Source organism: Psychrobacter sp. DAB_AL62B, from assembly GCF_028895345.1.
Classification (GTDB): domain Bacteria; phylum Pseudomonadota; class Gammaproteobacteria; order Pseudomonadales; family Moraxellaceae; genus Psychrobacter.
Genome location: NZ_SAXC01000007.1, coordinates 114,068 through 162,072, shown reverse-complemented (window position 1 = coordinate 162,072; position 48,005 = coordinate 114,068). Strand labels below are relative to the sequence as shown.

The following is a 48,005-nucleotide window of genomic DNA, read 5'->3' as shown; positions in this document are numbered from 1 at the left end:
CTATTCGTGAAGGCGGCCGTACTGTAGGCGCTGGTGTTGTTGCTACTGTATTGAACTAAGATTTGAAACATCAGAGCAATCTGATGCTTAGTTTATGTTAAGTAGTTAGTTAAAAGCCGTTCTCTTTGTTGAGAGCGGCTTTTTTTGTGGGTGTTTGTAGCTAAAGTAAAGGGTTGTGATTATAGTGTTTATAGCTGAAGGAAAAACAATCTTAATTTAAAAAAAGACAGAAGAGAGCTGATGTTCAATATAGAAATACTAACAACCGACTTAGATGAAAGCATAGCAACCATTAAAAATGTCGCTGCTATCGAAGCGGTTGTCCAGTTGCAAGAGCCATGGACGTATCAAACACTTAACGATCTGCTCGAACAAGATAGTATCAGTCTAATGGTCGTTATTCATACTTCTAAAAACGAAGTGATTGGCTATTGCTTATACCAAGTATTGTTTGAGCAAGCAGAAATTTTACGTATTGGCACTCATCCTGACTATCAACGTCAAAGCATTGCTTCACAACTATTTTCTAAATTAAATAGGATTTTAAAAAATGAGAAGGTTGAGAGTTTATTATTAGAGGTGCGAGCAGATAATGCGCCTGCAATTGCTTTATACGAGCAGCAACGGTTTGAAGTTATTCATCGGCGCAAAGGCTATTATAAGATGACAGCTCAGCCAGCGATAGATGCTTTAATCATGCAGCGTATGTATCGTTAATGGCGTCAAATACCATTGAGCGAATGCATTAAAACGAAAACGCTATATTAATCAGATTTTATATCATTAAAGTGAGGGTGTTTGCTTTTTACAGACTTCAATATCAAGCTTGTATTCACTGTCTGCTTTCATATGTTCGAGAATATCAATGCGTTCGGTCAACATCTCTATCATCAAACTGATGGTAGCTTGTTGTTTTCTGATTTGAGTCAATTTTTGCTGGGTAAGGGTCAACTGTAAGTCAATATCGAGCTGCCCATCGTAATAATCGTTGAGGCTATCCTTTATTTCAGTCAGCGTAAAGCCAATAGCTTGCGCGCTTTTGATTAATTCAATGCGCTCAACACATTCTGGATGGAATTCAGTATATAGCCGCGAACCTGCCTGACGTTTACGAGATTTCAGCAGTCCTAATTGGTCATAGTGACGAATCGTATCTTTGGTGGTATTGGCTTTTGACGCCAGCTTTCCTATTAATAAAAATGATGTATCAGGTGCCATAATAAACTCATGGTTATAAGATGTAAGTGGCTGATTATATAGATAATGATTGTGGATGATACTTAACGATAATAATGATGCTTATCCAGTCAATTTAGACACTTAATTGCCATGGCTTTAAGGTATCAAGTAGCGATACTGGTAAAGGTTTATGAGAATCTTTGAGCCATCTGCTTGAACCATTAGCTATTAAAGAATCTAATTGGATTAAAAATTTCGCGCGCGATAAAGTAGTTGCGCCTAAACTCATCAGATGCTCATTGGGTAATTGGCAATCGACGAGCGCTACATGACTCTGATCACACAAGCGCATTAAGCCCCAAAATGCCAGTTTTGATGCATTGGAGGCACGATGAAACATCGACTCGCCAAAGTAAATACTGCCTATTTTTAAGCCATATAAACCGCCAATTAGCTGTCCTTTATCATCCCAAACCTCAATGCTATGGGCAAAACCTTGAGCGTGCAGCTCAGTATAAGCCTCAATCATCTCGTTATGAATCCAAGTATGTTCGCCCTCAGGCTGACTTTCATTAAGATCGTCATTGACGCCATTACTACGCGGTAAACTACAGGCGTATATCACTTCATCGAAAGCATGATTAAGGGTTAATTGCCAACGCTCACGGTTCGCTTGTTTGTGTAGTGATTTGCTCGGTTGATAGTCAGCTGGCACCATCACACATCGTGGCTCAGGACACCACCAAGCAATGGGTTCGTCTTCATTGAACCACGGAAATAACCCTTGCGCGTAAGCAGAAATCAGCGTTTCAGGTGCTAAATCTCCCCCAATAGCCACAATACCTATGCCATTAGGATCCACCATAGCAGGATCTGGGAAGTCATAACGCCCAAGACTTCTGATATTTTTACCAAAGGTCTCAGACGTCATATGAGCCGCATTGATATCAATATCAATGCGGTCGTCGTCTTTAGAAGAGTTGCTCACTTAAGCTTCTTTGTCTGCAGTCAACGTAGAGTCATAAGTATGATCACGAGCAACCGTTTCGCCTATTGCATCTAGATACTTTTCAGCATCGAGTGCTGCCATACAGCCTGTACCCGCAGAAGTAATCGCTTGACGATAAACATGATCTGCCACGTCACCTGCGGCAAAGACGCCTTCAATGCTGGTTTGGGTCGCATTGCCATTAAGTCCACTATTGACAATAAGGTAGCCATCTTTCATCTCTAACTGACCTTTAAATAAGTCAGTATTGGGCTTATGACCAATAGCGACAAACATACCGAACACATCCAGTTGCTTAGTGCTGCCATCGATCATAGATTCGATGACAACGCCATTAACGCCCATGTCATCACCAACCACTTCTTTTACGCTGTGGTTCCACTCGATTTTGATATTGCCGTTTTTAGCTTTTTCAAACAGTTTGTCTTGAAGGATTTTCTCAGAGCGCAAGCTATCACGGCGATGTACTAGAGTGACTTCAGCTGCGATATTTGATAAATACAGCGCTTCTTCAACAGCCGTGTTACCACCACCGATAACCGCCACTTTTTGGTCTTTATAAAAGAAGCCATCACAAGTTGCACAAGCGGAAACGCCAAGACCACGGAATTTAGTTTCTGACTCTAGACCTAAATACTGTGCTGATGCGCCTGTTGAAATAATTAATGCATCACAAGTGTAGTTGCCATTATTACCAGTCAGCTCAAAAGGGCGTACATTTAAATTAACTTCATTAATATGGTCATAAACCAGTTCAGTACCAAAGCGTTCGGCATGGGCTTTCATACGATCCATGAGCGCAGGACCCGTTAAATCATGTGCATCACCCGGCCAGTTATCGACTTCGGTGGTGGTCGTGAGCTGTCCGCCCACTTCCATGCCCGTAACCATAACAGGCTTTAAATTGGCGCGCGCCGCATAGACCGCTGCCGAATAGCCGGCAGGACCTGAACCTAAAATAATCAATTTTTCGTGGCGTGGAGCAGTATTATCAGTTGCCATAAGATTTCCTTGCTAGAGCAATAAAAGTGAAAAGGTTCAACGTTAAAATAATAAGTAGATATTATAAGTATTATAAAAGATAAGCGTAAAAATGACGACGTATCTGGTTTTTATCGTTGCTATGTGATAATAACATAAGGGCTAAGAGCAAAAAGTGCAAGTTTGCTAAAACAAATATGGGTATCATTAGAACTAAAGCATCTGACGCTTGAAATTTTAGTGGAAAAAGTGAGTTTATATTCAAATATAGTCATGGGAAAGTAATATTGATATATCACGTACTGCTAGTATGAATTTTTCTTGCTTGCTGTGCCTACGCAGACAGAGGCTACAAAAAATTTATACCAGCAGTACTGCAGCGTTGTTAAAGTATTCTGACTATGTTTTACTGCAAAAATAAAGTCAGTCTTTCTTAATAGCCGCATTTTTAACTAAATTAATGCCAGATTGATTTTCTTATGCTCTTTATTTATAAGACGGTCGCCACGGCAGCTATGTATTTGTTATTATAAGAAGTTGTATGCTGAGCACAAAATAAAAACAGTAACGCGTTTAATATTTTACGGTAATATTTTAGATACCGTTTTCGTATCATTACGCCGCATCAGTAGTAACCTATCGTAGCAGTCTTTATCAGGAATTTATGTCAGCATGATTAAGCTTAATCATGAGTTGGCGACCACTTAGTATTAACAACAAGGCAGATCTTACGTGATATCAGCACCACTTATTGATTATTTAAAAAAGGGCATATTTACCCTACTTGGGTCAATACTAGCGGTTTACTTGTTTGTCATTTTAATGACTTATACGGGTAATGATCCTAGCTGGTCGCACATCAGTAGTGATATGACTGCGATTAATAATATGGGCGGCGAGACGGGTGCTTGGCTATCAGATTTGCTCTACAGCTTTTTTGGTTTTGGCGCGTGGTGGTTGTTGGCGTTTTTGGTTTATGAATCTATCCTGATTTGGTGGGATAACAAACCAACATTTTGGCTACTACGCTTGGTTGCCTATGTGTTTTTAATATTAAGTGCCAGCGCTTTATTTGCGCAAGTGATTGCCTTGGTGCAGCAGGTAGCGGATCCCATGACGTCAGGTCTCAAGGGTGTTGCTGGCGGTATTATCGGTCTTGAATTACAAGCGCGGCTGGCTCAGCTGTTATCGCAGTGGGGGAGTGTGACGTTTTTGACAGTGTTCGTCATTATTACGGCCACGTTTGCTTTTAATATCCATTGGCTGACGATGTATGAAAAAATCAAGTCATGGTCGTGGCTTGGCTCTGGTATCAGAAACCAAGATAGTGAGTTTGATCATAGTCAAACATCACAAGAAGCCGATGCTGTCCAACAGGATGTTAATGACACTGTGATGGCTGAAAAAAACCAGCAAGAATATGAGCAATTACCGCTTGAGTTACAAGCGGCTGACCACGCTGGTAATAGGGAAAATGGAAGTAGAAGTGGTCGTTTCAGTAACGTTTTGACAGATTTTTTATCGACTTCAGGACTGGGTGCTGGCGTAAAAGCCTCTATGATAGCAGCGGCACAAGCAGCAAGTGATAGTGCAAGACGGGATGAGCAATTACAAACGGCTGCCACCATGCCTAGTAATGCCACCATCTCTAATATCAATCAAGCATCGACGCCTGTTGCAAATGCTCCAATAACACCGGTAAGAAAAGTTGAACCGAGTTTTGCATGGAACGATGCCAATACGGTTGATGATTTGTTGGCGAATGAGATGAATATGGGGCAGGATACGATACCTTATGATTCTGCTACGATAAACGCGCCACGTTCAGACGAGTCTGCCGCTGACTTTTTTACCAGCTCAGATATAGATACTTCTAATACAGAAGCGGATAACAAAGAACCTTCAACGACAAATATATCGTCTACTCAACCTGCTTTTGATACCAATCAAGAGAGTGTTCAGTTGCCTAACGAATCACAAGTCAATCCATTATTAAATGCCGAACATCATACGGATAATAATATTTCTGATGCAGCTGCTACAGCGCCCACTGTCGACACCTTAGTGGATGCATGGTTAGCAGAACATGCAGCAGTGCCTTCAGCTACCGAACTAGGTAAAGAGGAAGAAGCGCCAATATTAGAGACGGTATTTGCGCCTACTGTAGAGGTATCTGATAATTTAGTGAATGACTCAGTTAATAAACCTACTGATGACTTTTCTAATGAATGGTCTGTTGAAAAACCTGAGTTCTCAAATGACTTGGACTCTTCTTCTATAGCTGGCATGGCCAGTGCGTCAAAAGTGGTAAATGTGATTGCGCCAGCTTTCGAAACCACTGATATGAAGCCAACCAATACCCCGCCTGCTAACCCTAAGTTACCTCCTACGGTAGAAACTAGCGCTTCAATGCCAGATATCAAGCTCAATATCAAGCCAGATAATCAGCTGACAACAGCTACGGAGCCAACGGTAAGCTTTGCGGTGCCAGAAGGCGATAGCAGCAATCATATTACCGATATGATGCCGGAAGACGATAGCGTTGAAGATAGTAATGCGCCCGTTATGCCGCATATTAGTGATGATATTGCGTTCAGCCAAAAATCACGATCGATGCAAACGGCTGCTTATCGTAGCAGTCTGTCACCGATTCCAGAGATGTCTATTTTAGATAAGCCAGATCCCAATCGTCAGCCAAGCTATACGCTTGCTGAGCTTGAACAATTATCAGAGCTTTTGGAGATTAAGTTACAAGAGTTTAATGTAAAAGCAAACGTCGTCAATGCGATTCCAGGCCCAGTGGTGACACGCTTTGAAGTAGACCTAGCTCCTGGGATAAAAGCCAGCAAGGTCACGGGAATTTCACGCGATTTGGCGCGTTCATTATCAATGGCATCCTTACGTGTCGTCGAAGTGATTCCCGGTAAACCCTATATTGGCATTGAAGTGCCCAATAAACAGCGCGAAATGGTGCGCTTGATTGAGCTATTAGATACCGAAAAATTTAAAGATCCTAAAGCACAAATTAGTATGGCGATGGGTAAAGATATTGGCGGTAAAGCTATTATTACTGATCTTGCACGAGCGCCCCATATGTTGGTTGCTGGTACGACAGGCTCTGGTAAATCAGTCTTGGTCAACGCCATGTTACTATCGATGCTGCTTAAATATACGCCGAATGAGCTGCGGATGATTCTTATCGATCCTAAGCAACTTGAGCTTGCCAACTATAATGATATTCCGCATTTGCTGACGCCAGTCGTTACCGATATGACCGAAGCTGCCAGCGCTTTGTCATGGTGCGTCGCAGAAATGGAACGCCGTTATCAGCTGATGAGTTTATTAAAAGTCCGTAAGCTGAATGAGTTTAACAAAAAAGTTATCGCTGCTGAAAAATCAGGTAATCCCATGCTTGACCCATTATGGCGACCCAATGACAGCGTGAGTATTAGTCAAGCACCTAAGCTTAAAACATTACCGATGATTGTGATCGTTGCCGATGAGTTTGCTGATATGATTATGCAGGTTGGTAAGCAGGCGGAAGAATTAATTACACGCTTGGCGCAAAAGTCGCGGGCAGCAGGGATTCACTTAATCCTTGCGACTCAGCGTCCATCGGTTGATGTGATTACCGGTTTGATTAAAGCCAATATTCCAGTACGAGCGGCGCTACGCGTGAACTCAAAAGTGGATTCGCGCACTATTTTGGATAGTGGTGGCGCAGAAGATATGCTTGGTAATGGTGATATGTTGTTCTTAGGGCCCGGACAGATTGAACCGGATCGTGTCCATGGTGCCTATGTCAGCGATGAAGAGGTCAATAGTGTCTGTGATGCATGGCGTGAGCGCGGTGCACCTGATTATATTGATAATATGGCTGGCAATTTTGAGTTGTCTAGTCCCGGTGGCGGCAGTAGTGCCAGCGCCTCTGGTGAAGACGATGATCTTTATAATGAAGCCGTTGGTTTTATTATGGAGACACGTAAAGTTTCTGCTTCTAGTATCCAGCGTAAATTCAGCATTGGTTACAACCGTGCCGCACGAATTGTAGATTCAATGGAGGATGCTGGACTGGTCAGCTCAATGGGTAAAAGTGGTAAACGTGAGCTACTAATGTAAAAATATAAAGCTTAATTCAATGATAAAAAAGCGAGTTACTAAGTAAAGTAGCTCGCTTTTTTATTATTGGAATATATGTAGTCATTTACGATTACATCCACTAATCAATAAGAGTTGGACTTTCAAATGACCAATCAGTTTGTTTATCCATTATAAGCAATGATTTTTTATACTAAACTGGTGATTGATTATGAGACAGATAAGCATAAGATTTAAAAAATAAACCTTAATTCAATCACTCTCCAAGGAAGGTCAGTTATGTTTAAAGAATACACCCAATACGATGCGTTAGCGCTAGCAGCCTTAGTCAATGCAGGGGAAGTCAGCGCTAAAGAGTTGCTTGATGCGGCGGTCGATCAAGCCAACCAGCTCGATCCCAAATTAAACGCTATTATTCATCGTTTTGACGAGCGTGCTTATGATGCAGCGCAGGCAGGACTGCCAGCCGGTGTATTTAACGGCGTCCCTTATTTATTAAAAGACTTATCTTTTAGCTTCGCCGATGAACCTCTCACCATGGGCAGCCGTAGTGTCAATATCATATCAAAAAGCGATAACGAAATCGTCAAGCGTATGAAAGCCACGGGTGTGAACACTTTTGGTAAAACCAATACCCCAGAATTTGGCTTGATTATCACTACTGAACCAAAAGCGCATGGCGTGACGCACAACCCTTTTAAGAAAGGTTATAGCTCTGGTGGTTCATCGGGTGGTAGTGCGGCGGCAGTGGCAAGCGGTATCGTACCGATGGCAGGCGCTGGTGATGGTGGTGGCTCTATTCGTTTTCCTGCGGCGTGGTGTGGTACCTTTGGACTTAAACCCAGTCGTGGTCGCAACCCAATGGGTCCCTTATTTGGCGAAGGCTGGGAAGGGGCAGTGGCAGATCATGTGATTACGCGTAGCGTGCGCGATAGTGCCGCCATGCTTGACGCTACTAGCGGTGCAGAGATCGGTGCGCCTTATATTATTGCGCCACCAGATAGCACCTTTCTAGAGGCCGCAATGCGCGCGCCAAGGCAATTAACCATCGCCTTGCATCAACAGCCGTTGGTCGCTAACACTGTGGTTGATAAAGAAGTACTTGCCGTATTAGAGCAGACGGCTAAACAACTGGAAGCCATGGGGCATCGTGTGGTGCCTGCTGAACCTAATATTAATATTGAACAGTTTTGGCATGATTTTTTAGTGGTAGTCTGCGCGCATACTGCTTTTACCATCGATAATATCGAGCGTTGCCATGGTGCACAGCACATACAAAATCTTGAGCCGCAAACGTATAATATGGCGATGCTTGGACGTTCATTATCTGCCGTTGATTTGGCTCACGCTAAGCATGGCTGGCATGATAGCCAATATCAAACCGGTCTGTTATTAGAGACCTACGATATGATTTTGTGCCCAACCGTCCCGACACCGGCAGTGAAACATGGCGTACTACCACCAAGTCGGATGGATGAGATGCTTATGCGTAGCGCTGGTTTGCTAAACAAAGGCATTGATATGGGTAAATATGCCTTTAGCTCGGGAATGATTGAAAAGTTAAGCTCGCCAGTACTAGGAAAAATGGGCTTTACTTTATTAGGTAATATTACTGGACTACCGGCTATGTCATTGCCCGTCGGAATGAGCAAAAAAGGCCTACCGATTGGTATGCAGCTGATTGGGCGCATGAATGATGAAACGACGTTATTGAGTGTCGCTGGAGAGATGGAGCGCGCCGGTTTATTTACCAAACTTGCTTTTGAGATGTAGTTTTATATGCCTGTCTATATCTGTCTGACGCTTTATATCTATTGCTTTTGCTTTGATTCAATTGTTTTAATCAAAGCGATAGATATCCATGCCTAAACTATGGTGCGCCATACTTTGGTGGACGACAGAGACGCGCTGACCAGCACCTAAAGCAAAAAATAGTGGCAGTAGATGCTCATCGCTTGGATGTATATCCTTGTAGTCAGGGTATTGCTGCCAGTCCAGAGCGCTAGGAATGTCTGTTTTTAGTTGTTGTAGTAACCAGACTTTAAAGTCTTTTGCCGTTTGGTCGATACTATCTGCTTGCCAGCGTAGTGTTTGCAAATTATGCGTAATATTCCCTGAGCCAATAATCAGGATTTGCTCATGGCGCAGCTGTGCCAGTTGTGCGCCCAATTGATAGCAGGCGATACTGTCATAATAGTGTGGCAAGGATATTTGTACGATAGGAATATCGGCCTGCGGATACAGGTGTAAAAGTGGCGCCCATACGCCATGGTCGCTGACACGCAAGGGATTAACCCGACAAACAATACCGCGCGCGCTCAGTTGCTGCGCCAGCGTCTCGGCAAGCGCTGGATGACCAGCAGCAGGATATTGAAGCTCATACAGCTCAGGGGTAAAGCCTGAAAAGTCATGCCAAGTCTTTGGCTGCGGATTACTACTGATTTCAAGTTTGGCCGATTGCCAATGCGCAGACATAATGACGATAGCGCGGGGCTTAGGTAGGTTTTGTCCTATACGTGCCAGCGCGCTTGTCGTGGCTGATTGCTCGATAGCCAGCGTCGGAGCACCATGCGAGATAAATAGCGCAGGTAGTTTCGGTCGTTTCGCTGCACTCGATATAGTCGGCGCATCTGGCCAAGCCGCCGCCGCTGTGATTGGCGTCGATATTAGTGGCGTAGACAAATCGTCACGACTGTCATCGCGTTGCTGATTGGCACTTTGGGCATTAGGTGTTGCAGGTTTAGGATATCTCATGTTGCATTTATTAGGGCACGCGCCCAGTTTTCAATCTATTGATCATTGTGATTAATAATGATGGTTTTATATCAGGTAATTGGTTCTAATTACCACGGTGATAAGGATGATTATGATTGATACTCATCGCTCGATATAGCTGCTCCATGAGCACAACCCGTACTAGTGGATGCGGTAGCGTAAGCGCTGATAATGACCATTTCACATCTGCTTTTGCTAATACCTCTGGTGATACACCGTCGGCACCACCGATGACCAAGGCAATATCATCACCTTGCTGCATGCCATCAGCCAGTTTATCTGCCAAATCTTCGGTGGAAAGCATTTTACCTTTCACATCCAATACCCATAATTGCTCACGTCCTCCAGCAGCATGAGCGGCTAATATTGCCAGACCTTCTTGCTCACGGTATTGAGCTAAATTGGCATCCGAAGGGTTTTTAGCGCGTTTTGCCGCAGCAATTTCAACAATTTCTGTACTGAGCATCGGCTGGATACGTTTGTAGTATTCATCAAAACCAGTTTGTACCCATTTTGGCATTTTATTACCAACGGTCAATATTCTTACTTTCATAGTGCGTACCATTTCAATAGATGATTAATTGTAACAAAAAAACTCTGCGCTTAAGGTAATGTAACAAACAAACCTTTTACAAAGCCAGATTTTGTGCTTTACTAGCATTCGACAAACAGTTGTTCTTTAATTTCTATTTTATTAAAAATTGCCTTTCTAAAAGTTGTTCTCTTAAAGATTACTTGCTTAAAAAGAGTTCAAGAAAGTGAGGTATTTCTTAAGGAGATAAGGAACAACAGTATGATGTCTTTATAATAAACCAAAAGCTAGCTTGAAACATTTTTTAAGCGAAAGGAGTCGTTCATGAATCGTACTATATCAAGTTTACTTACCCTGAGTGCCGGTGCACTGCTATCTACCTCTGTTTTTGCTGCTTCTTTAAATGGCACACAGTGGCAAACTATCGACGATAAAACCGGTGAAAAAAAGGCCGTTATTCAGCTCACTGAAAACAGTGGTAAAGTGTCAGGAAAAATTATCAAAGTCCTCAATAAACAAAATGCTGACGCCGTTTGCACTAAGTGTCCCGGTAGCCTAAAGAACAAGCCTATTGAAGGATTACAAATATTGTCAGGCTTAAAAGCTGATGGTAATAATCAATGGAGTAATGGCAAACTGGTCGATCCTGAGTCAGGAAAAACCTATTCTGGAAAGCTTACATTGAGTGATAATGGTCAAAGCATGAAATTACGAGGCTATGTCGGTTCACCAGTCTTTGGTCGCTCGCAAACGTGGCAGCGTATTAAGTAAATTTGCCGTTAATCCTATCATTTATTGATAGCAGCTCTGGTTGTTTTTACTTAAAAAAAACCTATTGAAGCAAGAATAACGACAGAAAAAGCATTTAGGAAAAAGTGTCAAAAGTAAAAGGATAGCTAATATATATTGGCTATCCTTTTTAATTTTTGCACATTTATTGGTATATTTAAGGTTTTTTATTGCTCAAGTTTTTTATTAGTAACGCTTTTTAGTAGCGACATTACATAAGTGGCGCAATTGTCTCTGATACCGCGCCATCTTCCCACTGAGGATTATCGCTATTATCAGACAAAGTAGGTTTTGGAATGATGGTGAGTTTGGCGTCCGATTCAAAAACAACGGCCTCGACATCATCGAAACGGTGAATACCTTCAGAACGCATGGCACATTCAATCTCTTGTCGAGTCAGACGCTCGGCACGCATCGCATCGGGCAAAAACTGCCCTTGATAAAAAACAATGCGCGGCTCAGATAAAATAAAACTGCTAAATTGCGGTGAAATAGAAGCGTATTTGGTAACCAAAAATTGTAATAAATATAGCACTACAATAGAAGACATACCTTCGATAAAAGGGATGTCTTTGAGCAAAATAGTGCTGGCGCTCAATGAGCCAATCATCACGGTGACAATCCAATCAAAATTATTGAGCTGTGAGGTAGAGCGTTTGCCGGAGATTTTGGTGGCGACCACAATCAAAATATAAACCATGACCGTAGTCAGAACAATACGTCCAAGCTTATCGATATTGTCAAAAAAAAGTGTGTCCATGGTCTTAGCTCCTACTAATTAAAGTTAATCGTCCTAAAGACAGCGTAACGGAATTTACGTATGAATAGGGCAGAAACTTTGTAGTCGCTTGTCGATGACGTTAAAGCGTTCAATCATCATTTAATAGCAATAAACACTTAACTGGCTTTGCGATTAGGATCGAGTAGACGATTGAGGGCCCAAATACTGATGCGTGCGCTCACTAAACTAAGTACCAATATCATGATTAATGCAGAAAGCAGCGGTAGCGGCTGTTGCATGCTCATATCGAGTAGCACCTCACGGCTCACTGCATCAAATAAAAAGAACCAGATACCTAAGAAATAAACGACAGTGAGCAGCCAAACCACAGCTACCCCACCGAACATTAAGTGATTGATTTCACTGCTATCCAGTGCGCGCTGTTGATGCTTGATAAATTTCTGCACCGCAATATAAGCGCCCATAATGATAGATAGTACGGTTACCATTTGCGCGTTTAGGGGAAACTTGGTTTGAATAATCATAAATAGCGCACTGGCAAGAATATAACCAACGGCAAAGAATCCAACATAGGGTGTCAGTTTAGGTTGAGTAAGTTTTGCGCTTGGCGGCAATCCATGACGTCCTGATTGAGTAGTGGACTTACTAAGTAGCGGCGATTTGCGTGACATAAGATGACCTTATAAAGGGGAGAGCGTCGTTTTGATAAAAGCGCGATAAAAGCTGCAAAAGATTTATCCCAGCAGCATTGTCTTGCTTATAAAGTATATTGACTATAATAAAAAACGATCAATGCTGCGCCGTCCAATCAAGCATCGCATCTAAAACCGGTCTTGCGGTATAAGCATTTAGCGCCTGTTCGCTATTGATCAGTCCAACCACCACATAATCTTGTCCGGACAGCCCTTTGACATAGCCTGCCATCGAAGTGACATTATTCAAGGTACCCGTTTTTATCCAAGATCGACCAATGGCTTGTGAATCAGGTAAGCGTTCGCTATGAGCGGTAATAGTACCGCTGACCCCAGCGATACCTAATGAGCTGACGTAGGCATCAAAGTTTGGATGGCTGTAAGCGTAGGTCAATAGCTCGCTTAAATTAGCGGCGCTGATCGTGCAGTCGCGGCAGAGTCCTGAACCATTGGTTAGATGTGGCGGCGGTGTGGTCAGATGGGTTTGCCACCATTGGTTTATGGTCTGCAAGGCAGCAGGATAGCTCGTAGTAGTAGGCTTACCAAACTGGTATAAACTGGTTTGCTGATTATTACTGGTCTCATTAATTGTTTCATTATTACTAGATTTATTATAAGCCGCTATAGATAGCGCCACTTGTTCAGTCATCACATTATTAGAGAAGTGATTGATATCATAAATTTGCTGCGTCAAGTTTAACGATGGGTAGCTGACAATTGGCAACGGTGACATAGCTATAGCTGCCAGACCGCGCAGTGATTTAGGCTTTTTATTCACATCATAAGGGGTTTCTTGGCTGATGACTTTTCCACTTAGCGTATTACCTAGCGCTTGCCATTTGGCTGCGATGACGCGCGCTGCAAAATCTTTGGCATCAGGGTAAGCGACATAAAAGGCATGTTCGCCACAGCTGTCCGGTAAACTGGCATTTAGCGTCAGCTGTGTCGGTTGCCACTGCGGTGCGAGACTATAGCGGGCTTGACCACAGGCAGCTGCGCGTATATTTATCATATTGGGCAATTGATAGTTTGCTAATTGCGGCGTATAGGTCAGCTGTGCTTGGCTGTTATTTAGCGGATAGCTTTGGATACCTATACTACTAAAGTTTACCAAAAAACCATCAGGGCTGGCATTATAAGGGCGCAGAGGTGCATTATCAAAGGCAGCAGGGTCTTTACTGACATTTTTAAAAATGGTGCTATCAATGATAATATCGCCGTTAATATGGCGAATACCTGACGTTTGTACTTTATAGAGCAATTGTTGCAAACGCTCATGAGTCATTTTTGGGTCGCCGCTACCTTGAATAATCAAGTCGCCATATAGCTGGTCACCGATAATGATGCCTGTGTGATAGACACGTGTATGCCAGACAAAGTCAGCGCCCAAGGTATCTAACGCAATAAAGCTAGGGACGAGTTTCATTGTGCTGGCGGGTGTACGCGCGATATCGGGCTGATGATTGAGTAACGGTGAAAACGAGATTTTTATTGAAGTGTTGGTTATAACCTGCTTATTTTTATTACTACTGTCGCTGTCGCTGTCGCTGTCGCTGTTGCTTTCATTTCTATTATCGTTTCTATTGCTATGGTTAGCAGGCGTTGATGCTCCATCTGGCAATAGTGATGGGCTGCTCTCTAAACTTTGATAGGTATAAGGATCATCGGTATAAGCATTTAGTTGTTTTTCGTATTGTGTAATCGTTCGCTTCTCGATGGTCACCAAGGCGCTTTGATGGCTTGCGACTGGTCTATTACCATTATTATTTTGCGTCGCTTGTTTATTAATACTGTTAGAGTCAGTATTTGCATTATTCGTGCTTGCGGGCTTTGAGTTACTATTGATTTTGGTGGTGTTAATATTTTTGCTATCAATATTACCGCTATCAATGACTTTAATAGGAGAGGGTAATCGACTGGCGTTTTTATCTCCCACTGGTGTGATAACGATACTGATATCCGCTGCGGTCAAATCAGCTCGCGCTAGCGCCGTCTCGATTGCTTCTGGTAATGCGGCTTGCACGTGTATTGGCGCTACAATAGGAGTGGCAAATAAAACGAGCATTGATAAGCGTTTGGTAATTTGATTTGATCGTTTTAAATATTGACTATTAACTGTCAGTTTGGCGTGGCTTGTAGGGTGTTTAATAAGTTTAAATGTGGGAAGCATGAGCAGTCTATCATCAGGTGGCAAAAACAACCTATGGTAACATGAGTTGCTATTTTCGCGTAGATGCAGATTCGTAGATGTAGGGTATGGTTGAAAGCATGATTTTATCGTACTATTTTATCAAAATAGTCAAAGTTAGCGCACATGCATAAACGCCATCGCTGTCATGATGGCATCATTATAAGCATCATGAGTGCCAAGCTCAGGAATATCGTAGTGCGCTAAGATATTGGTCAAATGCTGCGACTGACCGGGGATGCTTTGGGTACTACCAACCATACGTCGACTATATAGCTGACGGACATCAATCACTTCATTTGGCAAATGAGTACCCATATAGTGTTTTACCAAAGGATTTAAAAACCCCGTATCTATCTGCGGGCAAAACCCTACTATAGGTCGATTATCAATAAAAGGTAGCAGTAACGCTAGCATTTCATCGTAGCTCATTCCATGCTCAACATCAGCGGTGCGCAAACCATGAATAATAATGGTATCGCGATCAGGCATTACAGGTGGCTTGCAAACCAAATGTAGACCATTACCGGTGTCGATCGTATCACCATTGATATGAATGGCTGCAACAGACAATAGGTGATGTTTTTTTGGATTGAGTCCGGTCATCTCACAGTCAATCGCTACCCATTGTCCAGCCATAGGTTTAGTAAACATCGATGCCAGCTCAGGGCGCTGTAGCTGATTTTTTTGCCAAGAAGACGATAACTGTTTTAGCCAACTCATATCATTTTATCTCCAACGCTAGCCAATCTGCCCTAACCAAATTCAAGCTGATAATGGCGACTCAATTGACCTTTAAAACTTTTGACCACCGCCAAACACTCTTTTAATAAATCACGCTCAAGTGCGGTTAATGTTGTTGGGTCAACTTCATGAGCATGTTTATCATCTGTCGACAGCGCGACCGATAAACGCTGCGCCATAAAGAACTCTAACGCCTCAAGCAAGGTATCCGCTCGTTCTTGATTTAAGGCTCGAGCTTGTACCAACGCTTTAAGGCGCCCTTTGCTACTAGGGGCGTCAAAAATATCATTTTCTAATGCTAAGGTACGAATACCATGCACCAGTGGAAAAATACCGGCTTTTTTAAGGTCAATATCATAAGAGCTAGATTTACCGCCCAGTAGCGGCACAAACTTTTGCCACCACTGACTGACATCGCCAAATTGCAGCGCTGCACGGGCGAACTGACGCACAAACATCGCATCTGACTGACGATGGGCTATTTTTAAGTGTTGACGGACATGAGTGAGTAGTGACTCATCGCCGCAGACGTATTCACCATCAAATATAGCCGATAAATAAATACTGTGCTTCGGATCGGTGTTTCTAAACCATAAACTAATCTGGGCTTCAAACTGCTTTAGCGGCTGACGCCAGATTGGGTTGGTCATCATAATATTGCCATTACACAACGGATAACCAAGGTTTGCTAACTGCTGGTTAAAGGTATCGGCAAACTGTGCCAACTCAGGATGAGTAAAGCCGTCACGAATGATGAGAGCATTATCTTGATCCGTACGCATGATTTGCTCACCGCGACCTTCTGAGCCCATGACGATAACGCAGGTATTAGCCATCACTTCATCAGGGACGATAAGTTGCCAAAGCTTGGTAAAAACCTGCGCATTGAGCGTCTGTACCATACGGCTAATATTACCCATTTTTATACCGTTTTGATGCTGTGCACGAATATAGCGCCCGATGAGCTCGACAGCCGTATCTAAGCTGGGTAAATCTGTTGCCTGTTCAATCTGAATACTGATCAGCTGTGAATGATGACCAATATGAGCGAGCATATCGCTTTGTCCGAGTACGCCTACGACTTGGCCATTGGCGTCAATCACCGGCAGCCTATGAATACGGTAGCGAGTCATGGTCAATAGCGCATCGCCAATCTCATCATCGAAATCGATGGTGCGCAGGTTGAAACTCGCATAACGTTGACAAAGGGTGGTAGCAGGATTTTGCTGGTCGCTAACGGCGCGGCAGATATCGGTATCGGTTAGAATTCCCAGCGTACGATCAGAGCTATTTTTATCTTCTAAATGCCCTGATGGTCGTACCAGAACATGCTTAAGTCCAGCCTCAGTCATGATGCGTGCCGCTTGAAATATGCTGTTATCTGCATCAACAATATGTACCGGCAATAAAGCGACATCGATTACCGGTTGCAGCATGATTTGCTGCACTTCTTGTTGGTCGTTATAACTCTCAGTATCTAGATTCTGCCCGCTACGTCGCTGCTGCAAAGCCTTCAATCGTTCTGGTAAATTTTCTGATAACAATTGGCGTACCAGATGGTTTTGCGCACTGATTTTATCAATGGTCGATCCATTAATTTGCAGCAACAGAGTGTCTTCAGTCGCACGAAATTGATAGGGGGTTATCGCTGAACTGCTGCCTTGCTGAATACTACCTTTTTGTAGACTCTCTTCTATGAGCGATTCTGGCAGGCGACGACTATCAAACCAATCATTGCTATTGAGATGATCGGTATGATTGCTGCCTAAATAAGCGGCAAAAAAATCACCATTAAGCAGTTGCTCGATCTGTCCTTTGAGTACCACATAAAAGTACTGCAAATCGTCTGCCGGCAAGACTTCGTCTTTGGCAAGATAACGAACTTGGGTATTTTTTTTAATACTTTGGCGTTCACCAGCGCTTAACACATCAAATGGCGGCTGGGTAAAATCAAGATGGGGCATGGCATCATCCTTGATGGCACGTTCAGTGAAAGGTATATTACGAATGATAAGTTAGTATAAAGAATAGTGGCGATATATTTTTACTATAACATTGTTTAGGAGAAAGCCGTCAATAACCATAAAAATATTGTGGTTATTGACGGCTTTTTGAGATTATAGTAGCTTTTTAAGATTAGATAAACTATTAGCGATTATTTTAATGTTTACCGCTTAAATAACTTCATTTTTTAAAGTTAGAACTTACGCACCAAGTAATTTTCGAATGCGACTAATCGCTTCACGGCTTTCATCAACGCTGGCTACTAAGGCAATGCGCACATAGCCTTGTCCTGGATTTTTCCCATTAATTTCGCGTGACAAATAACGCCCAGCAAGTGCATGAATATTGGCTTGTTCATATAATGCTTTGACAAACCGCTCATCATCACCATCGAACTGCTCAGGGACTTTTATCCAAAAGTAAAAGCCCGCTTCAGGCATGCGTAAATCTAATAATTCACCAAGCTCAGACATCCATAAAGCAAATTTTTCTTGGTACAGTGCTCGATTGTGTGCCACATGCTTTTCATCTTCCCACGCAGCGATAGACGCAAGCTGATGTGGAATCGGCATCGCACAGCCTTGATAGGTACGATACTGTAAATAAGCTTGCAAAATCTTGGCGTCACCCGCCACAAAGCCTGAACGTAGACCGGGCAAGTTTGAGCGTTTGGATAAAGAATGAAACACCACACAGTTTTTAAAATCATGGCGACCGAGGACAGCACAGGCCTGTAATAAACCTATTGGCGGTGTTTTAAAATATAGCTCGCTATAACATTCGTCACTGGCAATGATAAAGCCGTATTGGTCTGATAGACGAAAGATTTGCTCCCAGTCGTCCATCGTCATCACCGAACCAGTCGGGTTATTTGGGCTACAAACAAATAACAACTGCGTACGTGTCCATACCTCTTTTGGTACGGCACGATAATCCCCTTTAAAGTCATTATCTGCTGTGCACGGTATAAAATAAGGCGTCGCTTGCGCTAGTATCACAGCCCCTTCATATATTTGATAAAAAGGATTGGGCATGACGACCGTTGGTGGTTGGCTAACGGTAAGCGGTTCAATAGCGTCTGTGGTTTCTACTTTGTGGTCAATCACAGCCTGCACAATACTAAAGATCGCCTCGCGGGTACCCATCACTGGCAATACTTGCGTATGAGGGTCGACATGATTTAAAAAGAAGCGCTTCTCAAGCCAGTGTGCGATGGTTTGGCGTAGCTCAAATATCCCATTTGTCGTTGGATAAAGGCTTATTTTGTCCAAGTTTTCGCGTAGCACGTCCAGCACAAATGCTGGTGGCTCATGCTTTGGCTCGCCAATACCCAGCTTAATTTCATTATAACCATTGGCTGGAGTGCTATCAGCTAGCAAGGTCGCCATCTTAGCGAAGGGGTAGGGGTGCAGATATGTCAAGTTGTGATTCATAATTAGGCTAACTATAATAGACAATTAATAATAAAGTTATAAAGAAAAATTACATTCAAGCAGTGTAGCACTTCTCTTATTTTTTGTCTTTTCTTCTCGTGTTTATCAATAGCAATCTATAGCGTCTCAAATGAGCGCACACTGAGCCATAGCCAGTGTTAACCATCTACTAGCCCTTAGTATAAAGCTGACATGATATAACCTATAACTAAGAAAAAACAATGGTTGGCTTTTATAGCAACGTATTTTAGGAATAACTTGATATGCCTGGTTTTTTTAAAACTGACGGTCTTAACGCTAACGATATCAATGACAAATACTTTGATAATGATCAGCGTATTGAATTATATGAACAACTAAAACAGCGGGAGCAGGCTTGGTGGCAGGCACGTCAGCAGCTGACTCTTTTAAAAGAGCGCCAAATGTTTTGGTTTGGAGAAAACAGCTTTATGATGTGGTTGTTGTGGCAATTGGTCGCCTACGTGGTTGTTGCCATGGTATTAATGTTGCTCAGCAATCTGTTAGATATATCGCTACCTTTATGGCAATATATTACTATATTTGTCATACACACACTGATTTTTGTCATTATGCTTGGGTTTAAGGGTCGATTTACTACTCTTTTAGAACGTAAAATTAACCAAGCCGATTTGTCGAGTGAAGAAACCCTAAATGAGATGACGATTTTGGCAGTCGATAGCCTTTATCGTGATGTTCATACCAAAGCGCCTATCTCTTTAAAGGAGATTTATAGGTATTATGATGCACAATTCCGTTTAGCAAGCTTGCACCGCTTGCTACAAAAGGAAGTTGAGGCTGGACGCTTAATGTATGGAGACCAGAAAGTAGACGCAGGAATACTGCCTCTGGAGCTTGCCGATGACGCGCTTAAAGAACATGCTCGTGGCGTCATATACAAAAGCCTGATATAAAACCTGTTGTTTATATAGTGATTTATTCAATCGCTGGATAAACGACAGGTCTTAAACTTCTAGCTTGGAGCATCATACTTTATAGCTAAGCATCTAGGTATAAGATAAGCTAAGCTAACTTAACTTAAGTATTGTCATTACGTATACTAAGGCTTTCTATCAGGGTCGCTTTTAAAGTGTCAAGTTTATCAGCGGATAATGCTTGATCGTTCTGATCACTGATATAAAACATATCTTCTGCACGCTCGCCCAACGTGGTGATACGTGCCGCATGTACCTCAATCTGCTGTTGTAAAAACACTTGTCCAACGCGGGCGAGCAAGCCTGGCTGATCAAGTGTCTCTAAGCTCATAATATGCTGATTTGAGGCCTCATTAAACTCAAAGTTAATCGTTGTAGCGACTTCAAAATGTCTAAGCTGGCGTGGAATCCGTCTGTTAGTTAGCTTGGGAACGGTAGGGTTTTTAAAGGCATCAATCAAGCGCTGCTTAAGTTCTTGTTGGCTGTCCGCATCGACCAGTAGCGTGCCACTACGATCCAGTAGTACGTAAGAATCCAAAGCAAAATCACGGGTGGCGGTAATGATGCGTGCATCCAAAACGTCTAGATTCATCTGATCAAATACTGCCATGGTCACCGCAAATAAATTGACCTGATCTTGGGTGTAAATAAAGACCTGCACTGCATCAAGCGCCAGCTCACGGTGTTCACGTAGGACGACTAATGGCGCACTGTCAGCGTCAGAAGCTCGACCTATAGGCGGATGATTCAAAATAGCTTCGGTATGCCATAAGATGTCTTCTGCAATCTCCCGCAGAAAATACTCATCACCCAAGTCATCCCATAATCTCAGCACCTCATCGCGATTCATATGCTGATTGTCAACATTATCAAGCATCACCAGTGCTTGTTTACGCGTGGCACTAATCATATCTTGACGGTTGGTCGGTGCGTCAATATCTGCCCGTAAGATACGCCGCGTTTGCGAGTACAATTGCTTCATGAGGGTCGCACGCCAGCTGTTCCAAAGCTGAGGATTGGTAGCATTCATATCAGCAACTGTCAGCACATATAGATGATTTAGATGAGTGACGTTACCGACTAAGTCTGCAAATAGCGTCACTACCTCTGGATCTGAGATGTCTTTTTTCTGTGCGGTCATCGACATCAATAAATGGTAGCGGGTCAGCCAGCCGACTAAGTGGGCATCGGCCACACTCATACCATGTGCTAGGCAAAACTCAATGGATTCTGTTTCGCCAAGTTGGCTATGATTGCCGCCACGACCTTTAGCGATATCATGAAACATCGCTGCCAATACCAAAATCTCTTTGCGCTCAATACGCTGAAAGATAGAGCTGATTAGGGGAAAGTCTTCATAAAAACGCGGGTCAGTGAAACGGTGCAAAATACGAATCAAAAATAAGGTATGCGCATCAACGGTATAACGATGAAACAAATCATACTGCATCAGACCGGTGACTTGGGCAAAGGCAGGGATGTAGCTGCCCAAAACCCCGTAGCGATTCATGGTACGAAGGCGATGAAAGAGATAATTCTGCTCTTTTAAATTGGCTAAAAATAGCGCTTGGTGCGTGGGGTTATCTCTATAAGCCTGATCAATACCACGCGCTGCAATTTTTAGTGCACGCAAAGTATGCGTACGTACATTTTTGATACCATATTGACCCATGAGTAAAAACATCTCTAAAATCGACTCAGGGTGCTGGGCAAACACTCGGTGATGCGCCATTGCAATTTGCTCACCGACTTGATTGAAGCGAGCATTAATAGGCTGCTTCTTTGGGCGCTCCTCATCGGGCAATTGTGGCTCTATGATGGTTTCATAGTAGTGATTGGTCAGCATTTCAGAGAGCGTCGATATCTGCATGGCGCAGCGATAATAGTCACGCATAAAGCGCTCTACAGCCGCATTCGGTTGGTCGTCTGGTTGCGTCTCATAGCCCATCAATTGGGCAATATCACGCTGATAATCGAATAACAGCTTGTTTTCATTACGACCCGTTAACTCATGCAAATAATGACGTATTTGCCATAAATAGCCTTCTGCAAAGCTCAATTCATCGAACTCTTTTTCCGTCAAAAAGTTTTGTTGTACCAAATCATAGAGCTTACTGACTCGAAAGTAGCGCTTGGTCACCCAGCCGATAATATGGATGTCACGCAGACCACCAGGGGCGGTTTTGATATTGGGCTCAAGATTGTATTCTGTTGCATTGTGCTGTAGGTAACGTGCTTTTGCTTCATTGATTTTTACCTCAAAAAAATCACGTGGTGACCACTGGGTGTTTACAATCTGATGCGGCACATCTTGCAGGGTTTCGTTACCTATCAACAATCGCGCTTCCAACAAAGCGCTGGCAATGGTATGGTCTAATGCTGCCTCTAAGCATTCACTAACGCTGCGTACTGACAGGGCTGGCTCAAGTCCAACATCCCACAGTAACGCCACCAAATTATCAATTTTACTACTCGTATTGGTATCAAGCTCGCTAGGCATTAGCAGTAAAATATCCACATCTGAGTGTAGTGACAGCTCACCGCGACCATAGCCACCAGTCGCAAATAACGCCAAATCCGTCTTATCAAGCTCAAACCATTTGAATAAAGCAATCAGTAAGTCATCGATGACACAAGCCCGCGCCGCAACCAGCTGCCGAATATTGACGCCGCGTTCGAGTGCACGGCTGATATCGTCATTGATTTGGATTAACCATTCAGAAATGCCTAATAGTGAGTTTTCTATCACACTTTTATCTGTTAACAAGCTATTTGCTAATAAATTATCAGCTGCTAGATGTTCTGCTGTTAGTGAGGCTGTTATCGCAGCAGTGTTTGATGAGTACGTTAGAGTGGGCATCGGCGTCAAATCAATAGAGGCGACATCACAATTAAACATGAGATTTATCCAGTTAAAAGTTTGAAATATGGGTCATTAAAACTAAAAAGCTATCGATAGTATATCGACAATACATTGAAAGTATAAAGGTAAAAAATCAACAACAATAGTCAGTAACAAGCATTAATAACAGTCCAAAAAAAAGACCGCCTAAGCGATCTTATAGTCTGTTATTGAGTTAAAAAACTCAAGTCTTCTTCGGGGCGCGCGGTGAACACTTCACAGCCATTGTCAGTCACCACCATGGTATGCTCCCACTGGGCTGACAGCTTACGGTCTTTGGTGATTGCCGTCCATTCATCTGGTAAAATCTTAGTCTGCCATTTGCCTTCATTAATCATCGGCTCGATGGTAAAGGTCATGCCCGTTTTTAGCTCGAAACCAGTGCCTTTTTTACCATAGTGCATCACTTGCGGCTCATGGTGGAATTCATTGCTGATACCGTGACCACAGAATTCGCGGACGATACTAAAACGCTCAGGCTCTACCACTGCTTGGATAGCGGCACCGACGTCACCCAAACGTGCGCCATTCTTGACCACACTCATACCAGCATATAGCGCCTCTTGTGCCACTTTACAGATACGCTGCGCCATGATGGAACCATTACCGACGACCCACATTTTTGAGGTATCGCCGTAATAACCGTCTTTAATGACAGTCACATCGATATTGATAATATCACCGTCTTTAAGAATTTTGTTTTCGCTTGGAATACCGTGACAAACCACATGGTTGACTGAGGTACAGATAGATTTAGGGAAACCATTATAGTTAAGTGGAGCGGGGATAGCGTCTTGTACATTGACGATATAATCGTGAGCAATTTGATTCAACGCTTCAGTGCTAATACCCACTCTGACATGCTGATCAAGCATGACAAGCAAATCGCTGGCAAGCTTACCAGCGACACGCATTTTTTCTATGGCTTCAGGTGATTGGATAAGAGATTTTTTAGTCATCATAATCGGTCTTATAGTTATAGAATTTAGGTAATAAATTATACCATAAATGCAGATGGTGCTGTTTTAATGCAGAAAGCACTGTGTTTTGATTGCGTTAACCTTCACTGTGCGTATTCGTAGCCTACCCATACTTATTGTCGTAACTTGCTGACACAGTTTCATATATGCCCGCTATTTCCATAAAGAAGCAGTAACTGCAAAGAGTGAAATTATATGTTTTAGATTGACTATAGAGTCACTAATTCTAGTGTTTTTAAAGCAAAAATAAGTTGAATGTTACAAAGTATAGACGTATGGTAATTTTGGTTGCTAAATGAATTAGCAGTGTTTTTTATCGCTTGGTGCTGGATGCAATAACTAAGCCATATCATATAAAGACGCCCCGACTATCACTATAACAAGGATGTTGTTATGACCCGAAAAACTTCCCTTCGAGCGGTATTTACGCCGAGCGCATTTTTACCGTCACTGGGTGCCATTGGTGCCGGTGTTATCCTGATGGCTCTACAAACGACTTCTGCCCAAGCAGCTGGTCAATATTATAACTGTGCCAATCCTACTGGCTGTAAACTGGTCAGTAGCAAGTATTTTACCTCAAAACATACAGATACCAAGTACCCAGTTGTCATGGCGCATGGTTTGGGTGGTTTTACCAAAGCATTTGGATTGGTTGACTATTTTTATGGCATTCCTGAATCGTTAATGAGTGGCGGCAGTCAGGTTTATACCACCAAAACCTCATCCGTCAATAATAGCGAATTTCGTGGTGAGCAATTACTGCAACAAGTTAAAACCATTAGTGCCATCTCAGGCAGTCCCAAAGTTAACTTACTCGGTCACAGCCAAGGTGGTATCGATAGCCGTTATGTTGCTGCGGTCGAACCGAAATATGTGGCATCAGTCACTGCCATCTCAAGCCCAGAGCAAGGCTCAAAAATGAGTGATTGGGTTATTAAACAAGTTGTTGAAGGCAGTGCCAATGATGGCTATGGTGAAGGAGAGTTTAATGTTGGCTCACAGATTGCGCTAGGTTTCTTTAAGCTCGTCGGTGGCTTTATGGATGTCAGCGCCGGTATTAGCTTGAAGGAGTTACAAGAGCAAGATGGTTGGAATGCACTTGAAGCGCTATCTACTGATTATGCCGCCAAATTTAACGCTAAATTCCCAGCTGCGATGCCAACCAGTTATTGTGGTCAGCCAGCGGATACTGAAGTCAATGGTATCAAGTATTACTCATTTAGTGGTATTGGGCAAATAACGAATGGTCTTGATCCTAGTGATTATCTACTGGCTCTTACTGGCACGACTTTTAATGGCGATCCAAACGACGGTTTAGTATCTGCCTGCTCGAGTCGCCTCGGCTATGTGGTACGTGATGATTACCGAATGAATCATTTAGATTCAGCCAATCAAGTACTCGGCTTAACAGCATGGGGACAGCCTGACCCAAAAACCTTGTACCGTGATCAAGTAAACCGTTTGAAAAAAGCCAATCTATAAAGCTTATCTATAACACTGTCCTTTAACACGGTCATAACCGGCTCGTACGTAAGCAGGGTCAACAGCGTTGACCCTGCTTCTTTATATTGGACTTATATATAAACTGATTTATTAAATAAGATGTTTTTGCTATGTCATATAATCGCCGCTCACCCTTTTTACCCGTTGTTATTATTGCTGTGATTATCGCTATAACAGTAGCGGTGATTCTGTGGTTTAAACCTAATAATAGCAGCGTTAACGCTTCTCAATCTCTATCTGCAACGGACAATAATGACGCTGAAAGCAGATCGATAAATATGGCTAATCCCAGTAACGACGCTGGCATATCACCCAATCAAAACAACATTCAATTTGCCACGGGGCTGGAGAATTTACCGCGCTCCTTGCAAGGTACCGATGTCGATGGTGAAATTATCATTGATGAAAACAAACAGCTGGTCGTCACTGAAGGCTTACGGCGCTTGTTTGATTATTTCTTATCAGCGCTTGGTGAAGAAGAGGAAGCTATTATTTATGCCCGTGTGGAAAGCTATATTCGTAGTCACACGCCAGAACCTGCCGCCAGTCAAGCTGTCACTATATTCGACCAGTATATTGCTTATCTTAAGTCGATTCCTGATATAGAAAACCGTTATGGGAATTTACAGTTGCAAGCAACAGAAAAGGGTGAATTAGATTTGAATGTCGTAGCACAGCAAAAGCAAGATGTGGCTAAGCTACGTCAGCGGCACTTTGCCAAAGAGACGATTACAGCGTTCTTTGGGGCAGAAGATGAATATGATGATTATAGTATCGAGATGGTAAGAATTAATCAAAACCAACAGTTATCAGAGGCTCAAAAAGAAGCTGCAAAGCAAGACTATATCAGCCGTATGCCGGATAATTCGATCAAAGCTAATATTGCTAAGCAAGCCAATTTGAATGAATTAATGAGTCGCACCGAGCAAATGCAAGCCAAAGGTGCAACGGCTGAGGAGTTATATAATATGCGTCGCGAGCTTGTAGGTGCGCCAGCAGCAGCAAGGCTTGCGCAAGTCGATCAAGAAGATGCCGACTTTGAGCAACGCTTTAATCAGTATCAAGTACAAAAACAGCGTCTGTTAAGCCAAAATACTGATAAAACGCAAGCTCAAACCCAAATCAATCAGATTGAGCATCAATGGTTTAATGAGGCTGAACGCAAACGTCTGGCAGGTTATGCCGCTCTGCAACAACAGAAAGCTGCCGATACGAATTAACGAAAGAGACTAGCTACAGGTGTGAATTTAGAGGTAAATAAAAAGCGACTCTTAAGAATAAAACAAAAGTTTATGTGCTAACAGTTAGTAGGTGGCTTAGCAAGGCATGTTAGCAAAAATACCATAAAGTGGAACAAATATAGCGGTAATTAGTACTCAATCTATCATGACAGGCTTATGAAAAATGGGCATAATGGCCGCATTGTTTAGACTATAGAAAACAACAAATTAATCAGAGCAAACGCTACTGGTTAAAATGATAAACAATAATATTTTTACCTTTTTATATTAATATTTGAAACCTCTAGGAGTTTATATGAAAAACATGACTAAAATGATGCTGGCTGCCACTCTAGCTGTAGGTACACTTGCCGCTGGTTGTCAAACTACCCCTAGTGTTACTGCACCAGTGACCCAGCCAATTACATCTAATGCTTTACAAGCCTATGATTGGCAGCTTGTTGATGCCAAGCGTACCAATGGCGATAAAGTAAGTCAGTTATTTTTTGATCCAGCTAAGCCATTAACATTGAAATTCTTTAAAGATAATGGCAATGACCGCGTTACATTTGTGAACACCTGCAATAACATGGGCGCTAACTATAGTGTTGAGAATGGTAATGTCGTATTAGGTAACGTCTTATCTACTATGATGGCATGCCCTGAGCCACAAGCAAGCTTTGACACAGCAACAATGGCGACTGTACAAGGTAAATATAGCATCAGTAATAACGCTAATAATACGCCTATCTTAACCATCACCAATAGCAATCAAGTTGCTCATTTTAAAGCTATCTCTAAATAATTTAGCGATTTAATATAAATGTTCTAAAAACTTGTATCGCAAAAATGCCTCACGAATAAGTGGGGCATTTTTTTGTCTAAAATTAGAGAGCAATGTACGTTACACTAGATGCAACGCTCACATTTTGTGACCCTTCTATACGCATTCACAAGGCTTTATCGGACTTTATATTATGTTGAAAACTGCTGTATTGAAACCGACTATTAATATTCGCATGATAAGCGGCCGTGTTGTTATGGCAATGTTTGCTATTCCAATGCTCACCATTCTGACGGGGTGTCAGACAATACCAAACAATATGTCTAAAGCGCCTATTAAGATGAATAATCCGCTTACTGCGGCAATGCCAGCGATAGACCGGCAAGGCTACATTGCTTATGTAGAAGAGCAAGGTTTAGGAGCCGCGAAGATATCGACACTGTATCGTATCCGTCCGGATGGCAGCGACCGCCAATTAATTGATCAGTTAAATGGTTATATCTATGCGCCTGCGTGGTCAGCGGATGGTCAAATGCTTGCTTATAGCAAACAAGCAGCGCGCCAGCACCCAAAGATTTATATTTATGACCGCAAAAGTAAAACCCATAATCTGGTCGTGAATGCTGAGGGCAGCAATTTATCGCCGTCATTCTCACCTGATGGACAAAAATTGCTCTATAGTTCAACGGTTGGTGGTAATGCTGACATTTATGAGATGCGCCTAAGCGATGGCAGTACCAAACAGCTCACTACTTTGCCTAGCACTGAAGTGCAGCCAAGCTATGCAAGCGACGGGCAAAGCTTCGTTTATACCAGTGATAAAGTGCGTGCTGGACGCCCAAGCATTTATCGTTACCGCTTTGCTACTGGTAACGCCGCGCTTATATCGACAGGAGGCTATGCCGCCAGTCCTCAGCTTAGCGTAGATGGTCAGCGTTTGGTCTATCTTAATGGTCGCAAGGCAGCAGTCATGACCCTAGCTACAGGACAAGTTATTAATCTTGCAGAAACTGGTCTTGATGAACCAGCACGTTTATCACCTTCTGGGCAATATGCTGTTTACCCGACACGTCATGCAAATTTAGGTGGGCAAGTGAGTAATCAAAGCAGTGGTAGCTTGGTCATCCACTCATTATCTGGTAATACAAGCTATGCTATTAGTAGCAAAGATGGGGGCGTTGTGCGTTCACCGATTTGGGGGCGATAGTGGCGAAAGCGATGTATTATGTAATGAGATGCCTATATAATCACCAATAAAGAAACATAAGTTGATTATATGAATGTAAGTCTGGGATGTGCTTTTTTAGTAAATGGAGTCCACTAAGGCCAGTTAAGGCGTAGCAATCCAGTCCAATGTCTCAAAATATAAAAATCAGATCATGTAGCATTAATTTTATTAAAGCCGAATTGAACAGAACTGAACAGAACTGAACAGAACTAATTCGAGTTAAGTCATATAGCATCAAATTGTGTAAACGAGTCATAAAAATACCTGATTAGGTGAGCAAAAGGACAGAGTGTGCAATGCAAGAATCTTTTTTAATATTCATCACTAAAATCAGTTTATACCCTACCGTTATCTTTACCGGTCTTGTAATGTTTGTCACCTTATATTGGCTTGTCTCTTTGATAGGCATGGTAGATATGGACACCGTAGAATTTGGGGATTCAGGTAGTGATACTAACGTATCTGATTTATCATCCACTGGTTTTTTTACCGGTCTCATGCTTAAGTTTGGTCTTTATGGCGTGCCTTTAATCATCATCCTTAGCTTAGTCAGTTTGATTGGTTGGTTATTAAGCTATGTCTATACCAGTTTTCTGCATCAGCGGATTGATTCTGGCATTTTGTATTATCTGTTTGGGACTGGGGCTTTAGTGTTTGTCTTAGTGGTGTCCATGTGGCTAACAGGTATTATCATTTCACCTATCCGCAAGAGCATCGCCAAAATCCCCAAACGTAATGCGGCAAACAACATCGGTAAAACGGCTATAGTACGGACGCTTAGTGTGACAGATAAGCATGGCGAAGCTGAGCTAAATGATGGCGGAGCAGGATTAATACTAAAAATTCGTCGAGATAGTGATAGCGTGGAGCTGCCACTAAAACAAGGCGATAAAGTGGTATTGGTAGAGTATTTAAATGATAGCGGTGCGTACAGAGTCGCGCTTGCTAAAGACAAATAACAATAAAAACTAATCTACTTAACCAAAATTAATTAAATAGTTTTTATCAGATAAAAACATTTTTTAGTTAAATAATTTCTAGTAGTCAATTATTAATAATAAATTATAGGCAAAACGAATATCTAATAACTATTTAATGAAACAATAATCACTATTGAGCAATGTATAAACGACAAATAATCTATTTAAAGGCATGGTATTAACTATTTTAAATTCGATTTGAATGTTCAAATTTAGGGAGTGAACGTGGATATACTTATTATCGTTGGCGTGGTTGTCATACTGGCATTTGTTTTTGTTATGGCAGCACTTTTGATGCTGAAAGCCTTTTATATTAAGGTGGAGCAGGGTACGGCGCTCATTATTAACGGGGTTAATAAAATTGCCGTACGTTTTGATGGTGGCTTTGTTTGGCCGGTTATCAACAAAAAAGAACTAATGAGAATCTCGCTTATCACCTTAGAGGTAGATAGACGAGGTAAAGAAGGACTGATTTGCGCGGATAACATGCGTGCTGACATCACAGTTGCGTTTTATTTGCGCGTTAATGAAACCGAAGAAGACGTCCTTAAGGTTGCTAAATCTCTTGGCGCTGAGAGAGCATCAGACAAAGTCGCTGTTAATGAGCTGTTTAATGCTAAGTTCTCGGAAGCATTAAAAACAGTTGGTAAGCAAATTGATTTCGTCAAATTGTTTGAAAATCGCAGTGAGTTTCGTGACAGTATCGTTAAAGAGATTGGCAATGATTTAAACGGCTATATCTTAGAAGACGTGGCAATTGATTACTTAGAGCAAACGCCAAAATTGTCGTTAGATTCAAGTAATATCTTAGATGCTGAAGGTATCAAAAAGATTACTCAACTGACGGCCTTTCAAAACATCATTACCAATGAGCTTGAGCGTGATGAAGAGCTAGCGGTTAAAAAGAAGAACGTTGAGACTAGAGAAGCTATGCTTGAGCTGGAACGTCAGCAAGCGGATGCCGAAGCCAGACAGCACCGTGAAATATCTTCTGTGATTGCACGTGAAACCGCTGAAACGCGCAAGATTGAAGAAGAAGAACGTAAAAAATCTGAGACAGCCGTGATCATGGTTGAGCAAGATTTGGCGATTCAGCGTGAAAATCAACAGCGTGAAATCGAAGTGGCTGGACAAAACCGCTTGCGTGCTGTCGTCATCGAAGAAGAGAAAGTCACGCGTGCTCGCGATTTAGAAATCGTCTCGCGTGAGCGTGAAGTTGATTTACAGCGTATCGAAGCTGAACGCGCGATTGAGCTTGAGAAAAAAGAAATCGCCAACGTCATTCGTGAGCGTATTGCAGTAGACAAAACCGTTGCTCAAGAAGAAGAGCGTATCAAGGAAGTCCGTGAAGTCAGTGAAGCTGAGCGTTCTAAGCAAACGCGCGTATTAGCAGCTGAAGCAGATGCGGAAGAAATCAAAGTACGTCAGGTGAAAAAGGCGGAAGCAGAAGAGCTATCTGCTAAGCATAAAGCCGTTGAGATTACCACGCTGGCTGCCGCCAATCTTGAAGCCGCTGCTAAGGATTCTGAAGCTAAAATAAAAATGGCTGAAGGTATTAAAGCGGAAGAGTCTGCGCATGGATTTGCTGAAGCAGCTATTCAAGAAGCCAAAGCATCATCGCTTGAAAAAGAAGGGATTGCCAAAGCCAATATTATCAAGGCCACAGGGCAAGCGGAAGCACAATCAGAACGAGAAAAAGGCATGGCTGATGCTGAGGTTATCGCAGCTCGCGGTGAGTCAAGTGCTAAAGCCGAGCGTGATATCGGGCTAGCAAATGCTCAAGTTATCGCCGCTCGCGGTGAATCAAATGCTAAGGCTGAGCGTGAAGTTGGGCTTGCAAAAGCTGAAGTAACCCGCGCCCATTTCCAAGCGGAAGCCGATGGTCTGGTCGAGAAATTCAATGCCATGAGCAGCATGAGCAAAGAAGCTCGCGAGCACGAAGAGTTCCGTATGGGACTTGAAACGGCATTGCAAGAAGCAATGGCGTCGATTGAAGCCGGTAAAGAGATTGCGAAAGAAAACGCTGAAGTATTGGCAGTGGCGCTACAAAAAGCCAAAATCGATATCGTTGGCGGTGAAGCGCACTTCTTTGATAACTTTGCTAAGTCATTATCGATTGGTAAAGCCATTGACGGTCTCGCTGGCAAGTCAGATACGTTGAGCGGCATTATCAATACGATGATGGCCAATCAGGTAATGAGCAAAGCCAATAAGCAAAGCGATGACAGACCTGCTTAATCTATAGCCAGTCTTAAATAAGAGAAGTATAGATTTTATCACGTACTGCTGAGATGAGTTTTTCTTGCTTGCTGTGCCTGCACAGACAGAGGCTGCGAAAAATTAATCCCAGCAGCACTGCATACTTTTAAAAATAGATTAACTATCAATATTGACCATGCACACAATAGTAAATGAAGTGTGTTATTAAAGTAAGTGGTGATCTAGGTTGCCATTTACTTTTTGCCAACTCAACGTCAACCCTGACAGTGAGTTGGTTAATCTAAAAAAACCGGCAGTGATTAATTGTTTTTTTAGATTAGCCAAGTGCTTATTTAATTCAAAAAATTCCTTAGATTTATCTTATTGCCTAAAAATAAAAATGGACGAGCAACGATGGCGGATACGCAGAATTCAATCGATTCAGGTAGCAAAGACCAACATAATAAAGCCGAGCAAACCGATCAGGCGGTTGCTTCAGGTAATGCTTATGAGCTTATTAAAAAACGCCTCACAGAGCAAGGCAGTCGTCTAGAGCAACAAACTGCCAAGCTGAATCATGCGCGCCTGCAAGAATTTGGCAGCACCCAGATGCAAGTCATTGCTCGCACACGTATTCGTACCGAATATAACTGTGTGGCGCAAGATATGGTACAAGTAGGCGAGTACCTGCTATTTGGCTACAATGTATTTATGGGTCTCAAACGTGCGAGTAATATCAAAGATGTGCTCTCGCTATATCGTTTGAGTGAGCCAGCAGAGGGCGAAGAAGAATATCAGCTCGAGGAAGTAGAATTAAAAAACACGTTTTTAGATCAACATGCCTTTGTCCAAGACTTCAATGAGTTATATCGATATTACAAACAAACGCGGCTAATCCAGCTGACGGTTAAAGACAGCAAATTGCTAATGGCGTTCCAAATCGGTGAGCGTATCAGTGATATTCGCGTCTTTCGTTTTGCATTGGATTTTAGTGAAAGCGTGCCAGAGGCTGCGCAAGTGGCTTATGTGGATAATCGTGGTGAGCGCGATATTGAGCTTCCGCCTGCCTATGATTTTGATTGGATAGAAACCACGCGTGATCAGATGATCAATGGCAAATATCCGCATATGAATATCTTAGATACGATATTTGTCGAAACCGTCGGTGGCGATCTAACCATTAAGATTGAGGATAATACGCAATCAGGACAAGGTATTTATAGCGAGCCTGTGAATGATCGTACCCAGTCATTGACCGATGCAGATATTGCTTATGCCAAAGTGGGCAGTTTAATTTTACTCAAAGTGTTGCCGTATCGAGAAGACAGTTACCGCTATTTTGTGTATAACACCTTGACCGAAGCCGTGCTGCGCTTAGACGTTATTGGACAATCATGTGTGCAGCTGCCTGAGGATCACGGCATTATTTTCCCTGGCGGTTATTACTTACAAACAGGCGAGCATAAGTTGTTTGATGCCAATCATGCCGGTGCTAAAAACTTACAATTTAAGCGTAAAATCGTCTCACCAAACGGAGAAGACGTACTTTTCTTATTCTACGATGTCGCTAAAGGCGTCACAGGATTGTTTCCATATAACTTGATTAAAAAGCAACTGGCCAATCCCATTTACTGTAATGGTATGGCACTCGCTGAAGATGGTCGCTTGGTACTGTTTAGCGACCAAAGTGAAGCGTCGCGCATCCATCCGATGCAGATATGGCATACCCCTTATGCGTCACCTGAGTATGTGAGTGAGCTGCCTGAAAGTACCAGTTTTTATGGCAAAATCGGTAATAAAGAATTGGTACGCGGTATCTCCGATCTCTATAGCATCACCCGCCTCATTGACAATCAAAGCGTCTCACAAAAACTCTATGAAGAGCTTGCAAACAATACCAGTCGTCTCTTTGATAGTTATTATTGGCTATCAGAGCCTGAGCTTGATGAGGTTGCGGGCAGTATTAAAGAAGTCACCGCCACCGCTGAGCTGGTCATTGACGAGTTTGCCAAAGTACAAAGCATCCAAAAGCAAACCCAAAATGCGCTGAGCAATGCTGAAGAAAAACAAAACGACATCTTGCGGCAAATAAAAACCACCACCTTTGAGTCTGCCAGCGACTATGTCGATCAGTTGTCTGCGATTAGACGCCAAAAAGGCCATTTAGTTAGCTTAGAGGACTTGCGTTATTTAGACGGCGATAAGCTTAAAGTGTTGCAAAGTCAATTGGAGCTGTCCGAGGCTGAGCTTGCTGAACAAACGGTGCAATATTTAAGTGCTGATGATGCGTTATCAAGCTACGAAGGCGTTTTAGCTGATGTCAGTGAGCGCTTAAATACCGCTGAAACCAATAGCGAGCTAAAACCCGTCCTAGAACAAATCGATGAAACGGCGCAAGGTTTGGATTTATTAACTGAACTACTAGGTACATTAGATGTTGCTGATGCGACCGTGCGTACGCAAATCATTGATGATATTTCTGCTATTTATGCTCGATTAAATCAAAGCAAAGCCAAACTCAATCACAAGCGCAAAAATCTCGGTTCTGCCGAAGCCGTTGCTCAATTTGGCGCGCAATTTAAACTGTTTGGTCAATCGATTGCCAATGCCTTATCGATTGCCAATACGCCTGAAAAATCAGATGAGCAAATGGCAAAATTACTGGTGCAATTAGAAGAGCTAGAGAGCCAGTTTGCCGATCCAGAGACCAACAGTGGCGATCAGTTTTTAGCCGATATTATCAGTAAGCGTGAAGAGATTTACGAAACCTTTGAAAATCATAAGCAGCAACTGCTCGATGCGCGTAACCGCAAAGCCCAGAATTTAGGTGATGGCGCATTGCGTATGCTTGAGAGTATCAAAAAACGTACCCAAAGTACGGGGGTCACAGGATTTAAAGAAGAAGATGCGCTCAATACTTACTTTGCATCAGACGGACTGGTACAAAAAGTACGTGCTATCGCCAAAGACTTACAAGTTATGGGCTTTAGTGTCAAAGCAGATGACATCGATGCGCGTCTTAAAGCCATACAAATTGAAAGCTATAAGAGTCTAAAAGATAAATCTGACTTATTCGAAGATGGCGGTCAGATTATTAAATTGGGCAAGCACCGTTTTTCAGTCAATACCCAACCATTAGATTTGACTTTACTTAGTCGTCAGCAATCCAATGGCGCGCGCGTGCTGAATTTGCATCTAACCGGTACTGACTACTACGAAGTGCTTAACAATGCCGAGCTAAACGCTTTACGCCCGTATTGGGATATGAATAGGGCTTCAGAGTCTGATATCGTGTACCGCGCAGAATACTTAGCTTATAGCATTATTGAGAGTGCTAAAAACAGTCAGGACGGACTGACCGAAGCGCGTTTATATCAGGCTTATGATGAGACGCTGTTAACTTTCGATAGCAAGGGTGATATAGACGAAGACAGTCCGCTACCTAAACTCGTCAGAGTTTATGCGACGCCGCGTTATCAGCTCGGTTACGACAAAGGTATTCATGACCACGATGCCACGCTGTTATTGCTGCAAATATTACCCACGCTACGTGAAGCGGGTTTGCTCATTTATACCCCGCAAGTACGGGCGTTGGCGCAATTATTCTATTGGCAATTAAGCCTCGTACAAGCACTTGGCTTAGAAGCGCTACAGCAATTTGGTTATGATGCTTGGTTAAATGAGTCCGTACTAACGCGAGTGAGTAACTGGACAGATAGAGCCATCACCGCTGAACAACTGCGCCGTACGTTAGGTAGCGATACCGCCAAAGCGCTGTTGGTTGAAGACATGACGCACGTAATGCGTAACTTTGTTGCCGCTTATAATGAAGATAAATTTGGTTTAGAGGACAGCTCAGATTCAGAAACTGGTCAAATTCATAAAGCCACTCTTTTTAATAATACTACTGTCTTTCAGCAAAGCTATGCGCAACTTGCTAGTGAATATTTGGTCAGCGTCATGGGTCAAGTCAGTACGCCCAATGGCAATATCGAGTGGCAGACTAGCCAACAAGCCCAGCAGTTGTGCGAGCAGTTGAATAAAACCCTCAATAGCTCATCAGGAAACGCGCAAAATGGCGCAGGCTTTGAGCAATTACAATCCTCAGTTGGCAAGCTTGGATTGCAGCCCAAATCGGCCTATGAATTGCTGGCTACATGGTTCCATGCGCTACTTGACCAAATATATGGCAATGCTCAAACGGCTGACAGTCAGAGCGAGTCAAGCGGCGATAATGCGCTTAGTGAAGAGCAGCAGGCCAAAACCGAGGAAGAAAAAACCTTACGTAAGCAGCAATTAGCAAGTGGTCGCCATTATGTACCCGAAGCGATTGCTATTTTACTCACTCAACTCAATGATGGTCAAAAGGAAAATTTGGTACAGTGTCTTATCGAGTCAGGGATAAGCTTTGATAATATTGATAAAGGGGCAACGAGCACTTCGTTTTCATCGACCTCTTTATCGACTTCGCTGACCAGTCTCAATAACCCGCTGAATCAAGTAACAAGCTTTGAGCGCAGCACAGGTAAAGTATCGCTTGAGAGTCAGGTCAAGCATCTACTAGGTGAGCATCAGCGTATCCAACAGCAAACCTTAACCTTTGCCGTTGATGATTTCTTGAGTCGTTTGCATCATCATGATACGCAGGTTATTCCTGCCTATAGGCGTTACCTAGCTCTGCGCTCAGAAATCTTGCGCGATGCAAAAGAAGCGTTACGACTTGATGAGTTTATGCCGCGTCCATTGTCATCCTTTGTGCGTAACCGTTTGATTAATGAAAGCTATCTGCCATTAATCGGTGACAACCTTGCCAAGCAAATGGGTACGGTCGGCGAAGATAAGCGTACCGACTTGATGGGTATCTTGATGATGATATCGCCACCAGGTTATGGTAAAACCACCTTGATGGAATACGTTGCCAACCGTCTGGGCTTAATTTTTATGAAAATTAATTGCCCGTCTCTCGGTCATGACGTTACTTCTTTAGATCCTGAAAAAGCGCCCAATGCCACCGCACGAGAAGAGCTGAATAAAATAAACTTAGCCTTTGAGATGGGCAATAACGTCATGCTTTATCTCGATGATATTCAGCATACCCATGCCGAATTTTTGCAGAAATTTATCTCATTGGGTGATGGCACGCGTCGTATCGATGGCGTCTGGCAAGGTAAGACCAAGACTTATGATATGCGTGGCAAAAAATTCTGTGTGGTCATGGCAGGTAACCCTTATACCGAAAGTGGCGAAGCCTTCAAAGTCCCTGATATGCTCGCCAACCGAGCCGATATCTATAACTTAGGCGATATCATGAGCGGCATGGAAGAGATATTTGCCCTTAGTTATATCGAAAACTCGCTGACCTCTAACGCGGTATTAGCGCCCCTTGCCAATCGTGATTTAGCAGATGTCCATCGCCTCATTAAAATGGCAAAAGCAGACAATACTAATCTCGCCCAAGTACAAAGCAGCGAGCTGACCTATCCTTATAGCAGCTCAGAGATTAATGAGATTGTCTCTATCTTGCGTCATATGTTTACGGTGCAAGAAGTTATTTTGGATGTCAATCAAGCCTATATTGCTTCGGCCTCGCAAGATGATAAATATCGCGTCGAGCCGATATTTAAGCTACAAGGCAGTTACCGTAATATGAATAAGATGACCGAAAAGCTGTCGGCGGTCATGAATGAAGAAGAGCTTAACCAGCTGATAGATGACCATTATCTAGGCGAGTCGCAGCTATTGACCCAAGGCGCAGAGAGCAATCTACTGAAGCTCGCTGAGATGCGTGGTGAATTAACTGAATCCGAAGCGGCACGTTGGGCACAAATCAAAACGGATTTCTTACGTAACAAAGCCATGGGTGGAGAAGACGGCGACGTCGGCGCGCGTATCGTCGCTCAGTTGGTCGACTTGGCGAGTGGATTTAATACCATTAGTAGCCAGTTTGATAAATACCTCACCCAAAACAACCCTGAGGAAATCGCCCGCTTGCGAGAAGCAGGGCAACAAGTGCAAATCGATGCGCAACTTGAATCGCAAAAAATTCTCGCTGATAGCTTTATAACGGGTTTTGTAGATAATGCTAAAGTGGTCAGTGACAGTATCGACAATGGCTTTGAAAAAAGTATGAATCAGCTGATGCAAATCTATAAGCATGATCACAATGCTGAAAAGGCGGAAGGCGAGCAGCTTCAGCAAAGCCAAGAGATGCAAAAACAGCTGATGGTGCAGCTGGTCGATGCCGTCGAGCAACTGGCGCATAAAATGGCGACTGGCTTATCTCATAGCTTAACCGACAGCCTGCTCAAGCATGAGGAGAACACAGCGAATCAAATGCCAGCTATTGATGTGCCTGACATTACAACACAGACGGCGCTGATGGCAAACGCACTTAAGCAAGCGTTAGAACCACTCAATATGCGTATGGATGAAAAGCTCGCAATCGATAGCAGTACCGATCAATCAGGTAAGCTAATCGTCAATAGTCTCAATAGGCTTAATAAAATATTTGATGATTATGACTAGAGCGTTGGTAATAGAGGTAAACTATCGGTGTATGAAATAAACCACTGAGAAAAATATGGCGCATAAGAAAAAGAACGTTCGAAAAAAACTCTGCCCCGTCTGCGAGCGTGAGTTTAGTTGGACTAAAAAGCTAGATAAAAACTGGGAGAGCATGGTCTATTGCTCCGACCAGTGTCGCCGCGTGAAAAAGTATGAAGGATTGGATCATCAAAAAGAAGATAAGTAGGCGTTAATAAGCCGTTAGAGATATACGGGAGCAAGGGATCAGACAATGGCACATAAAAAAGTAAATTTACCGCAAAAAATCTGCCCCGTTTGTCAGCGTCCGTTTAGTTGGCGCAAGAAGTGGGAAAAGGATTGGGAGCAGGTGGTCTATTGTTCGGAGAAGTGTCGGCGTACAAAAGTAAAAAATGATTAGCCTAAAAATAAAAGAATCAGCCGATCTATGGATGAGCTGATTCTTTTTTTAAATATTAACGACTATTGACGCTGAAAATTTAAAGACTCGCCGCTATCTATTGTGCCATTGTCATTCTCATCAAATTCAAGCGTGAGGGTGTCACCAGATACTTTTAGATACCGCTTAACATCATCTGACAATCCTGCTTCACCATTATCATCATAGATTTGGCTAGTGGATAAAATTTTTGTGGTAGGGTCTATGCTGTAGTTACCCCATTCCATACCGTTTAATGGATTAGACATCATAGGTGCACTATCGATTCCTAACTGAATGTAACTGCCATCATCTTCACCATTAGTTGCTTCATCGGTGAAAACTAATGCCAATAAACTGTCATCAGTAGTTGTATTTTTCCAATAGCCTGATAACCCCTCAGACTTAATCCTAGAAAAAGTAAAAGATTCATTACTACCTATTGTGCCATCATTATTTTCATCGATACGAAGTATTAATTTATTGTTGACGACTTCGGCATAAGTAGTCACCCTATCGGACAAACCACTGCTATTATTGCCGTCAAAAAGCACATTGTTGGTCAGTAGGCCAGTAGTTTTATCAACGCTATACTTACCCCACTCCATACCATTTTCAGGATTGGTTACTGATTCATCGTCATCAACTTGTGCTACAACATAAGTACCATCATCGAAGAAGGCGACCGTTGTTAGATTATCTTCAGAATCATCACTGTCCCAAACGCCTACAATTGCCCTATTAAAATCTGGCTGAGTAGGGGTTTCGGAGCTAGCTGAGTCATCGGAGTCGTCACTGCCACATCCTTGTAGTAGCAAAGCAGCTGTTGCTATAGTCAACAAAGTTATTTTAAAAAATTTCATTTCATCTCTCCTTGATTATAAAATTTAAACTATGCGAACTTAAGATATTACTTATGCCTCCTTCCTTGAAACGACCGATGAAGGTCTCATAAATTTATTGTAATCTGCATATTTGTATATGTACATATATAAATATTTAAATTTACCAAATAATTTAAGGTAATTTACGTATACCAAATAGCATGTTATTTTCAACAACTATCCAAGTGGTTTGCGGTCTGTTACATGGTGTAGACACTAGAAAAAGAGCTAAGCGTAAAATAAAGAAAGTGAACAGGTAAGAGCGGCAATAAAAAGCCAATTATCAGTGATTGATAATTGGCTTTTTGAACAAGTGAGGCATGTCTACATGCTAAATAACTCTATCACCTATAATACTACAAATTCGGATTTAACCACTTCTCAGCAGTCTTCATATCCCAACCTTTACGCTCAGCATAGCTCTCTAACTGATCGGTGCTGATTTTACCGACGTTAAAGTATTCACTATTAGGATGCGAGTAGTAGAAGCCGCTAACCGAAGACGCAGGCCACATCGCATAGCTTTCGGTCAAGATAGTGCCGATAGCGTCGCCTGTACCAATCCATTCGAACAGCTTACCTTTTTCGGTATGCTCAGGGCAGGCAGGGTAGCCAGGTGCTGGACGGATACCGACGTATTTTTCTTTAATCATCTCATCATTGGTGAGGCTTTCCTCAGCCTGATAACCCCAATACTCTTTACGAATCAGCTCATGCAGATGCTCAGCAAAGGCTTCAGCTAAGCGATCAGACAAAGCCTGCGCCATAATGGCATTATAGTCATCACCAGCGGCTTTATATTTTTCAGCGAGCGCTTCTGTACCAACGATGGAGACGGTAAAGCCGCCAAGATAATCAGTATGAGTTTCCGATGGTGAGATAAAGTCTGCTAAGCTAAAGTTTGGCTTGCCACTGGCTTTATCACTTTGTTGACGTAAGTGCTCAAACTGATAGGTTGGGCTGCCACCTTGCTGTGGGTCATTGTCATAAACGGTGACAGTATCGTCACCAGTACGACGTGCTGGCATCAGCTTAAACACGCCCTTCGCAATGATTAACTTTTCATCAATCATTTTTTGTAGCATCTCTTCTGCGTTACCAAACAGATCACGAGCTGCTTCACCAACCACATCATCTTGCAAGATTTTTGGATATTTACCTGCCAGACCCCACGATATAAAGAACGGCGTCCAGTCGATATAAGGTAGTAGATTATTAATCGGGTAATCATCAAGGATAACTTGTCCTAATTTATTAGGCACAGGCGGTACATAGTTGTCCCAGTCATCTTTATAGCCAATGTCGATTGATTCCGCATAGGATATTTTCGCCGCTTTTGGTTGACGTTTCGCTAGGCGCTCACGCACTTTTATGTATTCTGCGCGGGTTTCATCGATCAACCCTTGGCGATGTTCTTTTGATAGCAATTTCGTCACTACGCCGACAGAGCGCGAAGCATCTGCCACATAAATAACGCCATTGTTTTGGTATTGCGGCTCAACTTTGACCGCCGTGTGTGCTTTAGAGGTTGTTGCACCGCCAATCATCAACGGTAATGTTATACCGCGTTCTTGCATTTGTTTGGCGACATAGACCATCTCATCGAGACTTGGGGTAATCAGACCTGATAAGCCGATGATATCGACTTCCTCAGCGATAGCGGTATCGAGGATTTTTTCACAAGATACCATGACGCCCAAATCGACGATGTCATAGCCATTACAGCCAAGTACCACGCCGACGATGTTTTTGCCGATATCATGGACGTCGCCTTTGACTGTTGCCATGAGGATTTTACCTTTCTTTTCGCCTTCGACTTTTTCCGCTTCGATGTACGGGTTGAGCCACGCGACCGATTGCTTCATGACGCGAGCGGATTTGACTACTTGCGGTAAAAACATTTTACCGGCACCAAATAAATCACCGACGATATTCATACCGTCCATTAATGGCCCTTCGATGACCTCTAGTGGTCTAGGATATTTCTCCCATGCTTCTTTGGTATCGGCTTCAATAAAGGTAGTGATACCTTTTACTAACGCATGGGCAATGCGCTCTTCTACTGTGCCTTCGCGCCAAGTCATGTCGACGGTGCTGTCTTTTTTCTTACCACCATCTTGATAGCTCTCAGCGATGGTCATTAGCCGTTCGGTGGCATCTTGACCAGTCTCGCCTTGATTGCGGTTGAGCATCACATCTTCGATGGCATCGCGTGCTTCTTTAGGAATATCGTCATATAACTCAAGCATGGCAGGGTTGACGATACCCATGGTTAAGCCATTTTGAATCGCATGATAAAGGAATACGGAGTTGATGGCTTCACGGATAGGGTTACCACGGAAACTAAACGAGACGTTCGATACGCCGCCCGATACCATAGCATTCGGCAAGTTTTCCGTAATCCATTTGGTCGCGTTGATAAAGTCGGCACCGTAGTTGTTGTGCTCGGTAATACCGGTGGCCACGGCAAAGATATTGGGGTCAAAGATAATATCTTCAGACGGGAAACCTACTTCATTAACCAATACGTCATAGCTGCGCTTACAAATCTGAGTTTTGCGCTCAAAGGTATCGGCTTGTCCATCTTCATCAAATGCCATGACAATAATAGCAGCACCATAGCGCATGCATAACTTTGCGCGCTCGACGAACTCAGCGTGACCTTCTTTTAAAGAGATAGAGTTGACGATAGACTTACCTTGGATGCGCTTCAAACCTTCTTCGATAATGTCCCATTTTGAGGAGTCAATCATCAAGGGTACGCGGCTAATGTCCGGCTCGCCCGATACTAAGTTGACGAAATGAATCATCGCTTGTTTGGAGTCAAGCATGCCTTCGTCCATGTTGATATCGACGATTTGTGCGCCGCCTTCGACTTGGTCACGGGCGACATCGAGCGCTTCGGTATAAGCTTCGGTTTTAATCAAACGCAAGAATTTCTTTGAACCGGTAACGTTGGTACGCTCACCAACGTTGACGAACAAGCTATCAGGCGTAATAGTAAATGGCTCAAGTCCAGATAAACGGCAAGCAGGTGCAATCTCAGGAATGACGCGCGGTGGATAATTTGCCACCATGTTAGCGATTTGGCGAATATGTTCAGGCGTTGTACCACAACAGCCGCCGACGATATTTAGGATGCCTGCTTTGGCAAAGCCTTCAAGCAGTGCCGTAGTTTCCTTAGCACTTTCATCGTATTCGCCAAACTCATTGGGCAAGCCCGCATTTGGATGTGCTGATACACAAGTGTTGGCGATATTCGACAGTGTTTGAATATGTGGACGTAGCGCATCAGCACCAAGCGCACAGTTAAAGCCAACGGATAATGGCTTGGCATGGCGAATTGAGTTATAAAAAGCTTCAGCCGTTTGCCCTGATAAGGTACGACCCGAGGCATCGGTAATCGTACCCGAAATCATAATGGGCAATTCAAAGCCAATATCATCAAACACACCCGTCACCGCAAAGATGGCGGCTTTGGCATTTAGCGTATCGAAAATGGTCTCAATCAAAATGAGATCGACGCCACCTTCCATCAGTGCTAGCGTTGCTTCACGGTAGTTGAGCACCAACTCATCAAAAGTAATATTACGAAAGGCAGGATCATTAACATCAGGTGATAGCGAACAAGTACGCGATGTCGGACCAATAACTCCAGCGACGAAACGTGGCTTATTAGGTGTCTTAGCAGTGAACTCATCAGCGGCTTCACGAGCAATCTTGGCAGCGGTTTTATTCAGCTCGGGTACCAGATATTGCATATCATAGTCGGCCATCGATAGGCGCGTACCGTTGAAGCTGTTGGTTTCGATAATATCAGCGCCCGCCTCAAGGTGAGCAAGGTGAATCTCTTTAATCATATGCGGCTGTGAGAGTACCAGTAGATCATTATTGCCACGCACGTCTTGCTTAATATCAGCAAAACGCTCGCCGCGATAGTCTGCTTCCTCAAGCTTATAATTCTGAATATGCGTTCCCATCGCACCATCAAGCATCAAAATTCGTAACGCCATCTGTTCCGTGATACGTGCGCGTGCTGTCAACTGCTGTGCTTTATAAGGGAACACCTCAGGCGGTGTCAATATGAAATCGTTAGGATTGGCATTTGGGTTGCCATTGTCGACAGCTGGCGTGTCAGAAGATACGGTGATACTGGTTTGAGGAGAGGTCATCGAGGTCATAGGAACACTGCTTATATTATCAATATTATAAAAGAGGAGATAAAGAAACGGGGTAAAAACATGAAAAGAAAAAAGTTGCAAATCCATATTATTCTAGCATGAAAAATGGCGCATTCGCAGGTATGTCCTTATTCATCTTTAGCAAAAGGAGCGTTCAGCAGCTATCTACTATTTATATAGGCTTAGTCATTATAAATAACTCGTCATACTATCTATTTAGGACGTACTTGAAAATACTATTAGCGCAAATGCCTATCATTATCTTTAATAGCCACAAAAGGTCTTTACTTTCAAAATGAAATTAGACATTTGCCTAAAAAATAGACAAAAATTACACGTATATTACAAAAAACAGCGTAAATGCAAATTGATAAAGTTATTTTATATGTTAATTTAAGTTTAGAAGGATTGGTTGTTTATAAGATTTACTTAATAAGTCTATGGTAATAGCCATTAACTAATAAGCAAATGCTAATGACTATCAGCTACTAAGTATTAGCTGATGTTTAAACAGCTAGCCTGATAAAAGAACAAGCTAATTGGTAAATAAGACAGTAATAAAAAGTAGGACACACTCAATCATTAAGGACAATATTATGAAAATTACTAAAATTGCCACCATCGGTGCATTAGCAGTATCATTAGCGGGACTTAGCGCCTGTAATAACATGATGCCGCAAAAAAGCGCAGCAATGAAAGCGCCTATGCACAGTCAGTCTATGGCAAAAATGAACGTGGTACAAATTGCACAAAGTAATCCTGATTTCTCGCTACTCGTTGAAGCGGTAGTGGCGGCAGACTTAGCTGGTGCGTTGTCTAATCCCAATGCTAACTTTACAGTACTTGCTCCAACCAATGCGGCTTTTATGCAAGTATTGAACGAAACAGGTATGAGCAAAGCTCAACTGTTTGCTAACAAGCCACTGTTAACTAAAATCTTAAGTTACCATGTGATTAATGGTGCCGCGCCAGTATATGCGAAAGATGTTATGCCGGGTAATGTCATTATGCTTAGCAAAGATACGCTCATGGTAACGAATCAGGGCAAACTAATGGATGAAAGTGGTCGCACTGCCACTATCCTAAAAACGGATATCGCTGCTACTAACGGTGTGGTACATGTGATTGATAGAGTGCTATTACCTAAATAAGTTTTAATTGAAAATTTTAAATTAAAAAGTATAGAAGTACTCACTTATCATGTTATCAAGGATGACCGAGTCTTTGCTTCTGAAACCCTGGCACACAGTCAAAAAATGCTTGAAGGCAGTAGTATCACCGTTGATGATAAAAAACAGATTACTGATAATAAGGGCCGTACCTCTAATATTGTGATGGCTAATATACAAGCTAATAATGGTGTCGTACACGTGATCGATACAGTGTTGCTACCTAAATAAGCATCAATTAAAAATTAATCCGTTAAAATCGTAGTTATTGACATAGCGGATTCAAAGTTAAGACTGGCTGATTAATGATTTTAATAAATAAATCGCCAACTGCTATTTTCATTGGTTAAAAAAACGATTCGTTAAGGAAATCACTTAACTCATTCTTCATCTATAAGGAAATATCTATGTTAAAGAAAAACTTACTATCTATCGCAGTCGTGACAGCAGCAATTTCATTAGCAGCTTGTAACGATAAAGAAGCTGTTGTCGAGCCAGTAGAGCCAGAAGCGACCACTGATGTAGTCGTTGAGCCAGAAGTTGCTCCTGAAGCAGTCGCAGAAGCTGATGCAGCACCTATGCCTGAAGCAGCAGCGACCCAAAGTATTGCTGAAATGGCTGCTGCAAACCCGGATTTATCAATACTAACTGCTGCATTAAAAGCTGCTGGTCTTGACGGTATGATGATGGACGCAGGCACATATACAGTATTTGCTCCAACTGATGACGCATTTGCTGCTGTATTGACTAAATTGGACGTTACTAAAGAAGAGTTATTGGCTAATACCGATTTGCTAAAAAGCGTACTACCGTACCACGTTGTTCCTATGGTAGTGAAAGCAGCTGACATTCCTTATGACACTGCTATTGAAACGGTTAATGGTCAAACCATTACTATCGGTTCTGATAATGTTATTACCGATGCAAGTGGCAATAAAGCTACTATTACTGCAACAGATATGATGGCGACTAATGGTGTTGTCCATGTAATCGATACCGTATTATTACCTAAATAATTATTACCTAAATAAGGTTTTATTAAAAATAACACCTTATTATAAATAATATCTAAGAAGCCTAGCTATCGAGCTGGGCTTCTTTTTGTCTATTAATAAGCTATAAAGAGCCATGGTTCAAACCATTTAAAAAAGTAGGATATTGCTGGGATGGATTTTTTGTAGCATTGAGCCAAGCTTATTAATGGCAAGCTAGAAAGTTTATACCTATAAAAAGTGACTCTCATTATAAAAATGTCAGTCTTAACGTATCGATTCTACTGTGCCTTGATTAGAATAATAGGTAGTGGTATGCAAACAGAAAAGCCCGTGAGCATAGTCACGGGCTTTTTTTTAATGGTTTTACTAACTTAGTAAGTATTATTTACTTTAGAGATTTTTACTTGGGATCTTTATGTAAAGGATCATTGTTCATTGCTGCCATCTGTTTGCGATGACGCTCTTCCCAATACGGCGCGTTTTTGATACCGAATTTAGCGGGATCAAAACTATAGCGTGTCACGCCAGCTTTACGCTGTGCTTCATAGTCTTTAAGCATAGTGAGCGTTGGGCGAGCCACAAAGAAGATGACCAAGATACCAACAATGTTAAGCCAAGCCATAAGGCCAACACCAATATCACCGATGTCCCAGATATAACCTGCTGAGTTAAGACCGCCGTATGAAACCATAACCATAATTAAGATTTTAACTAAGAAAACACCTTTCTTATGAGCACCGCGGCTGATAAAGCGGGTTAGATATGCAATGTTCACTTCAGCGATATAGTAGTAGGCCAAGATAGTCGTAAAGGCAAAGAAGAATACAGCGATTGCGATAAAGACATTACCAAAGGTACCGTATACCGATTCCATCGCCATTTGCGTAAAGGCGGGTGAGTTAATTTCAGTAGTAGCAGCTACATTTTGGAGAATGAACTGTCCATCTGGTAACGTACCTTGAATGTTATACATACCAGTAGATAAAATCATAAATGCCGTAGCAGAACAAACTAGTAATGTATCTACATAGACTGAGAACGCTTGTACCAAACCTTGCTGTGATGGATGCTCAACTTCAGCAGCAGCAGCAGCATGAGGGCCAGTACCTTGACCCGCTTCATTAGAGTAAATACCACGTTTTACACCCCAACCAATTGCCGCACCAAAACCAGCTTGTGCAGTAAATGCATCACCAATGATCAAACCAAATACATCTGGGATCAAACTGAAGTTGCTGAACATGATGATGAGTGCTAACGCAATATAACCAAGCGCCATAAAAGGAACGGCGTACTCAGTAAAGGTTGCAATACGTTTAATACCACCGAAGATGATAATACCTAGAATAACGAGAATGATACCTAGCGCCACTAAACGCATAGAGCCGACTTCTAAGCCGCCGACATTCATGATCGTACCTTCACCCATCACCTGAGCAAAGGCACTGATAACACCGTTTGCCTGAACGCCTGGCAAGAATATACCACAGGCTAAGATAGAGGCAACAGCGAATAGGATGCCATACCATTTCTGACCGAGTGCTCGCTCGAAGTAATAAGCAGGACCACCACGGTATTCGCCAGTAACAACGTCTTTTTCTTTATAAATCTGTGCAAGTGTTGATTCAACATAGGCGGTAGATGCGCCTAAAAACGCCACAACCCACATCCAAAATACGGCTCCTGGGCCACCGAAGCCGATAGCAGCAGCTACCCCGGCGATGTTACCCATACCCACACGACCAGCAAGCGAGACGGCAAGTGCCTGAAATGATGAAATACCATCAGCACTGGACTTACCAGTGAATAGTAATTTAATCATTTCACCAAATAGACGAACTTGTACGAAGCGCGTCATGATGGAGTAAAATAAACCTGCGCCCAAGCATAAGTAAATTAA

The 48,005-nt window shown here is 42.7% G+C and carries 33 protein-coding genes (1 of these 33 cut by a window edge); 17 read left to right on the top strand and 16 right to left on the bottom strand.

Features of this window, described 5'->3' with window-relative positions:
- The first annotated feature begins 240 nt into the window (after window positions 1-240).
- Window positions 241-717: a ribosomal protein S18-alanine N-acetyltransferase gene (rimI, locus tag EPB74_RS10440; RefSeq protein ID WP_274904085.1), complete on the top strand. Its 477-nt coding sequence runs from the start codon at window positions 241-243 to the stop codon at window positions 715-717.
- Window positions 718-783: 66 nt separating this feature from the next.
- Here the strand turns inward: rimI and EPB74_RS10435 are convergent, their stop codons facing one another.
- The 3 genes from EPB74_RS10435 to trxB all read right to left on the bottom strand — a co-directional run bounded on the left by EPB74_RS10435 (window position 784) and on the right by trxB (window position 3,190).
- A complete protein-coding gene (locus tag EPB74_RS10435) occupies window positions 784-1,218 on the bottom strand; it encodes a MerR family transcriptional regulator (RefSeq protein ID WP_079690920.1) in 435 nt (144 codons plus the stop codon).
- Between the two features lie 94 nt (window positions 1,219-1,312).
- The gene (gene aat / locus EPB74_RS10430; protein ID WP_274904091.1) at window positions 1,313-2,110 is read right to left on the bottom strand and encodes a leucyl/phenylalanyl-tRNA--protein transferase; all 798 of its coding nucleotides are present in this window, start codon (window positions 2,108-2,110) and stop codon (window positions 1,313-1,315) included.
- A 57-nt stretch (window positions 2,111-2,167) separates the two neighbouring features.
- A complete protein-coding gene (trxB, locus tag EPB74_RS10425) occupies window positions 2,168-3,190 on the bottom strand; it encodes a thioredoxin-disulfide reductase (protein ID WP_274904084.1) in 1,023 nt (340 codons plus the stop codon).
- A 711-nt stretch (window positions 3,191-3,901) separates the two neighbouring features.
- On the opposite strand from trxB, the gene EPB74_RS10420 reads away from it, so the two are divergent.
- Both EPB74_RS10420 and EPB74_RS10415 read left to right on the top strand, forming a co-directional pair.
- A complete protein-coding gene (locus EPB74_RS10420) occupies window positions 3,902-7,288 on the top strand; it encodes a DNA translocase FtsK (protein WP_274904083.1) in 3,387 nt (1,128 codons plus the stop codon).
- Window positions 7,289-7,546: 258 nt separating this feature from the next.
- Complete coding sequence (locus EPB74_RS10415) at window positions 7,547-9,040, top strand: amidase (RefSeq protein ID WP_274904082.1); 1,494 nt, start codon at window positions 7,547-7,549, stop codon at window positions 9,038-9,040.
- 66 nt (window positions 9,041-9,106) lie between these two features.
- On the opposite strand, the gene EPB74_RS10410 is transcribed toward EPB74_RS10415, so the two are convergent.
- Together EPB74_RS10410 and rlmH are read right to left on the bottom strand one after the other, a co-directional pair.
- The gene (locus EPB74_RS10410; RefSeq protein WP_274904081.1) at window positions 9,107-10,021 is read right to left on the bottom strand and encodes a DODA-type extradiol aromatic ring-opening family dioxygenase; all 915 of its coding nucleotides are present in this window, start codon (window positions 10,019-10,021) and stop codon (window positions 9,107-9,109) included.
- 85 nt (window positions 10,022-10,106) lie between these two features.
- Window positions 10,107-10,595 (bottom strand): 23S rRNA (pseudouridine(1915)-N(3))-methyltransferase RlmH, encoded by a 489-nt coding sequence (gene rlmH, locus EPB74_RS10405; RefSeq protein ID WP_079690925.1) that lies wholly within the window; start codon window positions 10,593-10,595, stop codon window positions 10,107-10,109.
- 303 nt (window positions 10,596-10,898) lie between these two features.
- Between rlmH and EPB74_RS10400 the strand changes: the two genes are divergently transcribed.
- The gene (locus tag EPB74_RS10400; protein ID WP_274904080.1) at window positions 10,899-11,345 is read left to right on the top strand and encodes a DUF2147 domain-containing protein; all 447 of its coding nucleotides are present in this window, start codon (window positions 10,899-10,901) and stop codon (window positions 11,343-11,345) included.
- 229 nt (window positions 11,346-11,574) lie between these two features.
- Here EPB74_RS10400 and EPB74_RS10395 read toward each other — a convergent pair whose 3' ends face one another.
- From EPB74_RS10395 to dapC, 6 genes are all read right to left on the bottom strand, one after another.
- A complete protein-coding gene (locus EPB74_RS10395) occupies window positions 11,575-12,123 on the bottom strand; it encodes a DUF421 domain-containing protein (protein WP_089555085.1) in 549 nt (182 codons plus the stop codon).
- A gap of 137 nt (window positions 12,124-12,260) precedes the next feature.
- Window positions 12,261-12,776 carry an ABZJ_00895 family protein gene (locus EPB74_RS10390; protein ID WP_274904079.1) on the bottom strand — a complete coding sequence of 172 codons (516 nt, stop codon included), beginning with the start codon at window positions 12,774-12,776 and terminating at the stop codon, window positions 12,261-12,263.
- 118 nt (window positions 12,777-12,894) lie between these two features.
- The gene (gene dacB / locus EPB74_RS10385; RefSeq protein WP_274904078.1) at window positions 12,895-14,862 is read right to left on the bottom strand and encodes a D-alanyl-D-alanine carboxypeptidase/D-alanyl-D-alanine endopeptidase; all 1,968 of its coding nucleotides are present in this window, start codon (window positions 14,860-14,862) and stop codon (window positions 12,895-12,897) included.
- A gap of 240 nt (window positions 14,863-15,102) precedes the next feature.
- Window positions 15,103-15,708, bottom strand: coding sequence for a 3'-5' exonuclease (locus EPB74_RS10380; protein WP_274904077.1), 606 nt, complete (start codon window positions 15,706-15,708; stop codon window positions 15,103-15,105).
- Between the two features lie 32 nt (window positions 15,709-15,740).
- Complete coding sequence (locus EPB74_RS10375) at window positions 15,741-17,693, bottom strand: DUF294 nucleotidyltransferase-like domain-containing protein (RefSeq protein WP_274904076.1); 1,953 nt, start codon at window positions 17,691-17,693, stop codon at window positions 15,741-15,743.
- A gap of 240 nt (window positions 17,694-17,933) precedes the next feature.
- The gene (gene dapC, locus EPB74_RS10370; protein WP_274904075.1) at window positions 17,934-19,166 is read right to left on the bottom strand and encodes a succinyldiaminopimelate transaminase; all 1,233 of its coding nucleotides are present in this window, start codon (window positions 19,164-19,166) and stop codon (window positions 17,934-17,936) included.
- 263 nt (window positions 19,167-19,429) lie between these two features.
- Here dapC and EPB74_RS10365 point away from each other — a divergent pair, with 263 nt between their 5' ends.
- Entirely contained in the window at window positions 19,430-20,098 is a 669-nt protein-coding gene (locus EPB74_RS10365; protein ID WP_274904074.1) for a hypothetical protein, read from the top strand.
- Window positions 20,099-20,222: 124 nt separating this feature from the next.
- Here the strand turns inward: EPB74_RS10365 and glnD are convergent, their stop codons facing one another.
- Window positions 20,223-23,018, bottom strand: a complete 2,796-nt coding sequence (glnD, locus tag EPB74_RS10360) for a [protein-PII] uridylyltransferase (RefSeq protein ID WP_274904073.1) — start codon at window positions 23,016-23,018, stop codon at window positions 20,223-20,225.
- Window positions 23,019-23,188: 170 nt separating this feature from the next.
- Window positions 23,189-23,980, bottom strand: a complete 792-nt coding sequence (map, locus tag EPB74_RS10355; protein ID WP_446740040.1) for a type I methionyl aminopeptidase — start codon at window positions 23,978-23,980, stop codon at window positions 23,189-23,191.
- A gap of 414 nt (window positions 23,981-24,394) precedes the next feature.
- On the opposite strand from map, the gene EPB74_RS10350 reads away from it, so the two are divergent.
- The 9 genes from EPB74_RS10350 (at window position 24,395) to EPB74_RS10310 (ending at window position 38,858) form a co-directional block, all read left to right on the top strand.
- Entirely contained in the window at window positions 24,395-25,483 is a 1,089-nt protein-coding gene (locus EPB74_RS10350) for an esterase/lipase family protein (RefSeq protein WP_274904071.1), read from the top strand.
- 131 nt (window positions 25,484-25,614) lie between these two features.
- Window positions 25,615-26,724: a lipase secretion chaperone gene (locus EPB74_RS10345; RefSeq protein WP_274904070.1), complete on the top strand. Its 1,110-nt coding sequence runs from the start codon at window positions 25,615-25,617 to the stop codon at window positions 26,722-26,724.
- Window positions 26,725-27,040: 316 nt separating this feature from the next.
- On the top strand, window positions 27,041-27,529 hold the full coding sequence (locus EPB74_RS10340) for an META domain-containing protein (protein ID WP_089555076.1): 489 nt from the start codon (window positions 27,041-27,043) through the stop codon (window positions 27,527-27,529).
- Window positions 27,530-27,701: 172 nt separating this feature from the next.
- Window positions 27,702-28,715, top strand: coding sequence for a Xaa-Pro aminopeptidase (locus EPB74_RS10335; protein WP_274904069.1), 1,014 nt, complete (start codon window positions 27,702-27,704; stop codon window positions 28,713-28,715).
- Between the two features lie 317 nt (window positions 28,716-29,032).
- On the top strand, window positions 29,033-29,695 hold the full coding sequence (locus EPB74_RS10330) for a hypothetical protein (RefSeq protein WP_274904068.1): 663 nt from the start codon (window positions 29,033-29,035) through the stop codon (window positions 29,693-29,695).
- Between the two features lie 246 nt (window positions 29,696-29,941).
- Window positions 29,942-31,954 (top strand): flotillin family protein, encoded by a 2,013-nt coding sequence (locus EPB74_RS10325; protein ID WP_274904067.1) that lies wholly within the window; start codon window positions 29,942-29,944, stop codon window positions 31,952-31,954.
- A gap of 375 nt (window positions 31,955-32,329) precedes the next feature.
- Entirely contained in the window at window positions 32,330-38,440 is a 6,111-nt protein-coding gene (locus tag EPB74_RS10320) for a DNA repair ATPase (protein ID WP_274904066.1), read from the top strand.
- Between the two features lie 55 nt (window positions 38,441-38,495).
- On the top strand, window positions 38,496-38,666 hold the full coding sequence (locus tag EPB74_RS10315; protein ID WP_010196547.1) for a DUF2256 domain-containing protein: 171 nt from the start codon (window positions 38,496-38,498) through the stop codon (window positions 38,664-38,666).
- A gap of 45 nt (window positions 38,667-38,711) precedes the next feature.
- A complete protein-coding gene (locus EPB74_RS10310) occupies window positions 38,712-38,858 on the top strand; it encodes a DUF2256 domain-containing protein (RefSeq protein ID WP_274904065.1) in 147 nt (48 codons plus the stop codon).
- A gap of 62 nt (window positions 38,859-38,920) precedes the next feature.
- Here EPB74_RS10310 and EPB74_RS10305 read toward each other — a convergent pair whose 3' ends face one another.
- Window positions 38,921-39,739, bottom strand: a complete 819-nt coding sequence (locus EPB74_RS10305; RefSeq protein ID WP_274904064.1) for a hypothetical protein — start codon at window positions 39,737-39,739, stop codon at window positions 38,921-38,923.
- Between the two features lie 377 nt (window positions 39,740-40,116).
- Window positions 40,117-43,932: a methionine synthase gene (gene metH / locus EPB74_RS10300; RefSeq protein WP_274904090.1), complete on the bottom strand. Its 3,816-nt coding sequence runs from the start codon at window positions 43,930-43,932 to the stop codon at window positions 40,117-40,119.
- A gap of 605 nt (window positions 43,933-44,537) precedes the next feature.
- Between metH and EPB74_RS10295 the strand changes: the two genes are divergently transcribed.
- The 3 genes from EPB74_RS10295 to EPB74_RS10285 all read left to right on the top strand — a co-directional run bounded on the left by EPB74_RS10295 (window position 44,538) and on the right by EPB74_RS10285 (window position 46,126).
- Window positions 44,538-45,092, top strand: coding sequence for a fasciclin domain-containing protein (locus EPB74_RS10295; protein ID WP_089555069.1), 555 nt, complete (start codon window positions 44,538-44,540; stop codon window positions 45,090-45,092).
- 6 nt (window positions 45,093-45,098) lie between these two features.
- Window positions 45,099-45,341 (top strand): fasciclin domain-containing protein, encoded by a 243-nt coding sequence (locus EPB74_RS10290; protein ID WP_342462772.1) that lies wholly within the window; start codon window positions 45,099-45,101, stop codon window positions 45,339-45,341.
- Window positions 45,342-45,517: 176 nt separating this feature from the next.
- Window positions 45,518-46,126 carry a fasciclin domain-containing protein gene (locus EPB74_RS10285; RefSeq protein WP_089555068.1) on the top strand — a complete coding sequence of 203 codons (609 nt, stop codon included), beginning with the start codon at window positions 45,518-45,520 and terminating at the stop codon, window positions 46,124-46,126.
- A 379-nt stretch (window positions 46,127-46,505) separates the two neighbouring features.
- On the opposite strand, the gene EPB74_RS10280 is transcribed toward EPB74_RS10285, so the two are convergent.
- Window positions 46,506-48,005, bottom strand: the 3' portion of a protein-coding gene (locus EPB74_RS10280; RefSeq protein ID WP_079690947.1) for an alanine/glycine:cation symporter family protein. The gene runs 48 nt beyond the window's last position; 1,500 of the gene's 1,548 nt are visible here — the last part of the coding sequence; its start codon lies beyond the right edge, outside the window — the gene reads right to left on this strand; it ends in the stop codon at window positions 46,506-46,508.

Coding starts and splice junctions, on each gene's coding strand:
- rimI (WP_274904085.1), top strand. CDS start 241: ATGTTCAATATAGAAATACTAACAACCGACTTAGATGAAAGCATAGCA.
- EPB74_RS10435 (WP_079690920.1), bottom strand. CDS start 1,218: ATGGCACCTGATACATCATTTTTATTAATAGGAAAGCTGGCGTCAAAA.
- aat (WP_274904091.1), bottom strand. CDS start 2,110: ATGACGTCTGAGACCTTTGGTAAAAATATCAGAAGTCTTGGGCGTTAT.
- trxB (WP_274904084.1), bottom strand. CDS start 3,190: ATGGCAACTGATAATACTGCTCCACGCCACGAAAAATTGATTATTTTA.
- EPB74_RS10415 (WP_274904082.1), top strand. CDS start 7,547: ATGTTTAAAGAATACACCCAATACGATGCGTTAGCGCTAGCAGCCTTA.
- EPB74_RS10410 (WP_274904081.1), bottom strand. CDS start 10,021: ATGAGATATCCTAAACCTGCAACACCTAATGCCCAAAGTGCCAATCAG.
- rlmH (WP_079690925.1), bottom strand. CDS start 10,595: ATGAAAGTAAGAATATTGACCGTTGGTAATAAAATGCCAAAATGGGTA.
- EPB74_RS10400 (WP_274904080.1), top strand. CDS start 10,899: ATGAATCGTACTATATCAAGTTTACTTACCCTGAGTGCCGGTGCACTG.
- EPB74_RS10395 (WP_089555085.1), bottom strand. CDS start 12,123: ATGGACACACTTTTTTTTGACAATATCGATAAGCTTGGACGTATTGTT.
- EPB74_RS10390 (WP_274904079.1), bottom strand. CDS start 12,776: ATGTCACGCAAATCGCCGCTACTTAGTAAGTCCACTACTCAATCAGGA.
- dacB (WP_274904078.1), bottom strand. CDS start 14,862: ATGCTCGTTTTATTTGCCACTCCTATTGTAGCGCCAATACACGTGCAA.
- EPB74_RS10380 (WP_274904077.1), bottom strand. CDS start 15,708: ATGAGTTGGCTAAAACAGTTATCGTCTTCTTGGCAAAAAAATCAGCTA.
- EPB74_RS10375 (WP_274904076.1), bottom strand. CDS start 17,693: ATGCCCCATCTTGATTTTACCCAGCCGCCATTTGATGTGTTAAGCGCT.
- dapC (WP_274904075.1), bottom strand. CDS start 19,166: ATGAATCACAACTTGACATATCTGCACCCCTACCCCTTCGCTAAGATG.
- EPB74_RS10365 (WP_274904074.1), top strand. CDS start 19,430: ATGCCTGGTTTTTTTAAAACTGACGGTCTTAACGCTAACGATATCAAT.
- glnD (WP_274904073.1), bottom strand. CDS start 23,018: ATGTTTAATTGTGATGTCGCCTCTATTGATTTGACGCCGATGCCCACT.
- map (WP_446740040.1), bottom strand. CDS start 23,980: ATGACTAAAAAATCTCTTATCCAATCACCTGAAGCCATAGAAAAAATG.
- EPB74_RS10350 (WP_274904071.1), top strand. CDS start 24,395: ATGACCCGAAAAACTTCCCTTCGAGCGGTATTTACGCCGAGCGCATTT.
- EPB74_RS10345 (WP_274904070.1), top strand. CDS start 25,615: ATGTCATATAATCGCCGCTCACCCTTTTTACCCGTTGTTATTATTGCT.
- EPB74_RS10340 (WP_089555076.1), top strand. CDS start 27,041: ATGAAAAACATGACTAAAATGATGCTGGCTGCCACTCTAGCTGTAGGT.
- EPB74_RS10335 (WP_274904069.1), top strand. CDS start 27,702: ATGTTGAAAACTGCTGTATTGAAACCGACTATTAATATTCGCATGATA.
- EPB74_RS10330 (WP_274904068.1), top strand. CDS start 29,033: ATGCAAGAATCTTTTTTAATATTCATCACTAAAATCAGTTTATACCCT.
- EPB74_RS10320 (WP_274904066.1), top strand. CDS start 32,330: ATGGCGGATACGCAGAATTCAATCGATTCAGGTAGCAAAGACCAACAT.
- EPB74_RS10315 (WP_010196547.1), top strand. CDS start 38,496: ATGGCGCATAAGAAAAAGAACGTTCGAAAAAAACTCTGCCCCGTCTGC.
- EPB74_RS10310 (WP_274904065.1), top strand. CDS start 38,712: ATGGCACATAAAAAAGTAAATTTACCGCAAAAAATCTGCCCCGTTTGT.
- EPB74_RS10305 (WP_274904064.1), bottom strand. CDS start 39,739: ATGAAATTTTTTAAAATAACTTTGTTGACTATAGCAACAGCTGCTTTG.
- metH (WP_274904090.1), bottom strand. CDS start 43,932: ATGACCTCTCCTCAAACCAGTATCACCGTATCTTCTGACACGCCAGCT.
- EPB74_RS10295 (WP_089555069.1), top strand. CDS start 44,538: ATGAAAATTACTAAAATTGCCACCATCGGTGCATTAGCAGTATCATTA.
- EPB74_RS10285 (WP_089555068.1), top strand. CDS start 45,518: ATGTTAAAGAAAAACTTACTATCTATCGCAGTCGTGACAGCAGCAATT.